General features: G+C 68.3%; 55 protein-coding genes and 1 tRNA gene (1 of these 56 only partly in view). 50 read left to right on the top strand and 6 right to left on the bottom strand.

What is annotated here, in order from left to right; genetic code table 11:
- The 4 genes from WC326_02245 to WC326_02230 form a co-directional block, all read left to right on the top strand.
- A protein-coding gene (locus WC326_02245; GenBank protein MFA7329871.1) for a PAS domain S-box protein crosses the window boundary here: on the top strand, positions 1–3,352 show its 3' portion. It extends 23 nt beyond the left edge of the window; the window shows 3,352 of its 3,375 coding nt (coding positions 24–3,375); the start codon falls outside the window, past its left edge; the stop codon is at positions 3,350–3,352.
- A complete protein-coding gene (locus WC326_02240; GenBank protein MFA7329870.1) occupies positions 3,349–3,801 on the top strand; it encodes a response regulator in 453 nt (150 codons plus the stop codon). The genes WC326_02245 and WC326_02240 overlap by 4 nt, the downstream gene beginning before the upstream one ends.
- Entirely contained in the window at positions 3,801–7,715 is a 3,915-nt protein-coding gene (locus WC326_02235; protein MFA7329869.1) for a PAS domain S-box protein, read from the top strand. The genes WC326_02240 and WC326_02235 overlap by 1 nt, the downstream gene beginning before the upstream one ends.
- 231 nt (positions 7,716–7,946) lie before the next feature.
- Complete coding sequence (locus WC326_02230; GenBank protein ID MFA7329868.1) at positions 7,947–9,722, top strand: hypothetical protein; 1,776 nt, start codon at positions 7,947–7,949, stop codon at positions 9,720–9,722.
- Positions 9,723–9,899: 177 nt separating this feature from the next.
- Here WC326_02230 and ppc read toward each other — a convergent pair whose 3' ends face one another.
- Complete coding sequence (ppc, locus tag WC326_02225; protein MFA7329867.1) at positions 9,900–12,632, bottom strand: phosphoenolpyruvate carboxylase; 2,733 nt, start codon at positions 12,630–12,632, stop codon at positions 9,900–9,902.
- Positions 12,633–13,106: 474 nt separating this feature from the next.
- Here ppc and fliD point away from each other — a divergent pair, with 474 nt between their 5' ends.
- The 13 genes from fliD to WC326_02160 all read left to right on the top strand — a co-directional run bounded on the left by fliD (position 13,107) and on the right by WC326_02160 (position 24,735).
- Positions 13,107–14,771 (top strand): flagellar filament capping protein FliD, encoded by a 1,665-nt coding sequence (gene fliD / locus WC326_02220; protein MFA7329866.1) that lies wholly within the window; start codon positions 13,107–13,109, stop codon positions 14,769–14,771.
- Between the two features lie 19 nt (positions 14,772–14,790).
- Positions 14,791–15,210 carry a flagellar export chaperone FliS gene (fliS, locus tag WC326_02215; GenBank protein ID MFA7329865.1) on the top strand — a complete coding sequence of 140 codons (420 nt, stop codon included), beginning with the start codon at positions 14,791–14,793 and terminating at the stop codon, positions 15,208–15,210.
- Positions 15,211–15,213: 3 nt separating this feature from the next.
- Positions 15,214–15,402 (top strand): hypothetical protein, encoded by a 189-nt coding sequence (locus tag WC326_02210; protein MFA7329864.1) that lies wholly within the window; start codon positions 15,214–15,216, stop codon positions 15,400–15,402.
- A gap of 46 nt (positions 15,403–15,448) precedes the next feature.
- Positions 15,449–15,940 (top strand): flagellar biosynthesis anti-sigma factor FlgM, encoded by a 492-nt coding sequence (locus WC326_02205; protein MFA7329863.1) that lies wholly within the window; start codon positions 15,449–15,451, stop codon positions 15,938–15,940.
- 562 nt (positions 15,941–16,502) lie between these two features.
- Complete coding sequence (locus tag WC326_02200; protein ID MFA7329862.1) at positions 16,503–17,066, top strand: bifunctional nuclease family protein; 564 nt, start codon at positions 16,503–16,505, stop codon at positions 17,064–17,066.
- On the top strand, positions 17,063–17,893 hold the full coding sequence (locus tag WC326_02195) for a hypothetical protein (protein MFA7329861.1): 831 nt from the start codon (positions 17,063–17,065) through the stop codon (positions 17,891–17,893). Before WC326_02200 ends, WC326_02195 begins: the two co-directional genes overlap by 4 nt.
- An 8-nt stretch (positions 17,894–17,901) precedes the next feature.
- Positions 17,902–18,198 carry a DUF1844 domain-containing protein gene (locus WC326_02190; protein MFA7329860.1) on the top strand — a complete coding sequence of 99 codons (297 nt, stop codon included), beginning with the start codon at positions 17,902–17,904 and terminating at the stop codon, positions 18,196–18,198.
- The gene (gene glmM, locus WC326_02185) at positions 18,195–19,550 is read left to right on the top strand and encodes a phosphoglucosamine mutase (protein ID MFA7329859.1); all 1,356 of its coding nucleotides are present in this window, start codon (positions 18,195–18,197) and stop codon (positions 19,548–19,550) included. Before WC326_02190 ends, glmM begins: the two co-directional genes overlap by 4 nt.
- A gap of 41 nt (positions 19,551–19,591) precedes the next feature.
- Positions 19,592–19,864 (top strand): EutN/CcmL family microcompartment protein, encoded by a 273-nt coding sequence (locus WC326_02180; protein MFA7329858.1) that lies wholly within the window; start codon positions 19,592–19,594, stop codon positions 19,862–19,864.
- A gap of 244 nt (positions 19,865–20,108) precedes the next feature.
- The gene (gene deoC, locus WC326_02175) at positions 20,109–20,762 is read left to right on the top strand and encodes a deoxyribose-phosphate aldolase (protein ID MFA7329857.1); all 654 of its coding nucleotides are present in this window, start codon (positions 20,109–20,111) and stop codon (positions 20,760–20,762) included.
- A gap of 396 nt (positions 20,763–21,158) precedes the next feature.
- Positions 21,159–22,592: a thymidine phosphorylase gene (locus WC326_02170; protein ID MFA7329856.1), complete on the top strand. Its 1,434-nt coding sequence runs from the start codon at positions 21,159–21,161 to the stop codon at positions 22,590–22,592.
- Positions 22,593–22,602: 10 nt separating this feature from the next.
- A complete protein-coding gene (locus tag WC326_02165; protein MFA7329855.1) occupies positions 22,603–23,382 on the top strand; it encodes a hypothetical protein in 780 nt (259 codons plus the stop codon).
- A 48-nt stretch (positions 23,383–23,430) separates the two neighbouring features.
- Positions 23,431–24,735, top strand: coding sequence for a glycosyl hydrolase 53 family protein (locus WC326_02160; protein MFA7329854.1), 1,305 nt, complete (start codon positions 23,431–23,433; stop codon positions 24,733–24,735).
- Between the two features lie 106 nt (positions 24,736–24,841).
- On the opposite strand, the gene WC326_02155 is transcribed toward WC326_02160, so the two are convergent.
- The 4 genes from WC326_02155 to WC326_02140 are packed head-to-tail and all read right to left on the bottom strand — an operon-like array spanning position 24,842 to position 28,543.
- Positions 24,842–25,144 carry a hypothetical protein gene (locus WC326_02155; GenBank protein MFA7329853.1) on the bottom strand — a complete coding sequence of 101 codons (303 nt, stop codon included), beginning with the start codon at positions 25,142–25,144 and terminating at the stop codon, positions 24,842–24,844.
- A 45-nt stretch (positions 25,145–25,189) separates the two neighbouring features.
- Positions 25,190–25,939 (bottom strand): succinate dehydrogenase/fumarate reductase iron-sulfur subunit, encoded by a 750-nt coding sequence (locus WC326_02150; protein ID MFA7329852.1) that lies wholly within the window; start codon positions 25,937–25,939, stop codon positions 25,190–25,192.
- The gene (locus WC326_02145; protein ID MFA7329851.1) at positions 25,936–27,852 is read right to left on the bottom strand and encodes a fumarate reductase/succinate dehydrogenase flavoprotein subunit; all 1,917 of its coding nucleotides are present in this window, start codon (positions 27,850–27,852) and stop codon (positions 25,936–25,938) included. Before WC326_02145 ends, WC326_02150 begins: the two co-directional genes overlap by 4 nt.
- Before the next feature lie 22 nt (positions 27,853–27,874).
- Positions 27,875–28,543 carry a succinate dehydrogenase cytochrome b subunit gene (locus WC326_02140; protein MFA7329850.1) on the bottom strand — a complete coding sequence of 223 codons (669 nt, stop codon included), beginning with the start codon at positions 28,541–28,543 and terminating at the stop codon, positions 27,875–27,877.
- A gap of 549 nt (positions 28,544–29,092) precedes the next feature.
- Here WC326_02140 and WC326_02135 point away from each other — a divergent pair.
- The 29 genes from WC326_02135 to WC326_01995 all read left to right on the top strand — a co-directional run bounded on the left by WC326_02135 (position 29,093) and on the right by WC326_01995 (position 52,511).
- On the top strand, positions 29,093–31,633 hold the full coding sequence (locus WC326_02135; protein ID MFA7329849.1) for an adenosylcobalamin-dependent ribonucleoside-diphosphate reductase: 2,541 nt from the start codon (positions 29,093–29,095) through the stop codon (positions 31,631–31,633).
- Between the two features lie 42 nt (positions 31,634–31,675).
- Positions 31,676–32,524 carry a hypothetical protein gene (locus WC326_02130; GenBank protein ID MFA7329848.1) on the top strand — a complete coding sequence of 283 codons (849 nt, stop codon included), beginning with the start codon at positions 31,676–31,678 and terminating at the stop codon, positions 32,522–32,524.
- A 100-nt stretch (positions 32,525–32,624) separates the two neighbouring features.
- Positions 32,625–32,697 (top strand) — tRNA-Lys (locus tag WC326_02125).
- Between the two features lie 351 nt (positions 32,698–33,048).
- Positions 33,049–34,167, top strand: a complete 1,119-nt coding sequence (locus WC326_02120) for a Fic/DOC family N-terminal domain-containing protein (protein MFA7329847.1) — start codon at positions 33,049–33,051, stop codon at positions 34,165–34,167.
- 1,041 nt (positions 34,168–35,208) lie between these two features.
- Positions 35,209–35,907, top strand: coding sequence for a sigma-70 family RNA polymerase sigma factor (locus tag WC326_02115; GenBank protein ID MFA7329846.1), 699 nt, complete (start codon positions 35,209–35,211; stop codon positions 35,905–35,907).
- A gap of 61 nt (positions 35,908–35,968) precedes the next feature.
- The gene (locus WC326_02110; protein MFA7329845.1) at positions 35,969–36,268 is read left to right on the top strand and encodes a hypothetical protein; all 300 of its coding nucleotides are present in this window, start codon (positions 35,969–35,971) and stop codon (positions 36,266–36,268) included.
- Positions 36,269–36,293: 25 nt separating this feature from the next.
- Complete coding sequence (locus tag WC326_02105) at positions 36,294–37,055, top strand: hypothetical protein (protein ID MFA7329844.1); 762 nt, start codon at positions 36,294–36,296, stop codon at positions 37,053–37,055.
- A 79-nt stretch (positions 37,056–37,134) separates the two neighbouring features.
- Positions 37,135–39,153 (top strand): ATP-dependent DNA helicase, encoded by a 2,019-nt coding sequence (locus tag WC326_02100; protein ID MFA7329843.1) that lies wholly within the window; start codon positions 37,135–37,137, stop codon positions 39,151–39,153.
- Complete coding sequence (locus WC326_02095; GenBank protein ID MFA7329842.1) at positions 39,150–39,461, top strand: hypothetical protein; 312 nt, start codon at positions 39,150–39,152, stop codon at positions 39,459–39,461. Before WC326_02100 ends, WC326_02095 begins: the two co-directional genes overlap by 4 nt.
- On the top strand, positions 39,458–41,512 hold the full coding sequence (locus WC326_02090) for a DEAD/DEAH box helicase (protein MFA7329841.1): 2,055 nt from the start codon (positions 39,458–39,460) through the stop codon (positions 41,510–41,512). The genes WC326_02095 and WC326_02090 overlap by 4 nt, the downstream gene beginning before the upstream one ends.
- Before the next feature lie 10 nt (positions 41,513–41,522).
- On the top strand, positions 41,523–44,402 hold the full coding sequence (locus WC326_02085) for a hypothetical protein (protein ID MFA7329840.1): 2,880 nt from the start codon (positions 41,523–41,525) through the stop codon (positions 44,400–44,402).
- Positions 44,403–44,413: 11 nt separating this feature from the next.
- Complete coding sequence (locus tag WC326_02080; GenBank protein MFA7329839.1) at positions 44,414–45,769, top strand: hypothetical protein; 1,356 nt, start codon at positions 44,414–44,416, stop codon at positions 45,767–45,769.
- Positions 45,759–46,385, top strand: coding sequence for a hypothetical protein (locus WC326_02075; GenBank protein MFA7329838.1), 627 nt, complete (start codon positions 45,759–45,761; stop codon positions 46,383–46,385). The genes WC326_02080 and WC326_02075 overlap by 11 nt, the downstream gene beginning before the upstream one ends.
- Before the next feature lie 45 nt (positions 46,386–46,430).
- Positions 46,431–46,805, top strand: coding sequence for a hypothetical protein (locus WC326_02070; GenBank protein ID MFA7329837.1), 375 nt, complete (start codon positions 46,431–46,433; stop codon positions 46,803–46,805).
- 206 nt (positions 46,806–47,011) lie between these two features.
- A complete protein-coding gene (locus WC326_02065) occupies positions 47,012–47,296 on the top strand; it encodes a helix-turn-helix domain-containing protein (GenBank protein MFA7329836.1) in 285 nt (94 codons plus the stop codon).
- Positions 47,293–47,760, top strand: a complete 468-nt coding sequence (locus WC326_02060) for a hypothetical protein (protein ID MFA7329835.1) — start codon at positions 47,293–47,295, stop codon at positions 47,758–47,760. Before WC326_02065 ends, WC326_02060 begins: the two co-directional genes overlap by 4 nt.
- Positions 47,761–47,786: 26 nt before the next feature.
- A complete protein-coding gene (locus tag WC326_02055; protein ID MFA7329834.1) occupies positions 47,787–48,437 on the top strand; it encodes a hypothetical protein in 651 nt (216 codons plus the stop codon).
- Between the two features lie 3 nt (positions 48,438–48,440).
- Positions 48,441–48,776, top strand: coding sequence for a hypothetical protein (locus WC326_02050; GenBank protein MFA7329833.1), 336 nt, complete (start codon positions 48,441–48,443; stop codon positions 48,774–48,776).
- Complete coding sequence (locus WC326_02045) at positions 48,773–49,054, top strand: helix-turn-helix transcriptional regulator (GenBank protein MFA7329832.1); 282 nt, start codon at positions 48,773–48,775, stop codon at positions 49,052–49,054. Before WC326_02050 ends, WC326_02045 begins: the two co-directional genes overlap by 4 nt.
- 1 nt (position 49,055) lies before the next feature.
- Positions 49,056–49,502, top strand: coding sequence for a hypothetical protein (locus WC326_02040; GenBank protein MFA7329831.1), 447 nt, complete (start codon positions 49,056–49,058; stop codon positions 49,500–49,502).
- Complete coding sequence (locus WC326_02035; protein MFA7329830.1) at positions 49,495–49,788, top strand: hypothetical protein; 294 nt, start codon at positions 49,495–49,497, stop codon at positions 49,786–49,788. The genes WC326_02040 and WC326_02035 overlap by 8 nt, the downstream gene beginning before the upstream one ends.
- Complete coding sequence (locus WC326_02030) at positions 49,785–50,123, top strand: hypothetical protein (GenBank protein ID MFA7329829.1); 339 nt, start codon at positions 49,785–49,787, stop codon at positions 50,121–50,123. The genes WC326_02035 and WC326_02030 overlap by 4 nt, the downstream gene beginning before the upstream one ends.
- Before the next feature lie 3 nt (positions 50,124–50,126).
- Positions 50,127–50,369 carry a hypothetical protein gene (locus tag WC326_02025; GenBank protein ID MFA7329828.1) on the top strand — a complete coding sequence of 81 codons (243 nt, stop codon included), beginning with the start codon at positions 50,127–50,129 and terminating at the stop codon, positions 50,367–50,369.
- Positions 50,370–50,371: 2 nt separating this feature from the next.
- Positions 50,372–50,749 (top strand): hypothetical protein, encoded by a 378-nt coding sequence (locus tag WC326_02020; protein ID MFA7329827.1) that lies wholly within the window; start codon positions 50,372–50,374, stop codon positions 50,747–50,749.
- Positions 50,746–50,931 (top strand): hypothetical protein, encoded by a 186-nt coding sequence (locus WC326_02015; protein MFA7329826.1) that lies wholly within the window; start codon positions 50,746–50,748, stop codon positions 50,929–50,931. The genes WC326_02020 and WC326_02015 overlap by 4 nt, the downstream gene beginning before the upstream one ends.
- Before the next feature lie 82 nt (positions 50,932–51,013).
- A complete protein-coding gene (locus WC326_02010; GenBank protein ID MFA7329825.1) occupies positions 51,014–51,187 on the top strand; it encodes a hypothetical protein in 174 nt (57 codons plus the stop codon).
- Complete coding sequence (locus WC326_02005) at positions 51,184–51,351, top strand: hypothetical protein (GenBank protein MFA7329824.1); 168 nt, start codon at positions 51,184–51,186, stop codon at positions 51,349–51,351. The genes WC326_02010 and WC326_02005 overlap by 4 nt, the downstream gene beginning before the upstream one ends.
- The gene (locus tag WC326_02000; protein MFA7329823.1) at positions 51,348–51,554 is read left to right on the top strand and encodes a hypothetical protein; all 207 of its coding nucleotides are present in this window, start codon (positions 51,348–51,350) and stop codon (positions 51,552–51,554) included. Before WC326_02005 ends, WC326_02000 begins: the two co-directional genes overlap by 4 nt.
- A gap of 255 nt (positions 51,555–51,809) precedes the next feature.
- The gene (locus WC326_01995) at positions 51,810–52,511 is read left to right on the top strand and encodes a 3'-5' exonuclease (protein ID MFA7329822.1); all 702 of its coding nucleotides are present in this window, start codon (positions 51,810–51,812) and stop codon (positions 52,509–52,511) included.
- On the opposite strand, the gene WC326_01990 is transcribed toward WC326_01995, so the two are convergent.
- Positions 52,429–52,836, bottom strand: coding sequence for a hypothetical protein (locus WC326_01990; GenBank protein MFA7329821.1), 408 nt, complete (start codon positions 52,834–52,836; stop codon positions 52,429–52,431). The genes WC326_01995 and WC326_01990 overlap by 83 nt on opposite strands.
- Positions 52,837–52,922: 86 nt before the next feature.
- Here WC326_01990 and WC326_01985 point away from each other — a divergent pair, with 86 nt between their 5' ends.
- From WC326_01985 to WC326_01970, 4 genes are all read left to right on the top strand, one after another.
- Entirely contained in the window at positions 52,923–53,384 is a 462-nt protein-coding gene (locus tag WC326_01985) for a hypothetical protein (GenBank protein MFA7329820.1), read from the top strand.
- Entirely contained in the window at positions 53,381–53,989 is a 609-nt protein-coding gene (locus tag WC326_01980; GenBank protein MFA7329819.1) for a hypothetical protein, read from the top strand. Before WC326_01985 ends, WC326_01980 begins: the two co-directional genes overlap by 4 nt.
- A 577-nt stretch (positions 53,990–54,566) precedes the next feature.
- Positions 54,567–55,955, top strand: a complete 1,389-nt coding sequence (locus WC326_01975; GenBank protein MFA7329818.1) for a PD-(D/E)XK nuclease family protein — start codon at positions 54,567–54,569, stop codon at positions 55,953–55,955.
- A gap of 146 nt (positions 55,956–56,101) precedes the next feature.
- Positions 56,102–56,818 (top strand): hypothetical protein, encoded by a 717-nt coding sequence (locus WC326_01970; protein ID MFA7329817.1) that lies wholly within the window; start codon positions 56,102–56,104, stop codon positions 56,816–56,818.
- Positions 56,819–57,242: the final 424 nt, after the last annotated feature.

The following is a 57,242-nucleotide window of genomic DNA, read 5'->3' as shown; positions in this document are numbered from 1 at the left end:
GAAGATCGCCGGCACCTACGCGGGCTTCGGCGTGGCCTGGATCCTGCTCAGCGACCACGTGCTGGGGATCCTGGTGCCGGACCCCGTCCGCTACTCGGCCCTGCAGACCTGGAAAGGCTGGTTCTACGTGGGGGTCACCGCCCTGCTGGTGGTGAGCCTGGCCCGGCGCGCCTTCCAGGAGCAGCAGACCCTGCTGCAACTCAGTCGGGAGTCCGAGGACCGCCTGCGCGCCATCTTCGACGGGGTGGGCGACGCCATCTTCCTGCACGATCCGCGGACGGGGCGCATCCTGCAGGCCAACTCCACCGTCGAGGCCCTGTTCGGCTACACGCCCGCGGAGATGGAGTCGCTGAATCTGGGCGACCTGAGTTCCAATCAGGGCCTCTGGACGGAGTCCGAAGCCCTGGCCCGCATCCAGCAGGCGGCCCAGGGCCAGCCCCAGCTCTTCCAGTGGCAGGCGCGGCGCAAGAACGGCAGCCTGTTCTGGGCGGACGTGAAACTGCGCGGGGCGGACCTGCGCGGCCAGCGCGTGGTGCTGGCCCTGGTCCACGATATCAGCGAGCGTCGCGCGGCGGAGGAGGCCCTGCAGGTCAGCGAGGAGCGCTTCCGCGCCCTCTTCGAGCAGGCCGCCGTAGGCGTGCTGCTCTTCGACTGGACCGAGCACCGCATCGAGCGCGCCAACCAGCGCTTCTGCGAGATCGTCGGCTACTCGCGCAAGGAGCTCGAGCTGGTCAATCCACTGGAGATCCAGCACCCCGAGAGCCAGGCCGCCAACCGCGAGGGCTTGGCGGCCCTGCTCAAGGGCGAGCGGCGCGAGCACCGGCTGGAGCAGCGCCTGCGTCGCCAGGGCGGCGGCCTGGTCTGGGTGGACCTGACGGTCTCGGCGCTGCCCGAGCCCGGCGGCCCGCCCCGCCGCTTCGTGGTCGTGGTGCAGGACGTGACCATCCGCCGCCAGGCCGAGGCGGCCCTGCGCGAGAGCGAGGAGCGCTACCGCCTGCTCTTCGACGCCAATCCGCTTCCCATGTGGGTCTTCGACCAGGAGAGCCTGGCCTTTCTGGCGGTCAACGACGCGGCCGTGGCCTCCTACGGCTGGAGCCGCGCCGAGTTCCTGCGGATGCGCATCTCCGACATCCGGCCCCCCGAGGACCTGCCCGCCCTGCTGGACAACCTGGCCCGCGGCCACGCCGGCCGCGACGAGGCCGGCATCTGGCGCCACCTGAAGAAGAGCGGCGAGGAGATCCAAGTGGAGATCACCTCGCACACCCTGGACTTCGCCCTGCACCGCGCCGAGTTGGTGCTGGCCCTGGACGTGACGGAGCGCCTGCGCGACCGGCGCCGGCTGGAGGAGAGCGAGCAGCGCTTCCGCGAGATCTTCGACTCCATGCACGACGCGGTCTTCATCCACGATGCGGAGACCGGCCGGATCCTCCAGGTGAACCGGCGCACCCTCGACCTCTACGGCGTCCGCGAGGAGGACGTCCTGGCAGGGGACTTCGACCGCTTCAGCTGCGGCGAGGAGGGTTACACAGTGCGCGAAGCCGGCGAGTGGCTGCGCAAGGCCCGGGAAGAGGGTCCGCAGCTCTTCGAGTGGCGTTCGCGCACAGCCGGGGGCCACGTCTTCTGGGCGGAGGTGAACCTGCGCTACGTCCTGCTGGGCGATCAGTCGCGGATCCTGGCGGTGGTGCGCGACATCAGCCAGCGCAAGGCGGCGGAGGCCGACCTGCTGGAGAGCGAGTCCCGCTACCGGACGCTCTTCCGTTCCCTGACTTCGGGCTTCGCCCTGCACGAGGTGTTGACGGACGCCGCCGGCCGGCCCTCCGACTACGTCTTCCTGGAAGTGAACCCGGCCTACGAGCAGATGACCGGTCTGCGGGCGACGGAGCTGATCGGCCGCCGCGTGCGCGAGGTCCTGCCCCAGGTGGAGGAGGAGTGGATCCGGCGCTTCGGGGCCGTGGCTCTCTCGGAGATCCCGGACGCCTTTGAGCGCTACAGCCCGGAGACCGGCCGGCACTACCAGTTCATCGCCTATGCGCCGCGGCGCGGCCAGTTCGCCCTGCTGATGCAGGACCAGAGCGAGACGCTGCGCATGCTGGACGAGCTGCGGACCAGCTCGCGGCGCCTGGAACTGGTCCACGCCATCGATTCCGCCGTGCTGGAGGCCCGCGCGCCGGCGGAGATCGAGAGCCTGGTGCTGAACGGCCTGCTGCGGCTGGTGCCCTGCCCGCGGATTTCGCTGGCCCTGTTCGACGACCAGGGCCAGGGCGAGATCATCTGCGTGGCGGGCGACGGCCCGGACCTGCGCGGACCGGGCACGCGCTTCCGGCTGCGCGAACAGGACCTGGACCTGCTGCGGCGCAGCCAGATCGTGCGCCAGAGCGTGGAGGACCTGCGCACGGATCTGGCGGGCATCCACGGCGAACTGGTGAACGTGGGGCTTGGCGAGTTCCTGCACCTGCCGCTGGTCTGCGGGGGCGGGCTGCTGGGTTCGCTCAACCTCTGCCGGCCCTGCGGCGCGGAGTTCAGCGCCCGGGAGCGCGAGATCGGGCTGGAGCTGGCCTGCCAGCTGGCCGTGGCCCTGCATCAGCACCGCCTGCAGGCGGAGGTGGCGCGGCACTCCAGCGAGTTGGAGCGCCGGGTGGTGGAGCGCACCGCGCAGCTCCAGGCGGCCAACGAGGAACTGGAGGCCTTCACCTATTCCGTCAGCCACGACCTGCGCTCGCCGCTGCGGGCCGTGGACGGCTTCTCGCGCATGCTGGAGGAGGACCACGCGGATGCCCTGGACGCTGAGGCCCGGCGCCTGCTGGGCGTGATCCGCGATTCCACCCGGCAGATGGACCGGCTCATCTTCGACCTGCTCTCCCTCTCGAGGGTCTCGCGCGTCGAACTGCGGCGGGAGTGGGTGGACATGGAGGCCCTGGTGCGCGAGGTTTACCCGGAGATCAGCGCCCACGAGGCCGACGGCGGCTGCGCGCTGGAGCTGGGCGGCCTGCCCCCGGTCTGGGGTGACCGCGGCCTGCTGCGCCAGGTCTGGCTCAATCTGCTGGGCAACGCCGTGAAATTCAGCCGTCACGCCGCCGTGAAGCGCGTGGAAGTGACGGGCGACGTGCAGGACGGCGTTTGCCGTTACAGCGTGCGCGATCAGGGCGCGGGCTTCGATCCCGCGTACGGCCACAAGCTGTTCGGCGTGTTCCAGCGTCTGCACGCCGCCCACGAGTACGAGGGATCGGGAGTGGGTCTGGCCCTGGTGCAGCGCATCGTGCGCCGGCACGGCGGCCAGGTGCAGGCCGAGGGCGAGCCGGCGGGCGGCGCCTGCTTCCACTTCCGGCTGCCGGAACACGGGGAGGAGTCATGAGCACGCAGAACCTGGAGATCCTGCTGGTGGAGGATGATCCGCGCGACGCCGAGTTGACCCTGCGCGCCCTGCGCAAGCACAACATCGCCAACGAGGTTCGCGTGCTGCCGGACGGCGCGCAGGCCCTGGACTTCCTGTTCGGCCGGGGCCCCTTCGCCGCGGCCGAGCGGGTCCGCCCGCGCCTGATCCTGCTCGACCTCAAGCTTCCCAAGGTGGACGGACTGGAAGTGCTGCGGGCCATCAAGGCCGACGCCCACCTGCGCACCGTGCCCGTGGTGATGCTCACCAGCTCGCGCGAGGAGCGCGACCTGCTGGAGAGCTACCGGCTGGGCGTCAACAGCTACATCGTGAAGCCCGTGGACTTCGAGCAGTTCATGGAGTCGGTCCGCCAGGTGGGTTTGTATTGGCTCCTGCTCAACCAGGCGCCGGATGAAGGTCGGGAGGGTTGATGTCCCTGCTGCGAATCCTCATCGCCGAGGACAAGCTTCACGACGTGGAACTGGCCCTGCGCGAGTTGCGTCACGAGGGCTTGCAATTCGAGCACCGCCACGTGGAGACGCGGGACGAGTTCCGGCGCGAACTGGCGGACTTCCAGCCGGAGCTGGTGATCACCGACTACTCCATGCCCGCCTTCACGGGCATGGAGGCGCTGGGCCTCTCCCTGGCGCAGGACGCGGAACGTCCGGTCATCCTGTTCACAGGGTCCATCAACGAGGCCACGGCCGTGGCCTGCCTGAAGGCGGGCGCCACCGACTACATCCTCAAGGAGCATCTCACCCGCCTGCCCTTCGCCGTGCGCGAGGCCGTGGAGCAGCGGCGGCAGCGCGTGGCGCGCCGGGAGGCGGAAGAGGCCCTGCGGGAACGCACCGACGAGCTGCGGCGCTATTTCGAGCGCTCGGGCGAGCTGCTCGGCATCTACGATTCCCAGGGGCGGATCCGGCGCCTGAACCCCCAGTGGGAAGTGCTGATGGACCAGCCGCTGGCCGAGCTGGAGGGGCGCAGCGCCTTCGAGTTCGTGCCGCCCGAGCAGCATGAACTGATGCGAACCAGCCTGCAGCGGGTCCTGGACGGCGAAAACGTGAAGGGACAGATCCTGCCGCTGCAGACCCGGCAGGGCCTGCGCTGGCTGGAACTGAGCGCCAGCCTGGAGGACGGGCTGATCTTCGCCGCCGCCCGGGACGTCACCGAACGCCTGCGCACGGAGCAGGAGCTGGCCCAGTCCCGCGCCACCTACGAGGGCATCCTGAACGGGCTGAGCGAGGTGGTGGGCGTGGTGGACGGCGGCGGCACGCTCCTGCACGTGAACCGCGCCGCGGCCGAGCTGTTCGGTCACCCGCAGGAGCGCTTCCTCGGCGCCCGGCCGGACTTTCTCTTCCCGGAGGGCCTGGTGGACCGCGCGGCGCTGGGCCGACAGATCGCGCGCGTGCTGTCCGGCGAACTCGTGTGCCTGGAGACCACGGGCAAGCGGGCGGACGGCGCCACCTTCCCCATGGAACTCAGCCTGACCCGGGGCCTCTGGTTCGGGCGCGAGGTTCTGCTGGCCGTGGCCCGGGACGTGACGGAGCGCAAGCAGGCCGAACAGGAGCTGCGCGCGGGCCGGGCCAAACTGGCGGACATCTCCGCCGTGCTGGCCGCCCGGGGCGGCGACTACCTCGAGAACGTGCAGGACATCACCGGACTGGCGGGCCGGCTGCTGCCGGGCGGCACGGTCCTCTACAACCGCGTGGAGAGCGGCCGAGTGAAGGCCCTGGGCCGCTGGCAGGTCCCGGCGGAGTACGAGGACGGGCTGGAGCTGGGCACGCCCTTTTGCTCCGGCGTGATCCAGTGGAGCGAACCCCGCTACGTCGAAAACCTGCAGGAGACTCCTTACGCGGAGTGCGACCCCAACATCCGGCGCTTCCGCTTCCACAGCGGACTTGGCTACCCGGTCAACTCGCCGACGGGCGAGGTGGTGGGCTCCCTCTGCGTGGTGTGGACCGAACGACGAAGCCCGGGTCCGGAGGACCAGCAGGTCCTGGCCCTGCTGGCCCAGGCGCTGGAGTCCGAGGAGGCCCACCGCGCGGCCGCCGAGGCGCTGCGCCGCAGCGAGGAGCGGCTGGTGAGCATCTTCCGCGTGGCGCCCGTCGGCATCGGGCTGACCCGCGAGCGGCGGATCAACGAACTCAACGAGTCCCTCTGCCGGATCACGGGCTACTCGCGCGAGGAGCTGCTGGACCAGCCGGCCCGGCTGCTCTACCCGGACGAGCGGACCTGGGAGGAGACGGGCCGCGCCATCTACCGCCAGATGAAGGCGGTGGGCACAGGCGTGGTGGAGACCAACTGGCGGCGCAAGGACGGCCGCCTGATCCGCGTGCTGCTCAGCTCGACGCCCATCGACCACGAGCATGTGGAGGCGGGGGTCACCTCCGCCGTGCTGGACATCACGGACCGCCTGGAGGCCGAGCGCGCGCTGCGCGCCAACGAGCAGTTCATGCGGGCCGTGCTCGAATCCTCGCCGCTCGGCATCAGCGTGCGGGACCGCGACGGACGCCTGCTCAGCCACAACAGCGCCTGGCAGCGCATCTGGGCCATTCCCGACGCGGAAATCCAGTCGGACATGCGGCGCGTGCGCCCGCAACTGGAACTGGACGAGCGCGACGACTACAACCAGGGCTGGTGGCCCGAGATCCGCCGCGTCTACCGCGAGGGCGGGCGGCTGGCCATCCCCGAAGCCCGCACCCTGGGCCGGCGGCCGGGCTCGGCGGAGTGGGTGGCCCAGCACTTCTACGCCATCCCCGACGAGACGGGCGCGGTGGATCGCATCGTGGTGCTGACCGAGGACATCAGCGAACGCAAACGGGCCGAGGAGGCCCTGCGCCAGAGCGAGGCCCACTACCGGCGCTTCTTCGAGAACGATCTCACGGCGGACTACATCTCCACGGCGGACGGCGGCCTGCTGGACTGCAATCCGGCCTACCTGCGGCTGTTCGGCTTCGAATCGCGCGAGCAGGCCCTGGACACCAACGTCACCGTGCTCTACCCGGATGCCCAGGTCCGCCACGACCTGCTGGAGCGGCTGAAGAGCGAACAGCGGCTGGAATACGAAGAGGCCGAGCTGCGCAACCTGGCCGGCGAACCCATCCACGTGATCATGAACGTGCTGGGCACCTTCGACGAGGAGGGCCAGCTGCGGCGCATGCAGGGCTACCTGTTCGACATCACCCAGTACAAGGCCCTGCAGCAGCAGTTCTTCCAGGCCCAGAAAATGGAGTCCATCGGCCGGCTGGCCGGCGGCGTGGCCCACGACTTCAACAATCTGCTCACCGTGATCAATGGCCACGTGGACCTGCTGCGCAGCCAGTTCCTGAGCGGCGACCCCGTGCTGGAGCAGCTGGAACAAGTGGCCGCCGCCGGCGAGCGGGCCGCGCGGCTCACCCGGCAGCTGCTGGCCTTCAGCCGGCGCCAGGTGCTGCAGCTGGAGCCCGTGGCCCTGAACGTCATCGTCAGCGACATGAACCGCATGCTCCAGCGCCTGATCGGCGAGGACATCCGCCTGCACATCCAGCTGGAGGCCGAGCTGCCCGCCGTGCTGGGCGACGTGGGCCAGTTGGAGCAGGTGGTGGTGAACCTGGCGGTGAACTCCCGCGACGCCATGCCCGACGGGGGCAGCCTGAGCATCCGCACGGCGCAGTTCCAAGCCGACGAGGCCTACTGCCTGGCCCACCGGCCCATGCCCCCCGGCCGCTACTGCCTGCTGGAAGTCTCCGACACGGGCCAGGGCATGCCGGCCGACGTGCTGGCCCGGGTCTTCGAACCCTTCTTCACCACCAAGGAGAAGGGCAAGGGCACGGGGCTGGGCCTGGCCACGGTCTACGGCATCGTCAAGCAGATCGGCGGCTACATCTGGGTGGAGAGCGAAGCCGGCCGGGGCACCGTGTTCCAGATCCACCTGCCCGCCGCGGCGGGCCAGGCGGGGCGTCGGGTGGTGGAGCCCGCGGTGGGCACGCGCCTGCGCGGCAGCGAGACCGTGCTGGTGGTGGAGGATGAGGAGATGGTCCGCCGCCTGGCCGTGCGCATCCTGAAGGGCCACGGCTACCAGGTGCTGGAGGCCGGCGACGGCGAACAGGCGCTGCGCGTGCTGGGCGGGACCACGCCCATCCAGCTGGTGCTCACCGACGTGATCATGCCCGTGATGGGCGGGCGCGAGCTGGCCGAGCGGCTGCGCGGGCTGCCCAATGCCCCGCGCGTGATCTTCATGTCCGGCTACACCGAGGAATCCATCGCGCGCCACGGCATCCTGGAACTGGGCGGGCAGTTCATCCAGAAGCCTTTCGACATGGCCGGCCTGCTCCAGAAGGTGCGCGAGACCCTGGACGCGGCCTGAGGCCCGGCCAATTGTCCCGCCGCGTCCGTTCCCACGGGGAGGCGGGCCCCTGGGCGAGTACATGATCCGTGCGGGATACGGAGATAAATTCCCGTCTTGCCGCCACCGCGGCTTGGCCCGCGGGCTTCACATCACGACATTAAGCCCGCTAACATCCACACCGCGGCCGCCCCCCTGCATGCCTTTGGCGGGCCGCGCTCAGGGAGTCCTGGCTCCCGGAAAGGCGGATCCGTGACGGAGCAGAGCTTTCACATTCCCGTGATGGGAACGGGATTCACCATTGATACTCCCCTGCGCGTGGCGCCGCTGGGGATCGATTCCTGCCTCTCGCTGGTGGACGACGTGCTGATCGAGCAGATGCGCGAGGCCCTCTGCCTGCGCTTCCAGCGGCCTTTCGAGGGCATTCCGCGCAAGGCCGAGGACAGCCGCGCCCGCCGGATCACGGCCTATCTGGACCTGCTGCACGAGCTGGTGCAGGAGGCCTTCGACGAGATCCGCCACCAGCCCTTCTTCCAGCCCAACCAGAAGGAGCGCTACTTCCGCCTGCTGCCGGACGGCTCCGCCCTGCGCCGCAACTGGGAGACCCTGCTGGCCCGCCGCGGCCAGCCGGGCTGCGAGGAGCGCCAGCAGGAGCTCACCCGGGGCATGAAGCCGGGCTCCATCGACGTGAACATCATGGCCAAGCTGGACCGCGTGCCCGTGGACGTTGAGGGCCGGCCCGGCCCGCCGGAGCAGGGGGATGCGCTGGCCGCCCTGCGCGGCTTCGCCAACAGCCGCCTGGAAGCCGCCGTGGTGGTTTCCGCCGGCCTCAACAAGCGACTCTACAAGTACATGGCCCAGTTCCGGGACTTCTACCGCGACGCCGAGGGCCGCGCGCGCAAACGGATCATCGTCAAGGTGAGCGACTTCCGCTCGGCCCTGGCCCAGGGCAAGCTGCTGGCCGGGCTGGGCCTGGAGGTCTTCGAATACCGGGTGGAATCGGGCCTGAACTGCGGCGGCCACGCCTTCGGCTCCGGCGGCCGCCTGCTGAACGGCCTGCTGGCCGAGTTCCGCGAACGCCGCGAGCAGCTGCGCGCCGAGCTGCGGCCGCTGGTGGAGTCCTGCCTGCGCTCCGCCGGGCTGGGCGCCGACCTGCCCGACGAGGCCTGCCGCAGCCGGCTCACGGTCCAGGGCGGGCTGGGCGTCCACGGCGAGGCCGCCCGCCTGCACGCCGAGTACCAGGTGGACGCCACGGGCTGGGCCAGCCCCTTCCTGCTGGTGCCCGAAGTGACCCGGCTGGATCCGGACACGCGCCGCCTGCTGGCCGAGGCCGGCCCGGACGACCTCTACCTCTCCGACGCCTCGCCCCTGGGCGTGCCCTTCCACAACCTGCGCCGCTCCAGCTCCGAGACCTGGAGCCGGGCGCGCGAGGAGAACCAGAAGCCGGGCTCCAACTGCCCCAAGGGCTACCTGGTCTCCAGCGTGGAGTTCGGCCCGCGCCCGCTCTGCACGGCCTCCGCGGCCTGGCAGCGCCGCAAGCTGGAGCTGCTGGACGTGGGAGATGTGGGCGGCCGCCGGGCCGTGCTGGACAAGGCCTGCATCTGCGACCACCTGGGCAACGGGGCCCTGATGGAGCTGGATCCCGACCAGGAGCCGCTGCCCGTGGCGGTCTGCCCGGGTCCCAACCTGGCCTGGTTCAACCGCGAGTACAGCCTGGAGGAGATGGTGGACCACATCCACGGGCGGATTTGTCTCACGCCCGCGGAGCGTCCGCACCACCTGGCGGCGGAACTGGTGCTCAACGTGGATCAGCTGGAACGACTGCGGGCCGCGGACGACGGCAGCGAGTCCTGCCGCCGGCGGTTGGAGGAGATGACCCAGAACCTCGAGCGCGAGATGAGCGGCCTGCTGACCCTGGCCGCCGGTGCGGCCTATCCGGGGGAGAACCTGGCCTCCATCCCGCCCGTGGTGGCCGCCCAGCGCGCGCGCCTGGAGGCCCTGCTGGCCCCGGCCCTCGCCGACTGCTAGCTGGGGCTCTCAATCTCACCACGAAGAGCACGAAGAGAAGAAGAGAGCACGAAGAGTTTTTAGGATGATCAGGCCGGAACGGGTCACGTCACGCAGTGACTTCCTGCCAAAAAGTTCTTCGTGTCCTTCTCCGTCCTTCCTGCTCTTCGTGTCCGATCTTGCCTTTTGCCGAGCGCATCAACCGGTGTTCTGCAAGCCCTGGGAGATGCCGCGCACGGTCTCGAACAGCGCCCGCTCCAGCTCCGCGTCCTCGCGGTTGCCTGCCCGCCAACGCGCTAACAGATCCACCTGCAGCAGGCTCATGGGATCCACGTAGGGATTGCGCAGCCGGATGCTGCGCTGCAGGGCCGGCTCCCGGTCCAGCAATTCGTCCTCGCCCCGCAGTTTCAGCACCCAGGTGCGGGTCTCCAGCCAGCGCTGGCGGATGATCGGGAAGACCTCCAGCCCGGCGGAGCCGGCCAGTTCGGCGTAGCGGGCGGCGATCTCCAGGTCGGCCTTGGCCAGCACCATGGAGAGGTCCGCCAGCAGGTTGGCGAAGAAGGGCCAGCGCGCGGCCATCTCCGCCAGCTGGGACTCGCCGTGCGCGCGCGCCGCCGCCTCCAGGCCGTGCCCGATCCCGAACCAGGCGGGCAGCAGGTGGCGGTTTTGGGTCCAGGCGAAGACCCAGGGAATGGCGCGCAGGTTCTCCACGCCGCGGCCGCTGCGCCGGGAGGCGGGCCGTGAGCCGATCTCCAGCCGTTCGATCACGTCGATGGGCGTGGCCAGCCGGAAGTAGTCGTGGAAGGCCGGGTGGTCGTGCACCAGCATCTGGTAGTCCGCCCGGCCGCTGGCGGCGATGAGTTCCATGGCCCGGGCCCAACCGGGTTCCGGGTGGGAGCGCGGGCTGCAGAGCGTGGTGGTCTCCAGCACGGCGCCCGTCAGCAGCTCCAGCGTGCGCTCGGCGATCCCGCGCAGGCCGTACTTGGCGTGGACGATCTCGCCTTGCTCCGTCAGCCGCAGCCGCCCGCGCAGCGCGCCGCAGGGGTCCGCCAGGATGGCGCTGCGGGGTTTGCTGCCGCCGCGTCCCACGGTGCCGCCGCGGCCGTGGAAGAAGGAGAGTTCCACGCCGGCCTCGTCGGCCTGGCGGGCCAGTTCCTCCTGCACCTGGTAGAGCGCCCAGCGCGAGGCCGCGATCCCCGAGATCTTGCTCGAGTCGCTATAGCCCAGCATCACCAGCTGGCGTTGGCCCCGCGTGGCCAGGTGGGCCCGGTAGACCTCGTCCTCGAGCATGGAGGCCAGGGTGGCGCTGGCCTGCTGCAGGTCGTCGACGGTTTCGAAGAGCGGCGCGATGTCCAGCTCCACGGCGCCTTGTTCGTCCTGCAGGCCGGCCCGCCGGGCCAGATAGAGCAGGGCCAGCAGGTCGTCGGCGCCCTGGGCCATGGAGATGATGTAGGGTCCCAGGGCCTGCCGCCCGTGGCGCCGGCGCATCTCGGCCAGCGTGCGCAGCACGTCCAGGCTGCGCCGGCACTCCTCGTCCGCGGGCTCCGGCTGCGCGGCCGGCGCGGGTTGCTGCAGCGCCAGACGCAGGGCGGCGGCGCGCTCCTCCGGCCGGCGCCCGGCGAAGGACTCGTCCCCGAGCAGGAGGCCGGCCACCCGGCGGTGCAGTTCGGAATCCTGCCGCACGTCCAGCGTGGCCAGGTGGAAGCCGAAGGTGAGGACGCGGCGCTCGAGGGCCTGCAGCAGCGGCAGGCCGCCCCGGCCGCCGCCCGGCGCGAGCAGGCTGGTGCGGATCAGGGCCAGGTCGTCCAGCAGGTCGGCGGCCTGGGCGTAGGCGCCCGGCCCGTCGGCCAGCGCCGCCTCCACGCGGGCCTGCATCAGGTTGAGGAGCAGGCGGTAGGGCATGTCCGCGCTGCGCCGGGGCAGGCGCGCGGCGCGCTCGGGCAGCAGATCGCGGTAGGCGGCCACGCGCTCCAGCACGGCCGGGGCCACCCGCACGCGCTGCTGGCTCTGGCTGAACTCCTCGCAGAGTTCCCCCAGATCCGTCCGGTAGCGTTCGAGGATCAGCCGGCGCTGGCGCTCCAGCGTGGCGCGGATGGTCGCCGGACCCACGTTGGGATTGCCGTCCATGTCGCCGCCCACCCAGCTGCCGAAGCGGATCAGCGGACAGGGCAGGTCCTGGCCGGCGCCGGGTCCGTAGGCGTCCTCCAGGGCCTGGGCCAGGGATTCGTAGAAGCCCGGCAGGATCTGGTAGACCACCTCGATCAGGTGGAACAGCACGTACTCGACCTCGTCGGCCACCGTGGGCCGGGCGGTGGGCTGCTCCTCGGTCTGCCAGGCCAGCTCGATTTGCCGGCGCAGCTCGGCGCGGGTGCGGGCGGCCTCGCGCGGGGTGGGGTCGCCCTGGTCCAGGCGGATGAGCAGGGAGCGCGCCATGCGCTGGCTCTTGACCAGCAGCGTGCGCCGCATGGCCCGGGTGGGGTGCGCCGTGAAGACCGGCATCACTTCCAGCTGGGAGAGGGTCTCGCGCACCTGGGCCAGCCCCAGGCCCTGGCCCGCCAGCTCGCGCAGCACGGCGGCCAGGCTGCCTGGCTGGGGCGCGCGCTCGTCCCGGGACTGTTCGCGCCGCCGCCGGATCCGGTGCACCTGCTCGGCCAGATTGGCCAGCGCGAAGAAGGATGAGAAGGCCCGGGTGAGCTCGCGCGCCGCGGCGGGACTCAGGCCGGCCAGCTGCCGTCCCAGTTCCGCCTCCGCGCCGGGCATGCCCCCGCGCCGGTCCCGGGCCAGCCGGCGCGCCTCTTCCACCCGGTCCAGCAGGGGCGGTCCACCCAGATCGGAGAGGACCTGGCCCAGCAAATCCCCAAGCAGGCGGACGTCGTCGCGCAGAGCCTGGTCGGCGGCCTGCTGCTGGGGGGTGGGCGGTGCTTTGCTCATGCCGGGCTCCCGTGGCTTGTCCCTTCGGTCCATAACGTACAAAAAAGGTCCAGCTTTGATCAAGGGCGTTGCGACGCGGCCGGGCGCCCGGGCGGGATTCCGGAACTTCCACAGTTCAGGGTTGGGCGCGCCGGCGCCGGCCGGCGGGTCCCGGGGGGGACGGGCTGCGGCGGCCCGCTGCCCGGGCCGGGAACGCCGTGGGGCCGGGCGATTTCCCGCACTCTGGCGCCCGCCCGCTCCAGATTTGTGGAAAGCTGCCGACACTCCAGGGGAGGCACTCCCGGCGGGCCCGAACTCCGCCCGGAGCCCCCGTCCGCGGTGGGGGGACCAAAACTGTCATGGGACTTGCTCACTTCGGAATTTGCCGGACTCCGGCGGTCAAAGCGGGCAAAAATGCAGCCGCCGGGTCGGGAACCCGGCAAGGCCTGCCGCCCGTACCCGGGATCCGGCGGGAGAGGAGAAAGGAGCGGAAGGATGGCTTCCACCACCACCATCAGCGGCGTGGCCTCCGGCATCGACTGGCAGGCCACGGTGGACGCGCTGATGGAAGTCGAGCAGCGCAAGGTCACCCTGCTGGAGAGGCGGCAGACGGAGCAGCAGAACAAGCTCAACGCCTGGCGCAACCTCAACACGCGCCTGCTCTCGCTCAAGACCTCGATGGACAGCCTGGAAGAGGCCAACTCCTTCCTGAAATACTCGACCACCAGCAGCGACTCGGCCCAGGTCTCGGCCAGCGCCGATTCCAGCGCCCAGCCCGGCAACTACTCCATCCTGGTGGAGCGGCTGGCCGGCACCGCCCGGCTGGTGCACCAGGGCTGGGCCGACGCCAACACCACGGCGCTCAACTCCAGCGGCGCCGATCAGGTCTTCGCCTACAGCTACGGCACGGGGGACGATCAGGTGGACGTCGCCCTGAACGTGCCCGACGGCGCCACCCTGCAGGACCTGCGCGACCTGATCAACCAGGACGCCAGCAATCCGGGCGTGCGGGCCACGCTGCTCAACGACGGGTCCGGCAGCGCCACGGCCTGGCACCTGGTGCTCACCGGGGAGGACACGGGCGCCGACGCCCAGCTGGTGATCGACGACGCGCTCACCACCCTGGGGGACGGCACCACCTTCGACAGCACGGCCCTGGCCGAGAACCGCGCCGCCCAGAACGCCCAGTTCCGCGTGGACGGCTATCCGGTCAGCGGTTGGCTGGAGTCCGCCGACAACGTGGTGGAGGACGTCATCGACGGCGTCACCCTGACCCTCAAGACCGACACGGGCGGCGAGGAGCTGCAAGTCACCGTGAGTCGCGACGACAGCGCCGTGGTGGCCGGCATCCAGTCCTTCGTCAGCGCCTACAACGCCATCGTCGGGCAGATCAACAGCTACACGAGCTACGATTCCGAGGGCCAGACCATGGGCGTGCTGCTGGGGGACGGCGGCGTCAACCAGCTGGAGCGCGAGCTGAGCAACTCGGTCACGCGGCCCATCGTGGGCATCAGCGCGGCCAATGCCTATCAGACCCTGGCCCAGGTGGGCATCAAGACCGGCACGGGCGGCCTGCTCAGCGTGGACAGCGAGAAGCTGCAGGCGGCCCTGGAGGCGCATCCGGAGGATGTGGGCACGCTCTTCACCTTCACCAGCCGCACCAGCGATCCCACCCTCTCCTTCTTCACCCGCACGGCGCTGGTGCCGGCCGGGGAGGTGGAGGTGAACGCCACCTGGGACACCGACGGCAGCCTGCTCTCCGCCACCCTGGGCGGCGCGGCGGCCACGGTGAACGGCAACCTGATCACCGCCGCTGAGGACAGCGACTGGGCCGGCCTGCGGATCCTCTTCCGCGATCCCGGCAGCGGAGCCGGCACGCGCAGCGCCAGCATCAGCCTGTCTCACGGCATCGGCGCGGCGCTGACCCGCAGCCTCACCCGGCTGACCGACAGCACCAACGGCCTGGTGCAGTACCAGACCACGCGCTTCGAGGACTCGGTGAAGAACCTCGACGACGCCATCGCGGACATGGAGGACCGGCTGGTGATCACGCGCCAGATGCTGGAATCCCAGTACCTGAGCATGGAGAGCACCATCTCCAGTCTGCAGAACCAGTCCAGCGCCCTGTCCAGTCTGTTCAACAACAACAGCTCCAGCTGATCCAGCGAAAGGACCCGGCATGAGCCAGGATCTGCGCCTCCGCCAGTACAACGAGACCCAGGTGCGCACGGCCGACCGCGGCCGCCTGCTGCTGATGGTCTATGACGCCGCCATCGGCAGCGTGCGGGACTGCCAGCGCCTGATGCGCCTGGGCGAGTTTCCGGCCAAGGGGGTCCAGATGGACCGCGCCATCCGCGCGGTGGGTGAGCTTAGGTCCTCGCTGGACATGAATCGCGGCCAGGACATCGCCCGCAGCCTGGACCGGCTCTACGACTTCATGCTGCACCGCATGCGCGAGGCCAACCTGAGCAACGACGCCGAGCACCTGGAGGTGGTGGGGCGCATCCTGGAGGACCTGCGGGCCACCTGGTCCCAGGTGATCCAGCGCCAGGAGGGCGAGAACCCCGTGGACGGCGTGCGCGCCAGCGTGAGGGTCTAGTCCATGCGCACGGAACAGGCGGGCCAGGCCCTGCTGCTGAAGGCCTACCAGCAGGAGATCGCCCAGCGGCACGTGCAGGGCGCCGAACGACCCGTGCCGGCGGAGGAGAATTCCGCGGCTCCCGAAGCTGATGAGGCGCCCCGCGCCCCGCGGGAGTTGAGCAAGGGTCGACTTCTTGATATCTATGGTTGAGACCGGCCCCGCCCCCAGGCGGACGGTCCCCAGTGGGGAGGTGCAGATGGAAATCCAATCCGGTTCCTTGTCACAGGTCGGCCAGGCCCTGCGCCGGGCGGCCATCGAGACGCGCTACCAGACCACGCGCCAGCTGGAGCAGGCGGGCGGTGCGGCGGCCCAGGAGGATCGGCTGGAGATCAGCAGCAGCGGGCTGGAACTCTCCCGCCTGCGCAGCAGCCTGCAGACCCAGGCCGCCCAGCTGCCCGAGATCCGGGAGGAGCGTGTGGCCCTCGCGCGGCAGCGGGTGGCGGCTGGATTTTATGACCGGGAGGAGATCGTGGCCCAGATCAGCGACCGCATGATGGAAGACAGCTCGCTGGGCGAGACGGCTGCAACCGGCAACGGGACCGTCCCGGCCGCTCCCTATCGGGACGAACTGATGCGTGAAGTGGAGACCAAGATCCACTCGGGATTCTATACTGACAATGATGTGATGAGCTTCGTTGCTGATCGATTGATGGACATATATCAAATCAAACCCCAGGACGAGGCCTGATCCTGCCGCATTGTTCGGCTCGTCTGCATTTCCCGGGAATTTCGTTTGTCTCTTAGCCGTTCATCTGTTATCGTTCGCCCGTTCCGGCTTCCAAACGCCGAGTGCCCAGACCTGAAACGAACATCGCGAGGACAGCGGCGGTCTCTGACCGCCATCAGGATATCTGCCTGGACCTGCGTGCAGGTCAAATCCCAATAGCAAAGCCATGCACGATTTCGGTCGTGGGTGGTGAGTACGGGAGGCTGGGCCGCCGCAGGGCGGCCCTCTTTATTTTCAGGATACACATGCCCCGGGTCGGGGTCGGGCTTCCCAAAGCCGCGGCGCCCGTCTCCCCGCGCTCCCCAGTTGGCTCGGGGCGGGTCGATCACTACCTTTTCACCAGCAGCCTGTCGGGCTGGGGCCTTCGACGGGATTCGCGTCCAGGTCGAGACCGGTTTTTTGGAGATTTCGCAGCGCATACAGGCGGTATGGGCAAGAAAGCTCCGAAAAATCCGGGCCGGACTGGGCGATGAAGACCGCGAAGTGGCCAAGCCCGACAGGTTGCTAGTCGAGGAGGTGTCCCGTGATCGAAGTCACCGTCAGCGAGGTGACCTTCAGTCCCAGTCAGGGTGGCTACGTGGTGATCCTTCGGCAGAAGGACTCCGAGCGCTGGCTGCCCATCTTCATCGGTCCCGGCGAAGCCCAGTCCATCGCCATCAACCTCCGGGGCGCCCAGCTGCAGCGCCCCATGACCTTCGACCTGGTCGCCGGCATGCTGCGGGCCCTGGATGGCCACGTGCGCACCGTGCAGATCAGCCGCCTGCACGAGAGCACGTTCTACGCCGACATCCTGCTGGAGCGTCCCGACGGCCAGATCCTGCGCCTGGATGCCCGCCCCTCGGACGCCATTCCCCTGGCTCTGCGCCTGGGTCTGCCCGTCTGGGTGAAGCAGGAAGTGATGGATGCCGCCGGCCAGGAAGGCTACCCGCAGATGGTGCCCCTGGAGGAGCGGATCCTGCAGTTGGAGGGGGAACTGGAGGAGGCCGTTGTGCGGGAGGATTTCGAGGCGGCCGCCCGCCTGCGGGATCAGATCCGCTACTACCGGCGCCTTGTCCAGCCGGAAGACGAGGAGGAACCGCGCCCATGAGTACCGCCCCCGCCCTGTCCCAGCAGCTGATGGAGCACCTGCCCGTGCCGATCTTCCTGGAGAACGGCGCCGGCCCGCAGCCGCAGAACCGCCTGGCCCGCCAACTGGTGGAGGTTGCCGGCGGGGTGCCCGCCGCCGTGTTGGAGGGGGCCTGGGAGTTGCAGACCGAACAGGGGCGGCTGCTCCTGCCCGGCCTGAAGGGCGAGGAACGCCGGCGGGCCGAGCAGTACCAGAGCTTCGGCCGCTACACGGGCGGCATCGTCCACAACCTCAACAACCCGCTCAACGCGCTCTCGGGCATGATCCAGCTGATGATGTTCCGCAACTCGGACCTGCCCGAGCTGGAGCGCCTGGACCGCCAGACGGAGGAGTTGGCCAACCAGATCCGCTATCTGGGGGACCGCTACCGCCGCCTGCAGGAGTACGAACGCGGCGCGCCACTGACCTGGGAACTGGTGATCAGCGAGGAGCTGCGCTTCTTCCGGGCGGATTCCGTGCTCAAACACCGCTGCCAGCTGGAGCTGGAGGTGGCCGCCGACGTCGCCTGCCCGCTGTCCTTCCGGGACGCCAGCTGGCTGCTGGACCGCATGCTCGAGGCCATCCTGCTGTTGGTGCCCGGCGAGGGCATGTATCCACTCCGCCTTGACCTGCTGGACGGCTGGCCGCAGCTGCGGCTCTCCGAGCCCAACCTGAACCTGCAGGACGAGGCCCTGGGCCTAGTGCGCCATCCGCTGATGGTGGACCTGCTGCACCCGCTGGGCCTGAGTCTGCGCTGGCGCGTCGGGTCCGCCACGGCGGAACTGGCGGTGACTCCGATCCAAGCCTAAAGGAACGCATGGACAAGCACGATCAGCTGATCTTCACCCTGGTGCTGCAGTACCAGCAGGTGGCCATGATGGCGCTGGGCAAGCTGGCCCGGCCGGGGGAAGGCATGCGCCGGGACCTGCAGGAGGCCTCCTACTGCATCGACCTGCTGGAGGCCCTGGAGGTCAAGCTCAAGGACCGGCTGCCCGAGGAGCTGGCCCGCCTGCTGAACCACACCCTGACGGACCTGCGCCTGAACTTCGTGGACGAGAGCCGCAAGCCGGGCGAGGCTCCGGCCGCCCCCGCCGATTCCGGGGCCGGCGCATGAGCCGCCTGATGATCTCCATCTCCGGGATCCGCGGCGTGGTGGGCGAGGGCCTGAGCCCCGAACTGGTGGCCCGCTATGCCGCCGCGTTCGGCGAGTACTGCGGCGGCGGCCCGGTGGTGCTGGGCCGTGACACACGCCCCAGCGGGCCGCTCATGCGCCACGCCGTGATCGCCGGCCTCTGCGGGGCCGGCTGCCGCGTGCTGGACGTGGGTGTCGTGCCCACGCCCACGGTGGCCGTACTCGTGGAGGAGCTGGGCGCCGCCGGCGGCATCTGCATCACGGCCAGCCACAATCCGGTGGAGTGGAACGCTCTCAAGTTCTTCCACCACGACGGACTCTTCCTGGACCCGGAACAGAGCCGCCAGCACCTGGCCCTGGCCGAGCGCGGCCCGGCCCTGGTCCGCTGGGACAAGCTGGGCGGCGTGGAGTGCCTGCCCCAGGCCCCCGAGGCGCACGTGCGGCGCATCAAGGCCCTGGGCCTGCTGGACGTGCCCGCCCTGCGCAAGCGCGGCTTCCGCGTGGCCGTGGACTGCGTCAACGGCGCGGGCCGGACCATGGTCCCCCACCTGCTGCAGGAGCTGGGCTGCGAGGTGGTCAAGCTGGGCGTGGAGGACACGGGGCTGTTCAGCCGCGGGCCCGAGCCCACCCCCGAGAATCTCGCCGCCCTCTGCGAGACCATGCGCGGCGGCTCCTTCGACGTGGGTTTCGCGCTGGATCCGGACGCCGACCGCCTGGCCCTGGTGGACGCCGCCGGCGTGCCGCTGGGGGAGGAACTCACCCTGGCCCTGGTGGCCCGCCACGTGCTGGGGCACCAGCCCTCGCCGCTGGTGGCCAACGTCTCCTCCAGCCAACTGCTGGACGACGTGGCCCGCGAGGCCGGCGTGGACCTGCACCGCACGCGGGTGGGGGAGATCAACGTCAGCGTGCGCATGCGCGAACTGGGCTCGGCCATCGGCGGCGAAGGCAACGGCGGCGTGATCCTGAGGGACCTCCACCTGGGCCGCGACGCGCCCGTGGGCATCGCCCTGCTGCTCCAGTACCTGCTGGAGAGCGGCCGGAGCCTGCGCGAGCTGCGGGACGAGCTGCCCGTCTACGCCATGCTCAAGGAGAAGATCGAGCTGGGGGAGATGGACCCCGTCCGCGCCTTGGAGCGCGTGCGCGACGCCCTGCCCGGCGCCACGCTGGACGAGACCGACGGCCTCAAGTTCCTGCTGGAGCAGGACGGCGGCCCGGCCTGGGTGCAGGTGCGCGCCTCCAACACGGAGCCCATCCTGCGCGTGTTCGCCGAGGCAGTCAGCCCGGCGGCGGCCCGCGGCCTGGTGGAGCGGTTGAGCGCCTCGCTGCGGGGCTAGGCCGGATTGCGCTTCGTGTCCGGTTGAAAGGAGTCGAGCCGGTGCAAATCGCGGTGGTCACGGGCGAAGTCGTCAGCACGGAGAAGCAGCCCGAGTTCAAGGGCTACAAGCTGCTGCTGGTGCGTGCCCTGGACCTCGAGGGGCGGCCCCGGGGTGGCGAGAGCATCGCCATCGACACGGTGAGCGCCGGCCTCGGCGACACGGTGCTGGTGAACAAGGAGGGCGGCTGCGCCCGCCTGGTGCTGAAGAACGACCGGATCCCCGTCCAGGCCCTGATCCTGGGTGTGGTGGACGGTTTTCACGTGGAAGGATGAGGCCGTGAACGGCGATCTCGTGGACCGCATCGTCAAGGAAGTGCTGGCCCAGCGCGAGGAGCGCGGCGGCCGGCCGGGCCGGAATCCGGTGGAGGAAGCGCCGCGCGCCGTGAGCGGACACGGGACGCACCACCCGCCTGCCGCCCCCGCGGCCTACAATCCGGACCGCGCCATGGCCTGCGGCGCCGACCGCGTCAGCTGCACGCTGGGTCTGCTGGACCGGGTGCGCGGCGAGATCGCGCGGATGATCGACCACACCCTGCTCAAGCCCGACGCCCAGCGCGCGGACGTGGAGCGCCTCTGCCGCGAGGCCCGCGAGAACCGCTTCGCCAGCGTCTGCGTCAACCCCTGCTGGGTGCCGCTCTGCGCGCGCCTGCTCGAGGGCTCCACGGTCAAGGTCTGCACGGTGATCGGCTTCCCGCTGGGGGCCACCACCAGCCGGGCCAAGGCCTCCGAGACGCGCCAGGCCGTGCGCGACGGCGCCCAGGAAGTGGACATGGTGCTCAACGTGGGCCTGGCCAAGGACGGCGAGTGGCGCCAGGTGGAGGATGACGTGCGCGGCGTGGTGGAGGCCGCGGGCAAGCGCGTCCTCTCCAAGGTGATCCTCGAGACCTGCCTGCTGACGGACGAGCAGATCGTCAAAGCCTGCCTGGCCTGCCGGGCGGCGGGCGCGGATTTCGTCAAGACCTCCACGGGCTTCAGCTCGGGCGGCGCGACGGCCGAGCACGTGGCCCTGATGCGCCGCGTGGTGGGCGCGGGCATGGGGGTCAAGGCCTCCGGCGGCGTGCGCACCTTGAACGACGCCGTGCAGCTCATCGAGTCCGGCGCCGACCGGCTGGGCGCCAGCGCCAGCGTGGCCATCGTGGGCGGCAAGCCAACCGCTGGCGGCGGCTACTGAGTTCGTTCACCCAGGAAGGCGAAGCCTTCATCCCTTCCCCCGCGCCCCAGCGGGGGAAGGCGCCGCGCAGCGGCGGGGGATGGGGGCCTGAACGTCCAGTCATCAGGCGGCGCGTGACGCGCCGTTTGTTTTTCCACCTTTCTTTGGCCGGGTCCAAAGAAAGGTGGAGCCAAAGAAAGCCCCTTTTGGGCGGCCGTAACTAGGCGGCCTCCCGGCCGCCGTCGGACAGACGGCCGACCCGAGTCGTATCGTGAGCCAAACAGGTGGTTCAGCCTTCGGCTTCACCTGAGCGGGCGGAGCAATGTTCGGTTTCACCCGATCACCCGAACGTCCGGTCGGCGCTGGCATCTCAGCTGTGCCGACCGGTCCCGACGATGCAATTGGAACAAGGAAGCCATGACTCCCTACGAGATCATCCAAAAGAAGCAGCGGGGCGAGGCCAACACGGCCGAGGAGATTCGCTTCATGGTGGCGGGCGCGCTGGACGGGCGCGTGATGGAGGCCCAGCTCTCCAGTTGGTTCATGGCCATCTACTTCCGCGACATGAACCCGGAGGAGACCTGGATCCTCACCCAGGCCATGCGCACGTCGGGCGAAGTGCTGGACTTCAGCGCGCTGCCGGGCCGCAAGGTGGACAAGCACTCGACGGGCGGCGTGGGCGACAAAATCACCTTCATCCTGGCGCCGCTGCTGGCGGCCGTGGGCCTCTTGGTGCCGAGCATCACGGGCCGGGGCCTGGGCCACACCGGCGGGACGCTGGACAAGCTGGAGAGCCTGCCCGGGCTGAAGACGCGGCTGGACCAGGCGGAAATGAGCCGCGTGCTGCAGGCCGCCGGCCATGCGCTGGTGGGCCAGACGGAGAACCTCGTCCCCGCGGACCGGCTCTTCTACGCCCTGCGCGACGTCACGGCCACGGTGGAGTCCGCCCCGCTGATCTGCTCGTCCATCCTTTCCAAGAAACTGGCCGAGGGCGTGGACGCGCTGGTGCTGGACGTCAAGCATGGCCACGGCGCCATTTTCCAGCAGCAGGACCAGGCCGAGGAGCTGGCCCGCCGGCTGGTGGCCACCTGCACGCGCGGCGGCCTGCCCGTGGGCGCCGTGCTCAGCGACATGAACGCGCCTCTTGGCCGGCAGATCGGCAACTGGAACGAGCTGCTGGAATCCGACGAGTGCCTGCAGGGCTTCGGCAGCCCGGACCTCGTGGAACTGACCCTGGCCCTGGGCACGGCGGCCCTGGTGCTGCTCGAACCAGGTCTGGCGCCCGTTGGGGCCCTGCGCCGGCTCAAGGCCGCCCTGGCCGACGGCAGCGCGCGGGAGTGCTACCTGCGGATGATCGAGGCCCAGGGCGGTTCGCGCGAATGGTTCCTGGCCCCGCACCACGCTCCCCGTCCGGCCCAGGGCCGCACGATCACGGCCGCGCGGGCGGGCTGGGTGGCGGACATCCAGTCCCGCGAGCTGGGGCTGGTGGGCATCCAGCTGGGGGCCGGCCGCGCCCGCAAGGAAGACGGCATCGACCACTTCGCCGGCCTGACCCTGCATGTCCAGACGGGCGAATCCGTCCGGGCGGGCCAGGCTCTGTGTGACATCTACGCCGGCCCGGGCATCGATCTGGAGGCCCTGCTGGAGCGCACGCGCGCCGCTTTCGTACTGGCGGAGACCCGGCCGGAGCGCCCGGCGCCCATCCACACCGACGCCCGGGGCCTGGGCTGGAGCAGCCGGGTGAGCGCCACCCAGGGCCTGCCCTTCAGCGCCGCCCAGTGGCAGGAGCTGATCCGGGCCGAGGGGCTGGGGCTGCACGAGCATCCCCTCTCGCCGTCCCGCCTGGGTTGAGGAGCCGGTCATGAGCCGCCCAGGGACCGCCGCCCGCCTCCTCCTGCGCCGCGCCTTGGGCCTGCCACTGCTCGCCCTGTTGGGGGGCTGCGACGAGGAGCCCATCCGGGTGGAGGACCAGCTCTGGCTGGTGGAGCAGCAGAGCCAGTCCCTGATCTCCCTCGCGTTGGCGGAGCCCGACTGCCAGACCCGCGGCTATCTGACGGAGCAGCTGGGGCCCATCGCGCTGGACGGCGAGGAGCGCCTGCTGGCCGTGGACGTGCTCCAGCGCAGGCTGGTGGAGGTGCAACCCTCCGACGGCCGGATCACCCGGCTCATCGACCTGCCGATGATCACCAACCCCCTGGCCCTCACCGTCACTCCGGGCAACCGCGTCTACCTGCTGGACGAGGGCACGCGCGTCGTGCGCGTGGACCCGGAGGACGGCAGCTGGTCCCAGACCTGGACCCTGCAGCCCGAGGGCGGCTGGAGCGGGCTGGCCTGGCTGCCCGAGGCCGTGGAGACCGCCAACGGCGAGCTGCTGCCCGCGGGCACGCTGCTGGCCTGGCGCCGGCAGGGCCAGCAGGGCGTGCTGGCCTGGCTGGAGCTGGAGGAGGGGCTGGCCCTGGCCCACGAACTGTTCGGCACGCCCGAGCTGGCGGGCTTGGACACCAGCGCCGGGCGCGCGCGGATCTACGGCCTGAGTCCCACGGGCGAGATCTATCTGCTGCACGCGGACCTGCGCGAAGCCCAGTGGATCCAGCAGGTGCCCTGCACGCCGCTGGAGGTCGTGGACATCGCCATCCCCTGAGCGGCCGGGCCGCCCGCCCGCCGCGTTTTCTTTCCAGCGGAGGAATGGATGAACGGATTCCTGCGCCTGCTGGCTTGCGGCTGGCTCGTCAGCCGGGCCGTCGCCGTGCAGTGGGGCGCCGACCTCTCCAGCCTGCCGCGCCTGCAGGCGGCGGGGGCCGTCTGGACCCGGGACGGCGCGGCGGTGGATCCCCTGGACGCCATGGCCGACCAGGGCTGGGGTCTGCTGCGCCTGCGGCTCTGGCACACGCCCCAGGAGCCTTGGCAGGGCCTGGATTCCACCCTGGCCCTGGCCCGGCGCGGGCGCGCGGCGGGGCTGGACCTGCTGCTGGATTTCCACTACAGCGACACGTGGGCCGATCCCGGCCACCAGGAACCGCCCGCCGCCTGGCAGGGTCTGGCGCTGCCCGCCCTGCGGGACAGCGTGCGCGGCTACACGCGCCGCGTGCTGGAGCGCTTCGCCGCGGCGGACTGCGCCCCGGGCTGGGTGCAGCTGGGCAACGAGATCGACGGCGGCCTGCTCTGGCCTGTCGGCCGCGTGGACGGCGCCTGGGACACGCCCACCCAGTGGAGCGCGCTGCGCGGCCTACTGCAGGCCGCCTCCCAGGGCGTCGACGAGGCCTTCCCGGGCGCCGCTGCGCCGCCGGGCCGGCTGCTCCATCTAGCCAACAGCGGCTGGGAGGCGGGCTGCCGGCGCTGGTTGGACAGCATGTCCACAACCGACGGTCCAGACTTCGAAGGTATTGCGCTGAGCTACTATCCCTGGTGGCACGGCCCGCCCGAACAGCTGCAGCTTACGTTGAACAGCCTGGCTCAGCGCTATGGCCGCGACCTGTTCATCGTCGAGACGGCCTATCCTTTCACCCTGGGCTGGGACGACGACACCCACAACCTGGTGGGGATGGAGAACCAGCTTGTGCCGGGCTTCCCCGCCACGCCGGCGGGCCAGCGGGCCTTCCTGGCCATGCTGCGGGAGCGGCTGGCCGCCGTGCCCGACGGGTTGGGCCACGCCCTGCTGGGCTGGGAGCCCGCCTGGATCGCCGCCCCCGGCGCAGGCAGCGCCGTGGAGAACCTGGCCTGGTTTGATTTTGGCGGCCAGGCCTTGCCCGCCCTGGGCCTGCCCGCCCAGCTGGATCCGGGTGTGCCACGGCTGGAGATCCGGCCGCTGGGTTCGGCCCGCTTGCGGCTGGACTGGGAGCCCGTGCCCGGCGTGGACCACTTCCTGCTGGAGGCGGCCGCGGCTCCGCAGGGCCCCTGGAGCCCGACGGACAGCCTGGGCTGCTGTGGTTGGGAGTCGCCCCCGCTGGAAGGGACGGGCTTCCTGCGGCTGCGCAGCCTGGCGCCAACGCCCTGAGGGTGGTCGCTGGAAAAGGAAGAGCCGGGCGTGCCCGGCTCTTGGATGGATTGGGGTGAAGGAGGGCGCGAATCCGACGACGATCGTGGCGGACCAGGGACCATCGTCACTCCCGCCACGCCAGGCTCAACACCAGGGGCCAGCTCAGCAGGAGATACATGGCGGCCACGGCCAGCCACCACAGGAAGGTGTCCTCCCAACGGATGGCGACGGCGAACAGTCCCCAGTGCGTCAGCAGCAGAGCCGCGCTGATCAGCAGGATCAGCCCGGGCGGCTCGCCGGCCAGGCCCCACCAGATCAGGAAGGTCCCCGCGCCATAGAGCAGGGCGGCCACCCAGGCGCGCTGGCTGTGCCGGGCCACCCGTAGACAGACCCAGACCAGCAGCAGGGGCAGAAGGAGTTCGAGCAAGTCCGGTTTCCCTCCTCCCGGGGTGCGCACACCGCTTCAGCCCGTCTAGAGTTCCTCCTCGCACAGGCTCTTGCGCCAGTCGCGATTCATGAGCGCGATGTTGGTGATCTTGATCTCCTTGGGGCAGGCGGCCTCGCACTCGTAGAGGTTGGTGCAGTTGCCGAAGCCCTCGGCATCCATGGCCTCCACCATCGCCCGCACCCGGCGCATGCGCTCCGGCTGGCCCTGGGGCAGGTGCGCGTACTGGCTCACCTTTGCGCTGACGAAGAGCATGGCGCTGGCGTTCTTGCAACTGGCCACGCAGGCCCCGCAGCCGATGCAGGCCGCCGCGTCCATGGCCGCCTCGGCGTCCGCGCGCCGGATGGGCAGGGCGTTGGCGTCCTGGGGCGCGCTGGTGTTGACGCTGACGTAGCCGCCGGCCTGCAACACGCGGTCGAAGGCCGAGCGGTCGACGATCAGGTCCCGCAGCACGGGGAAGGCCCGGGCCCGCCAGGGCTCGATGACGATCACGTCGCCGTCCTTGAACTCGCGCATGTGCAGCTGGCAGGCCGTGGTGCCCGCCCAGGGGCCGTGGGCCTGGCCGTTGATCATCAGCGAGCAGGTGCCGCAGATCCCTTCCCGGCAGTCGTGGTCGAAGGCCACGGGCTCCTTGCCCGCGCGCTCCAGCGACTCGTTGACCACGTCCAGCATCTCCAGGAAGGACATGTGCGAACTGATCTCGGGCGTCTCGAGGCTCTCGATCCGTCCCTTGGCCTCCTTCGAGGCCTGGCGCCAGACTTTGAGGGTGAGTTTCACTTGTAGCTCCTCTGGCTGGGGAGGCAGTGCTCGAAGGCCAGCTCCTCCTTGTGCAGCGCGGGGCTCTGCCCCTCGCCCTTCCATTCCCAGACCGCCGCGTGGGCGAATTTCTCGTCGTCGCGCAGGGCCTCGCCCTCCTCGGTCTGGCTCTCCTCGCGGAAGTGCCCGCCGCAGGATTCGCGCCGCTCCAGGGCGTCGCGCACCATCAGCTCGCCGTGCTCCAAAAAGTCCGCCACGCGCCCGGCCTTCTCCAGGCTCTGGTTGAGGCTGGGGGCCGAGCCGGGGACGCGCACGTCCTTCCAGAACTCGGCGCGCAGTTTGGGGATCTCCTCCAGCGCCTGGGTCAACCCCGCCTCCGTGCGGCCCATGCCGCACTTGTCCCACATGATGCGGCCCAGCGCCTTGTGGAAGTCGTCCACTGTCCGCTTGCCCTGGATGGACAGCAGCTGCCCGATGCGCTCCGTCACCGCGCGCTCGGCGTCGCGGCAGGCGGGGTGGTTCTCGTCCGCCGCAGGCAGGCTGCGCACCGTGCCCAAGTAGTGCCCGATGGAGGGCGGGATGACGTAGTAGCCGTCCGCCAGCCCCTGCATCAGCGCGCTGGCGCCCAGGCGGTTGGCGCCGTGGTCGCTGAAGTTGGCCTCGCCGGCGACGAACAGGCCCGGGATGGTGCTCTCCAGGTTGTAGTCCACCCACAGCCCGCCCATGGTGTAGTGCACGGCGGGGAAGATGCGCATGGGCACCGTGTAGGGATCCTCGCCCGTGATCTTCTCATACATCTGGAAGAGGTTGCCGTAGCGCTCCTCGATGATCTTGCGGCCCAGGCGTTTGATCGAGTCCTCGAAGTCCAGGTAGACGCCCAGCCCGAACTCGCCCACGCCGCGTTGTTCGTCGCAGACCTGCTTGGCCGCGCGGCTGGCCACGTCCCGGGGCACCAGGTTGCCGAAGGCCGGATAGCGGCGCTCCAGGTAGTAGTCGCGCTCTTCCTCGGGGATGCTCCCCGGCGCGCGCTTGTCCCCCACGGCCTTGGGAACCCAGATCCGCCCGTCGTTGCGCAGCGATTCGCTCATGAGCGTGAGCTTGCTCTGGTAGTCGCCCGCCACGGGGATGCAGGTGGGGTGGATCTGCGTGAAGCAGGGGTTGGCGAAACCCGCGCCGCGCTTCCAGGCGCGGAAGGCGGCCGTCACGTTGCAGCCCATGGCGTTGGTGGAGAGGAAGAACACGTTGCCGTAGCCGCCCGTGGCCAGCACCACGGCGTCGGCCAGCACGCAGCGGACCTGGCCCGTCACCATGTCGCGTGTCACAATGCCCCGCGCCCGGCCGTCGATGACGATCAGGTCGAGCATCTCCGTGCGCGTGTACTGCTTGACCGTGCCCGCGCCCACCTGGCGCATCAGCGCGCTGTAGGCGCCCAGCAGCAGCTGCTGGCCCGTCTGGCCGCGGGCGTAGAAGGTGCGGCTGACCTGGGCGCCGCCGAAGGAGCGGTTGTCCAGCAGGCCGCCGTAGTCCCGGGCGAAGGGCACGCCCTGGGCCACGCACTGGTCGATGATGTCGTTGGAGACCTGGGCCAGCCGGTAGACGTTGGCCTCGCGGGCCCGGTAGTCGCCGCCCTTCACCGTGTCGTAGAACAGGCGGTGGATGCTGTCGCCGTCGCCCATGTAGTTCTTGGCGGCGTTGATCCCGCCTTGGGCGGCGATGGAGTGCGCGCGGCGGGTGGAATCCTGGTAGCAGAACACGCTCACGCGGTAGCCCAATTCGCCCAGGCTGGCCGCGGCCGCGCCGCCCGCCAACCCGCTGCCCACCACCAGCACGTGATACTTCCGCCGGTTGGCGGGGTTGACCAGCTTGTTCTCGAAACTCCGGGTGTCCCACTTCTTCTCGATGGGCCCGGCGGGGATTTTCGCGTCCAATTGCATCGGTCTTCCTTTCCTCTTCCGCTCAGCGCACGCAGCCCGTCAGCACGGACAGCACCAGGGCGCAGTTGCCGCCGCAGATCAGCAGGGCGTAGGCCACGCCCACCTTCTCCACCGCCGGCGTGTAGTGCCGGTTGTTCCAGCCCAGCGTCTGGAACGCGCTCTGGAAGGCATGGGTGAGGTGGAAGAAGAGCAGGATCTGGGCCAGCAGGTAGAAGCCGGCGATGGCCGGGTCCTGGAAGCTGGCCACCACGTTGGCGTAGACGTCCGGTCCGCCGGCGGTCATGTGGTGGACGGGGCCGGTCACCCGCGCCGTCAGGTGCAGGATGTGGTAGACCAGGAAGGCGCCCACGGTCAGGCCGCTCCAGATCATCGTGCGCGCGGCCAGGCTGGCCTTGTGCGTGTCCTCGCGGTGGTAGGCCACGGGGCGCGCGGCGCGGTTCTCCAGGGTCAGCAGCACGCTGGTGACCATGTGCACGCCGAAGAGCACCAGCAGGCCCAGGCGCGCGGCCCAGACCAGGGCGGGCTTGGAGTGCAGCAGGTGGGCGTAGTGGTTGAGCGCCTCCGGCCCGGCGAAGAGCTGGAGATTCCCCAGCAGGTGCCCGAGCAGGAAGACCAGCAACAGCAGGCCGCTGCCCGCCATCACCAGTTTTTTCCCGATGGAGTTTCCGAACAACAACTGGAGCAGGCTCATGCGGTGGCCTCCCTGGCTGGATGGATGCTGGACTCCGGCTGCTGGTGGCTGCCGGAAGGGCTCCCCGCGGCCGGCAGTGGACCGGCGGAGCCTGACAAATGCTTGACAGTTGAAGGTAGGCAACTCCATCCAAAGAGTGAACCAATTCCCCGCCGGGTGGACGGCGGAATTGTCCCAGCCCCGCCCCAGCTTTGCTCCGTTCCAGGTCCGGCCACGGCGGGAAAATTCTCGGCCAAGAGACGCCTGTCCATCATCGGGATTGAAAATTGTCAGAACGGGATGAGGATCTGCGCTTGCGGCACGGCCACTACATGTGGTATCATGGGGTCGCCTAACGGGGCACATCTGGTGGTCAGGCCCATGACTGACAAGGCCAAGGACCCAGGTCCTGGCGCGCACTTGCAGCGCCGCCCCGGTCGCTGATGCACAACCCCACAACCCTTGCGCGAACCGGCCCGATGGGGGGCGCGCGGGCTCTGTCCGGTCGGTGCGGGGAAGATCCCGTCGGCGACAAACCGACACCACTGTTTTCAAGCACGCGAGGCCCGCATGAACCCCATGTTCTCTCATCAGGGCAAACTCAGAAGCTGCATCGGCGAGCGCGGAGTGCGCGACTACGAGGCCGTCTGGAAGCATCTGGGGCAGCTTCGTGACACGGGCGCCCTGTCCGAGCACGAGGACTACCTGGGAGGGAACGAGCTGGCCCGCACCATCTATGCGGGCAAGTACTACGTCAAGGACCTGGAAAACCAGCCCGTGGAGTTTCGGCCCGAGGACGTCTTCCAGCGCGTGGCGGCCTTCATCGGAGCCGCGGAGGCGGACCGGCCCTCCATGCAGGACTGGGGCGCGCGCTTCTACACCGAGCTCTTCGAGGGCCGCTTCATCCCCGGCGGCCGCGTGCTGGCCGGCGCGGGCGACCTCTACCGCCTGAAGACCCTGGCCAACTGCTTCGTCAGCCGCATCGACGAGGACTCCATCGAGAGCCTCTACGAGACGGCCTTCCAGTGCGCGCGCACCTACAGCTACGGCGGCGGGATCGGCGTGGACATCACGCCGCTCAGGCCGCGCAACTCGGTCGTGCACAACGCGGCGGACTGCTCCACCGGCGCCGTCTCCTTCATGGAGCTGTTCAGCCAGACCACCGGGCTCATCGGCCAGAGCGGCCGGCGCGGCGCGCTGATGCTCACCGTGGACGTCAAGCACCCCGACGTGATGGACTTCATCCGCGTGAAGAAGGACCCCAACTGGGTCACCGAGCAGATCGTGCGCCAGTGCTCGTGGAGCGGCCTCTTCAACCCCGAGCAGTTGAAGGAGGTGGGCCGCCAGGTGGCGGAGAACACCCAGGTGCGCTTTGCCAACATCTCCATCAAGGCCTCGGACGAGTTCATGTCCGCCGTGGAGGAGCAGAAAAAGTACGGCGCCACGCGGCTGCTGGCCTACCGCAAGCTGGGCCGCGAGCGCGTCCAGCACGCGCCGCAAGACGGCCGCCTGCACTACAGCGCCGGCATCCCGTCCAAGGAGATCAGCCGCTACCAGCTGGAGCACGTCTTCGAGAGCCTGGAGGCGCTGAACCTCTGGCTGCACGAGGAGACGGGCCGCACGGTCACGGCCGACGAGCTGCGCGATCCCACCCGCCGCGACGTCTTCGGCGATTACCTGGTGGCCCCGCGGCTGGCGCCCCAGGCGGACCTGCTGGAGAGCCTGGAGAAGGACGAGGAGTGGGCCCTGCGCGAGAGCGGCGACTTCCTGCTCTACTACGCCAGCCCGGTGGTGGGGGAGATCCGCCGCTTGGTCAAGGCCCGCGAGATCTGGGACCTCTTCGTGGAGGGCAACTACCGCACGGCGGAGCCCGGCCTGATCTTCTGGACCACCATGAGCCGCTTCAGCCCGAGCAACTACGTGGGCCGGCCGGTGATCAGCACCAACCCCTGCGCCGAAGTGCCCCTGGAGGACGGCGGCGCCTGCAACCTGGGCAGCCTGAACCTCTCGCGCTTCGTGCTGGAACCCTACACGGAGCGGGCCCGCGTGGACTGGGAGCAGCTCGAGCAGTCCTCCGCCGTGCTGGTTCGCTTCCTGGACAACGTGGTCACCTGGAACGAGCGCCTCAACGCCCTGCCCAAGCAGCGCACGGCCGCCAGCGAGACCCGCCGCCTCGGCCTGGGGCTGATGGGCGTGGCCGACATGCTCTTCCAGCTCGGCCTGGGTTACGACACGGACGAGGGCATCGAGCTGGTGGCCACGGTGATGAAGCGCATCACCAACGCCTCCTTCTCCGCCAGCAGCCGCCTGGCCCGGGAGAAGGGCCCCAGCCCGATCTTCAACGCCGACGACTACCTGCGCTGCCCCTTCGTGCGCGAGGCCCTGGAGGACGAGACCCGCGAGCAGATCCGCCGGGACGGCCTGCGCAACATCGCCATCACCAGCATCGCGCCCACGGGCACCATCAGCAACATCGTGCTGGGCTACCAGCACGGGCGCAAGAACTACATCGGCGTCTCCGGCGGCATCGAGCCGGTCTTCGCCTTGTATTACACGCGGCGCTCGGAGAGCCTGGACAACCAGTTCTTCAAGGTCTTCCACGCCACCGTCCAGGCCTGGATCGACCAGCACGGCCTGACCGAGGAGGCCGCGTGCGCCGAGGATCTGGAGACCCTGCTGCCGGCCTTCTTCTTCCGCACGGCCCACCGCATCAACGCGGCGCGCCGGGTGGACATCCAGGGCCGCGTGCAGCGCTACGTGGACCACAGCATCAGCAGCACCATCAACCTGCCCGAGGACGTGCACCCGGAACTGATCGGCGACATTTACCTGGACGCCTGGCGCAAGGGTCTGAAGGGCGTCACGGTCTACCGGGACGGCAGCCGCGTGCCTATCCTCTCGGTGGAGGGCAAGGAGAGCGAGTTCCAGCAGTTCTGCAAGAAGCGCTTCCGCGCCACGGACGGCGGCGGCACGCTGCGCGAGTTCGCCGGCGATGAGGTGCTGCGGCTGGGGGACGGCGTCCTGACCACGCCCTGGCACGTCTTCAAGTATTCCACCTTAAGCCTGGAAAAGGTGCTGGACGGGTCGGCCTTCCAGGAGATGGAAGCCTAAAGGACCGGAACCCGCCGCGTGGGGATAAGGAGAATTCCGCCGATGATCAGCTTCAAGGACAGTCAGCCGCAGCTCGAGGAAATCCTGGCCGAGGCCCCGCCGCTGGCTCCGCTGGCGTCCACGCCCGTCCTGCCGACCCCCGCTCCCGCCGCCCCCCAGCCGCCGCTGGTTCCGCCGGCCGCGCCCGCGCTGCCGGAAGCCGCCGCCCAGGGCGTGCTGGCCCTGCGCGGGGACGAGATCCTCGAGCGTCCGGACGTGGTGGAGGCGCGGGTCTATCGCCTGCGCTCGGGTTTCGTGCGCCACAACGTCTACATCACCCTGGGTTGGATCGAGCAGGGCGGCCAGCGCCGGCCCATCGAGATCTTCTTCAACTCCAAGGATCTCACGCGCAGCCCCGAGTACGCCATTCTCACCCGGCTGATCAGCGCGCTCTTCCGCAAGAGCACGGATCCCGCCTTCATCCTGGAGGAGCTGCGCGGCATCCACGACCCGGCGGGCGGCGTCTACAAGAACGGGCGCTACATGCTCAGCTTCTACGCCGAGGTGGCGGAGGTGATCGAGCGCTTCTTCTACGACGTGGGCATCCTGCGTCCCCAGCTGGCGGACTACGCGGGCCACCCGACTCCCGGCCACCCGGCCGAGGACACCAGCCCGGGCGCCACAGTGAGCCTGGAGGCCGCCACGGCCTTTCCCGGCGCGGAGCTGGAGTTCGGCCAGCCCGCCGGCCCCGGCCTGAGCCCGGCCGGCGGCCCAACCCGCGGCACCAGCCGCCAACAACCCGAACAGAACGCCCAGTTCAAGTTCTGTCCGGAGTGCAACCAGCGCACGCTGAAGCTGGAGAACGGCTGCGACAGCTGCCTGAGCTGCGGCTACAGCAAGTGTGACAAGTAGCCCGGGAGCTCCCAGGACCGAATCGCCCGACCTGGGGCCAGAAAAAAGCGCCCCAGCCTTGACATCCCGGCCCATGGACGCTACTCTTTGGGCCTCCGAAGCTCCAATAGCTCAATCGGTAGAGCAGCTGACTCTTAATCAGTTGGTTCGGGGTTCAAGTCCCTGTTGGAGCATTTGAGCATCAAAGGGTTCCGCCACAAACGGGACCCTTTCTTTTTGGTCGGTCCCATGCCGGTCCCATGTGCTCGCCAAAGCATGCTCTCCCATGCAATCCGGTCGGAAGTCCTGGGCCACGAGACTAACGTGACGACGGAGATCTGTGCCAGGCTGGCGCTGGACCCAGTTAGGGCAAGCTGGAGCGGGCGACGAGTGAGCCATTTCTTGTTACTCCCACCAGTCTCATGGTTGTCGTACACGCATGCATCTCGCTTTGATTTGTTCGTCAGATTTTTCAAAATCTTCACAACAACAGCACTTACCTTGCACGCGTTCACGTCAACTTCGCCAAGGGTGGGAATGCCAACATGCAACTGAATACGGACGACGCCGTTCATTACCACACGGGGCAGTTCCCCCCTGTGAAGCTTGACCTACCGGTGATTCTGCCAAGTCTGCTGCAGGCAACTGATGCACTGGCACGGTACGACCAAATGCTGAAGGGGATGCACAACAGCGAGATATTTCTGGCGCCGCTGCGCAACCAGGAAGCCGTCATCTCCTCGCGAATGGAAGGCACCATCAGCACCATGGACGAGATACTGCAACTGGACGCCGAGCTAGATCCCGAATCCACATCGGGAGAGACCCGATCGGAGGCGTTGGAGACGATCCTGTACCAGCGCACACTCAGGGCCGCTCAGCAACAAATGGCAGAAGGCTATCCACTTTCCGCAAGCCTGATCCGCAGCATGCATCAGCAGTTGCTTTCCATTGGGCGGGGTGCCGGTAAGTCGCCGGGGAAATTCAAGACCCAGCAGAACTACATCGGTGAGCGGGGCAGTGGGCGGGTGGAGTTCGTGCCGATTGCACCGGAGGTGCTGCTGGTGGGGCTGGATCAGATGTTACACGTTATGCAAGACAAACAGCGACCAATCCTGCTACGAGCGGCCCTGTGTCATCTGGAATTCGAAGCCCTGCACCCCTTCGAAGATGGCAACGGCCGGGTAGGCCGTATGTTGATAACGCTTATGCTGTGGGCCGATGGTAGCATTGCCGCGCCCCACTTCTATATCAGTCGCTACTTGGAAGATCACAAGGATGTCTACTTGCATCAAATGCGGGAGGTTTCGCGCAGCGGTCAGTGGGAGGATTGGTGCTGCTTCTTTCTGGAGGCTGTTCGCCAGCAGGCATTGCACAACCTGGAGAGTGCCGAATCAATTCGCAGCCTCTACGAAGAAATGAAACTACGCTTTCAACAGGTGCTGGCCTCGAAATTTGCCCAGCAAGCACTCGACTTTGTCTTCACTTGGCCAGTCTTCCGCAACAGCCGCTTCACTCAGCACGCAGGGATTCCTTCCGCCACAGCCTCCCGCTTCTCGCGTGTACTATTGAAAGAAGGCCTGCTGGAGACCGTGCAAGAATCAGCCGGGCAGAAGGCGGCTCTGTTACGTTTTGAACCACTCATGCGGCGAATTCGAGTGTAACACTTTAGCCAATACAGCATGTAGTTCGAGCGGATCCGCACCGGTCGTGTTCCTCCAGCCAGCCAGGATGACGACCTAGCTAGTGGCAACCACCGACGCGAGTACATTGACACCGGTTTCCGGCAGCTCGAAGTGCTCGATCCTTTGTGGATTGGTCAAATGGGGGTGGGCTGGAGCCAACAACGCCATACGTGGATGTAGCTTTGTGGCAAGATTGACAAAGTACTTCCGCGTTTTCGATGGAATTTCCTCCATCTCGTCTAATGTGATGGACTTCCAGACCCCATGTTCTCGTGCATCGAGCCATGATTCCTCCTACTGGATGCAGGACATTGCATGGACGAGAGTAGCTGTCCTCGCAGAATGCATCAAGAAAATTCTCCTTCGTGCTAGAATTCCGACCTCTGTGTTTCTCGACTAACTTGACTTCCCCGACACCTACCCCCAACATGGACCCAACGCTCCTGGAGAAGGACATCCAGGGCCCTTCCTCGACCCCCCTCAACTTGTAATCTTGGCATTGGCCGGACATCGGCCGGGCATTGGCCGGAACCAAGTTGCGGGTGCTCGTGAGAGCCCCGGCGCCTCTCCTAAGCAGGGCGTATCGACAGCTTGGTTTCGGCTCTTTTTGTATCACGGCGTGGGCACCCCAACTCGATATTGGGACCTCCCGCACGCACAGCTGCTTAGGAGTTCTCGATGACGACGCCTCGCACAATCGCCAACCGCAAAGCCGCCTGCCGGCTACTGACCCACTCCTCCGTCCGCAGGTCGAACCCGATCCACATCGCCTAGCCCAGGGCTGACACCCAACCGCCCGGATTGATCCCCGGGCCAATCAGGCGTGTCCAGCCCAGGGGCTCTCCATGCCCAAGCCATGCCCGCGCCAATCCCGCGGGCCGGGTGGTCCATGCCCATGGGCTGCCTGGGTGGACTCTGCCCACGCCTTTCACCCGTCAGCCCCGGCCGCACCCTGCGCCCGGGCCCTGATCATGCCTGCCTGGCGACCCGCGCCGGCGCTGACCCAGCGCTGGAGCGGCCATGCTGCCCACCAAACGCACCGACGCCCACACCCCCCAATCCATCTCCGACTACCAGACCCTGGCAGCCCGGGAAACGGCCCTGCCGCCCGCGCTGGGCGACTTCCTGGAACTCCTGGGCCCACGGGCCAAGGACCGCCACGGCGAGCGCCAGGCGGCCCTGTCGGCAGCCATCCGGCACCTGCAGGCCTCGCCGCCGGAACGGCAGAGCATCCAGCTCTGGCTTTTGGTCAGCTACGCCCCGGCGCTGCAGGCCTTGGCCAGGCGCTACTCCCCGCACGGGACCCCGCCGGCCGAGACCGAGAGCACGGTGGTGCTGGCGTTCCTGGAGGTGCTGCAGGGCATGTCCACCGAGCGACTGGCGGACGCCTACCTGGAGAAGCGGATAGTAGACGATGCCCGCAGGCGCCTCATGGTCCTTCTGGGAATCCGCGACTATCAGCAGGCAGAGGACATCGAATTCGTGGAGAACGACGTAGTCCAGGAAGACCGCGCCCCGGACGAACGCGTGGACGGCTACGAGGCACTGCTGGCCCAGATCAACGACATGCCCATCACCGATGCCGACCGCACCCTGCTGATCAGCCTCTACGTCTACGGCTACAACATGGCCGAGCTGGCCGACCAGTGGCAGGTCCCCCACGAAACCATCAAGAAGCGGCACCAGCGCCTTCTGGGCCGCCTGAAGAAAAATCTCTGACCCCTGTCCCCTTTGGCCTGATTTCCCGCGCCCTTGGAAGGAAACGACCAAGGAGACCCGGATGAACCAGCCCGCCGCCGCCCCCTCCAGGACCGACGCCACAACCGCCGACGAGGTCGCCGGCCGCGTCAAGGCCGCCTTCCTGCTCCTGACGCTGGAGTTCGGCGGCATCGCGGCGGAGCACAACCTCGACGCGGTCGTGACGGAGCGCATGTCGAACTCCATCGAGACGGCCCTTCGGGACTGCCTGGAACCCCTGGAAAGCCTGCGCGCCCCCAAACCCATGGTGGGCGCCAACCTCAACCTGCGCCCCTACCCCGCCATTGTCCGCCTTCTGGGCGTCATCCGCGACACGCAGTAATCCCATTCAAATTGGAGGTCCCACCATGGGCCGGTTCGATGACATGAACAGCCGCTACGATCAGCACACCCTGGAGAGTGGCCGCTTCCTCAAGTTCGAGGACGGCGACAAGCACCTGCTTGCTTTCCTGGGTGATCCCTTCATCCGCGAGGTGTACTGGGACGGCACCACCTACCACGACTGGAAGGAAGGCTGCGGCAAGGAGAAGAGCCTGAAGACCTCGATGAACGTGGCCATCATCGAGCTGGTGGACAAGGTCTACGTCTTCCGGGCGTTGAAGGTCTTCGAGAACTCGAAAACCTTCTTCAAGCAGGTGTCCAAGATGGACGTCAAATACAACATCGACACCCAGATCTTCGAGGTCGAACGCACGGGCCAGAAGGCCAAGGACACGACCTACACCATCCTGCCCGAGGCGTCCATCACCCCCGAGCTGCGTGCCCAGCTGGTGGCCCTGGAACTCTACGACCTGACCAAGAACGGCAGCGAGGACGAGAGCAAGGGCGGCGGCAGCGCCAAGCAGCCCGATCCCCCTGCCATCATCACCCAGGAGGAGGGGAACGGCATCATCGAGCGGCTCAAGGCCCTCAAGGCCTCGCTGGGTGACGCCCAGGGCGCCCAGATGATGTCCGACTTCCTGGCGCGCTTCGCGATCAAGCAGATCCGCCAGCTCCCGGCGGCCCGGCTCAAGGAAGCCCAGCAGTGGGTCACGGGCGAAGAGGAGGCCCTGCGCCACGCCAAGAACGATGGCGGCGCGGGTGCGGCAGAGGCCGACCCCTTCTCCTGATCCCGTTCCACCAGGGCCCGGTCGGCTTCTCCCTTTCGGTCGACCGGGCCCCACTTCCAACCCCAACCGAGAGCCAGCCATGCCCCAATCGGATTCCGCGCCCTGGCCGGTGCTGCCAGAGGACCTGCTCTCCCTTCCCGGCGACCCGGCGCCGCAGATCCCCCTCGTCTCGGCCGAGGAGGTCTTCGGCCCTGGCGGACTGCTGTCCCAGAAGCTGCCGGACTACCAGCCCAGGGCCAGCCAGCTCACGATGGCCCAGGAAGTGGAGCTGGCCTTGATGGAAGGCCGGGGCCTGATGGTCGAAGCGCCGACAGGCACGGGAAAAAGTCTCGCCTACTCCGTGCCCGCCATCCAGCACGCCATGGCCACTGGGCAGCGGGTGCTCATCGCCACGGCCAACATCGCCCTGCAGGAGCAGCTCACCCAGAAGGACTTGCCCTTCCTGCAGCGCGTGCTACCCGTCCCATTCCGCTTCGCCCTCCTGAAGGGTCGCGGGAACTTCCTCTGCGCCGACAAGCTCCTGGAGCAGCGCAGCATGCTCTTTGCCGGTGTCACGGGCGAGGACCAGGACGAGTTCGACCGCGTGCTCGACTGGGCGAACCGGACCAGCACGGGCGACGCCAGCGAGCTGCCCTTCAAGGTGACGCCCCGGGTCTGGCGCCACTTCGCCGTGGGCGACACGGCCGAGTGCGCCGGCTGTTCGCTCAAGTGCTACCACAAGGCCGCCGTCGAAGAGGCGGGCGACGCGCAGGTGGTGGTGTGCAACTACCACCTGCTCTTCGCCCACCTGAAGGTACAGGCCGCCACGGGCGGCATGGCCGGCGTGCTGCCGGAGTTTAACGCCCTCGTCTGCGACGAGGCCCACGAGATCCCGGACATCGGCAGCGACTTCGCCGGCGAAGAGATCGGCCGCTGGAGCTTCCGCGGCTTCAAGCGCCACCTCTCCCGGGGAGGCTACGAGGCCCTGGACCATGCAGCCGAGGGCCTCTCCAAGGCCATCAAGCTGATGGGCTTCAAGCATGCGGCCCAGGGATCCAACCGAATCAAGCTCCCCGGGCTCATCGACGAGGAGCCCATCCTGGACGCCCTGCGCCACGCTTGGCAGGAGCTGCGCGCACTGCAGGCCCAGTATGAGGCGGAGACCAAGGAGCACGCCCAACTGGAGCGTCAGAAGGAGCAGTGCCGCCAGCTGGGCCAGCGGGTGAAGGCCCTCGTCTGGCAAGAGAATCCCGAGTGGGTTTATTGGGTGGAGCGCCAGGACGGCGCCGCCGGCGAGAGCTGGAAGCTCAAGGGCAAACCGGTTTCCATCGCACCCTTCCTGCAGAGGACCCTGCTTCCCTGGGTGCCGGTGATCGCCACCAGCGCCACGCTGACCACCACGCGCGAGGACTTCACCTTCATCCGCGAGCGTATTGGCCTGGACGCCGGCACGCGCCAGGTGGTGTTGCCCAGCCCCTTCGACTTCGGCAGCGCGGCCCTCCTGGTGGTGCCGGACGGGCTCCCCGAGCCCAATGACCCCGCCCACCGCGACCGCGTGCATGATGAGCTCCACAAGGCCGTGAGGGCCAGCGGCGGCCGGGCCCTCCTGCTCTTCACATCCAGCCAGGCCCTGAGGGCTGCGCACGGCCTGCTGGCCCCCGAGTTCACGCGGATGGGCTACATCTGCCATTGCCAGGGCGATGCCCCCTCCACCCAGCTCATCGCCCGCTTCAAGGAGGACGTCTCCAGCGTGCTCTTCGCCACGCGGACCTTCTTCCAGGGCGTGGACGTGCCCGGGGAAAGCCTGTCCCTGGTGGCCCTGGACCGCCTGCCCTTCCCCTCGCCTGCGGACCCGGTGATGGACTACATCGCCGAGCACGACCCCAAGGGCTGGTTCTTCAAGCACAGCCTACCCACGGCCCTCATCACCTGGCGGCAGATCTTCGGCCGGCTCATCCGCCGGCACGACGACCGCGGCGTGGTGCTGCTGCTGGACGGCCGGGTCCAATCGAAGAAGTACGGCCGCCAGTTCCTGAAGGCCATCCCAGGCGGCATGCTTTCGCGCGAGGTGGCGAGCATCGAGAGCTTCCTGGCAGACCCGGAGGACCCCTTCGCATGACCACGAACAAGCCAATTGACCTGGCCCTGACGGCCGAGCACATGCTTGAGCTCGCCGCCTACCTGGATGGCATTGGCCGGTCGCGGCTGGCCGGGCACGCGCGCGACGCCCTCACCGCGCTGGAGGCCATGCGGCCCGTGGTAGAGGCGGCAGAAACTCTCGAACGGGCCTGGGCGGCCTACGACGCACAGAAGGATCCGTGCCTGCCCGAGCACGACATGCTGGAGGCGCGATGCAGGTCTGCGGTGATCGGTTTTGAAGGTGCCGTCCGCACGTACCGAGCAGCCATGGATGGGGCCGAAGCATGAGCGCGCCCATCCTGGTGGACAGCCTGATCCGGATCCCCCTGCGCGACCTCGCCCCGCGAGTGCGCGAGCTGCTGGAACAGGCGCTTTCCTATCCGAACCCCGCCTACCAACAAGCCAAGGCCCGGGGCGTGCAGACCCCGCGCGAAAAGGTGGAAGGCGTCTGGCGCCTGATCCCCAAGCGCCTGGATGGCTTCCTGCTGGACGGGCAAGGCCGCTGGTGCATGCCGCGCGGGGCCGTGGGCATCTTGCGCGAGCACCTGCAGTCATGGCCGGGAATCGAGGACCGGCGCAGCCGGGCCCCCCTGTCTCCCATCACCCTGCCCACCATGCGCATCGAGCTGCGCCCCTACCAGCTGGCAGCCAAGGAGGCCATGGTCGCCAAGACCCAGGGCGTGGTGGTGATCCCCGCCGGCGGAGGGAAGACGGTCACCGCCATGGCCGCCCTAGTTGAGATTGGGCAGCGCACGCTGGTCCTGGTCCACACGCTGGATCTGAAGGAGCAGTGGGAGGAAGAGCTGGAGGAGCACCTGGGCGTGGCGCCCGGGAAGGCCGCTCCCGTTCAGCTGGCCACGGTTCAGACTCTGGCCAAGATGCCCGCGGACGCCCTTGCCCGGCACATGGCCGGCTTCGGCTGCCTCATCCTGGACGAGGGACACCATGCTCCCGCCAGCACCTTCGACCGCGTGGTGGCAGCCAGCCCGGCCGCCTGGCGCCTGGCGCTGACGGCGACGCCCGAGCGCGAGGACGGTCTGACGCCCAAGCTCCTGCACACCTTTGGACCCATTCTGCACGAGACCCGCCAGGAGGACCTGCTGGGCGCCGGCTATCTGGTGCCCGCCGTCATCCACGAGGTGCACACGAACTTCACGTTCCCCTACCAGGGCGCCGAGGACTACCAGGCCCTGGCGGAAGCCCTGGCCCGGGACGAGGATCGCAGGCGGCTGGTGCTGGACACGCTGGAGGCTCTCTACCAGGACGAGGAGCGGGTGGTCCTGGTCCTTTCCACACGGGTGGAGGACCACCTCTTCCCGCTCTTCGAAGCCGCCAAGGTCCGGGGCATCCAGGGCGAACTCCTGGCCGGCAAGGTGAAGAAGGACGCCCGACGGCTCATCCGGCGCGCCGTTCGTGAAGGCCATGTGCGCGTGCTCTTCGCCTCCACGGTCGCCGACGAAGGCCTCAACATCCCCGAGCTCAACACCCTGCTGCTCACTTTCCCGGCCAAGGCCGAAGGCCGGGTGGAGCAGCGCGTGGGGCGCGTCATGCGCGCAGCGCCAGGCAAGACCCGGGGCGACGTCTACGACTTCATCGACAGCGCCGTGACCCACGTGGCCACGGATGCCAAGCCCTTCCTGCGCCAGTACGCCAAGCGCCGCGCTGCCTACAAGAAGCTGCGCGCCAGCATCGTGAAGGCCGCCCCTGCGGCCCAAGCCGCCCACAGTGCCCTCGACGCGGGACTGCTGCCCCACGTGTCCGCCCCAGTCATCCTGGCGCCCCACGCGGGCCGGAGGCTGGTGGTGGGCATGGACCCCTCCTTCACCCACTTCGCCCTGGTGGCCGTGGACGTCGACCTCTGGTGGCCCGTGGCCATGACCACGCTGTGCACGGCGCCCAGCGACAAGAAGCTGGGCATCCGCAAGGCGGATGACGACGGCCGCAGGTTGGAGATCCTGGCGCTGGGCATCCGCGACTTCCTGGCTCAGTACCCGCCTGCCCTGCTCTGCTGCGAGACGCCGTCCTCGGGCGCCCAGAGCGCCGCAGCCCTGAAAGGCCTGGCCTACGCCAAGGCCCTTCTGGTGACGGCCAAGGTCTACCACGCGGCGCCCACCATCTGGCTGCTTCCCGGAGACATCAAGGAGCGGGTGGGTGGTGGTCTCATTGCCACGAAGGCGCGCGTTGCGCAGGGCGTGCAGGCCTGCCGGGCCCGGGATGGGCGACCGTGGACCGAGGCGGGCTGGGATCCCACCAAGGACCGCAGCGAGCACCAGTTCGACGCCGCGGCGGCCATCCTGGCCAGCGTGAACGAAGACCTCTTCCAAGCCGTGATTCGATAGGAGCAAGCCCGTGGGGCATTACCCGGACCTGGTGGAGCGCTTGAAGCGCGAGCTGACGATGGACGAGTTGGTCCCGCACCACACGGGGCGCAAGCCCATTCGCTGCCCGCTGCCCGGCCACGAGGACAAGGACGGGTCTTTCATGGTCTACGGGGAAACCAACTCCTGGTGGTGCCCCAGCCATCCCCACGCCCGCTGCGGCGGAAGCCCCCTCGACTACCTCATGCTGGAGCAGCACACCGACTTCAAGGGTGCCGTTCAGCGCGCTGCCGAGATCAAGGGCTGGGATATGACCCCGCCGACCGAAGAGGAACGGGTGGCCGAGGCGGCCCGCCACAAGCGCGAGGAGACCCTCAGTGCCCTGGCTCGCTACGCGCATGGCCAGCTCATTGCCGACACGGACGTGGCCCGAGGGGCGCGCGAGTACCTGGCCAGCCGCGGATTCGACGGCGAGTTCCTGCACGACCACCACGTGGGCCTGCTGAACCTGGAGAAGCTCTTCCAGGCGCGTGGCAGCCATCCCCTCCTGGCGGACTTCAACCAGGCGGACTTCGAAGAGGCCGGTCTGCGAGGCGCAACGGGCAGCCTGCTCTTCCGGGACACGCGCGTCTTCTTCGCCCTCACCCTGCGCCAGCGGGTCGTGGGCGCGACCTTCCGCGCCCTGCCGGGCTCCACCGACAAGCGCAAGTTTGTTCACCTGGCCGGCCAGCCTGCCGGCTTGTGGAACCAGGACGCCCTGTTCAACAAGGACCGCGAGGTGGTCGTGGGCGAGGGCGTCCCGGATGCCGCCACGCTCGCCGTGTGGGGCATCCCGGCCGTCGGCAACCTGGGTTTGGAAGTGGCGCGGAACGCCCACCTCTTCGCCCACCTGAGCGTGGTGACTCTTGTCTGGGACAATGACAAGGCGGGCCGCAGTCGGGTGGTGAACGCGGGTCGGGCCATCCAGGCCGCCCTGCGCGACGGCGAGGTGCGGATCCTTCACATGCCCGGCGAAAAGGACATCAACGACTGGGCGCGCGCCGGCGGAACGCGCGAGGAGTTCCTGGCCCTGCTCAAGGGAGCCCCGGATCTCCTGACCTACCAGGTCCAGCTGCTGCCGGACGTGAAGGCCGGCGAGCGCATGACGCGAGATGCCCAAGGCGTGCTGCACGAGCTCCTGGCCGACGTCAGGGACCTGGACGAGAACCTGCAGGACGTCTACCTGAAGAGCATCGCCACCCGCGTGGGATCCACCCCAAAATCCCTGCGGGACATGATCAAGGCCCAGGTCAAGAAGGCCCCTGATCCTGTCTCCGGTTCGCAGTCCGACGCCCCCAGGGCCAAGGGTGGCGTGGGTGCCGCGGGCGTCCTGTTGGAGGACTCCCAGCAGTTCGTCGCAGCGCTGGACTTCTACTTCACCGACCCGGAACCCACGGCGCACATCGGCGTCTGGGGCGCGGACCCGGAATCAAAAGGCCAGGTGAAGTGCATCGTCGAGTCCCGCATCACCGACGGTCAAATTGACGCCACGCTGGTGCGCTATTCGACCCGGGCCGTTAACGATGACAAGCTGTCCCGATTCCCCGATCCCGACCTGCCCCGCTGGTCCAGGGCCGACGACGTCCCCTTCAGCGTGAGCCGATTCCTGGCTGCCCCGGCAGTCCACGTGCCCAACACGGCAGAGCTCTTCCTGGAGCTCAAGGAGTTCCTGCAGGAGTTCATCTGGTACCCGTCCACAGGCGATTTCGACGTGCTTTCGCTGTGGATCATGCAGAGCTACGTCTACCCCATCTTCGGCCGCCTTGGATACCTGCACCTCAACGGCGGGACGGGATCCGGCAAGTCCCTCACCCTGGACTTCATCGCGGCACTCGCCTTCAACACCCGAAAGACATCCAGCGTCACCGAGTCGGCCATGTTTCGGATGGCCCACGCCAATCGCGCGACCATCATCCTGGACGAGGCAGAGAAGCTCAGCCACCCCAAGCCTGGGACGGTGGAGGCCACCATCCGGCTCATGCTGAACGATGGCTACAAGCGGGGAGCCAGCGCCAGCCGGACGAACATGGACACCGGCCAGGTGGAGATGTTCGACACCTTCGGCCCCAAGTGTTTTGGGTCCATCCTGGAAATCGACCACGTCTTTGGGAACCGCTGCATCCAGATCAGGAGCCTGAAGAAGCACAAGGACGTGACCATTCGCGACGCCGCCCAGTGCGAACAGGAGATCAACGAGCGGGCCATCATCCTGCGGAACAAGATGCACTGCTGGGCCCTGGGCGTGTTCCCTGCCATCCACGCGATCTACACCCAGGAGCTGGTGGGGGCCTTCCCGGACCTGGAAAGCCGCGAGCGCGAGATCTGGCTGCCCATCCTGGTCCTCGCCATCCTCACCGACCGAGCCTCCAACTGGGACGAGACCTGCAGCCTGACGGATCGAATCCGGCGCATCCAGCAAGAGAAGGAAGGTGAGCGGGAAGAGAAGGCCCGCCGGGAAAGCGTCGACATCCTAATCCTGCAGACCATGCTCAACCTGATCACCGGCGAAGACCAGCGGGTCTACGAGGTGGTGGGGACCGCCTATGTCTATGTGGCCAACAAGCTGGCCGATGGCATCCACACCGAGCTGCTGGAAGACGGCGCCTGGCCCTTCGAGAAGAAGCTCACCAGCAACCGCCTGACCAACCTGCTCAAGACCCAGCACGTCATCGAGGAAGCCGACGTCAGCCGGCCAATGGTCGGCGGCAAGCGCGTGCGCGCCATCAAGGTCCGGCCCGACCAGTTGCGCCAAGCCCTGCAGCGCCTGCACGGCTTGAACGCCGAGGATGAGGCCGCGCTGCTCGCCGCCGAGCCAAGCCGACCCGTGCAGACCCAGACCACACCACCCACGCAGGACGACCTGCCCTTCTGAGAGGATCCGCCATGCCTGAGAAGCAACCCCATGTGATCGCCGACAGCTATCGCCTCATCGGGCTGTCGGCAGAGAATTTCCTGCGCCTGAAGGCCGTCCGCCTGGCGATTGATCCCGCGGCCCATGCCCTGGAACTCACGGGCGAAAACGGCCAGGGTAAGTCCAGCGTGATCAAGGCCATCTGGACGGCCCTGGGCGGGGCAAAGGCTCTGCAGCAGACAGATGAGCCCGTGCACGAGGACGCGGACAAGGCCGTCATCACCCTGGACATGGCGCCGGCGGACGACGCCCGGGCGAACAGCCCGCGGCGGATCCGCGTGACGCGTACGGTCACGGCGGAGGGCGGGTGGAGTCTGAAGATCTGGACCCCGGACAAGGGCAGTTTCCCCAGCCCCCAGGCGATCCTGGACAGCTTCTTCAACACCCTGTGCTTCGACCCCTCTGAGTTCTTGCGCATGAAGCCCGAAGCCCAGGCCAAGGTGATGGTGGACCTGGCCGGCGTGCGCGCGCCCATCGATGCGCTCAAAGCCAAGCGCCAGGCCTTCTACGACGAACGCACGGACGTGAACCGCGACCACAAGAAGGCCGAGGTGCGTCTGGAGGCCTTGGACCCACCTGAAGCCACCATGCCGACCGAAGTCAGCCTGGCCGAGCTGAACCGCCAGATCGAGGCCGCGCGCCAGGTGCAAACAGCGAACGACAAGGTGCGCCAGGAACTGCAGGACCTCTATGCCGACCATGCCAAGGCCAAGACCGACGTGGAGCGTTTGGAGGGCGAGCTGGAGGCGGCGCGTGCCCGCGTGTCGGAGCTGGTGGGCCAGGGCAGGGACAAGCGAAAGGTGGTGGACGAGCTCCCCGATCCCGGACTGCAGGCCCTGATGGACAAGCTGGAAACGGCCGAGGCCGACAACGCCCACGCCCAGGCGGCCAGGAAGTACCGCGAGGAAGAGGCGGAGGTGGACCGCCTGCTGAAGAGGAGCGAGGCCCTGACCCGGGACTACGATGCAGTCAACGACGAGATCGCCGCCGTGCTACTGGGCGCCAAGCTGCCCATCGAGGGGCTGGCCATCACCGAGGACGGGACCATTCGCTACCGAGACCGGCCCTTCGCCCAGGCCTCGGACGCCGAGCGCCTGGAGGTCTCCCTAGCCATGGGCGCGGCCATGCACCCCCGCCTGAAGTTCCTGGCGCTGCGCGAAGCCTCCATGATGACTGAGCGCACGCGGGACCGCGTGAAGGCCTGGGCCGCCGAGCAGGACCTGCTCGTTCTTTTCGAGCTGGCCACCAGCGAGGAGATCGGGATCCACATCGTGGACGGCGAGGTCCTGCAGGCGGAAGCGCTGCTGGAGGCAAGCCATGCCCAGTGACGGAGTAGGCGGGCGGCTTGCCGGGCCTGGACGGGTCTACCTGGAGACCCCGGCGGCATGGGAGATCCTCGCCATCCTGGACCGCAAGATCCTGCCCATGGAGTCCATGCTGGAGCTGCTGGCGGGGTTCAAGTCGGAGGACCTGCAGGCCGCCTATTGGCTGACGCGCCGGCGCGCCGATCTGGAGCGTCGCCAGGTGCTGTCGGACGGCGCGGCTGATGGCCGGGCCGCGCGCATCCAGGCGCGAAACATCCTGGTCCGGGCTGCCCAGCAGAACCTGATGATCGAGCGCTCCCGGCTCCTGGCCGAGGAGGCCGGCGCGATCCTGGAGGAGGTCCGTGGAAGCCCCCCACCCCTCATTGGGACGCACCTGCGTTCCGTCATCCAGGTCCTGGTCCTTGCCGGGTCCCCGCAGCCGCTCCTTGTGCGGCTGCGGCGGCTCTTGGCCGTCCGCCCCATCAAGCTCGAAGAGGCCCTGCAGCGGTTGCGCGGGTTGCCCCCCAGCGCCTGGTTGCGCAGTGGCTGGCCCAGCAGGCTGGAGCGCCCACACATGGCCTGGGTGCTGGAACAGGCCATCCTGCTGCAGAAGGAACTGCTGGCCGACCGGAAAGCGTGAGGTCCCATGGCGTCGCCAAGGAAGAAGCGTGGTCCCAGCACTCCCTTGCGCGAGGATCGCAACACGGATCCGCATTGGACCAACTGGGAGTATCTGTCCGCTTTCGGCGAAGACGACCTGGGCTACACGTATCTCGACGCCATCAAGCAGTTCTGCTGCATGCCCAGCGAAGAGGAAATGTGGCTGGATGAGCTGGTGCGCGAGGCCCGCCGGGCCTACGACCGTGCAGGCCACAGCCAGACAGGCCGCCAGGCCGCATGGCGCGTTTTCCGCCGGGCCGGCATGATCCTGCTGCACGACCGCATGGAAGAGCTGAAGGTGGAAACCGGGCGGCTCAGGCCCCGGGCGGCATTCGCGTGGCCGTCCAAGTCCATGACGGTGATCATCGCCACCAACTGGCGAGTGGAAATGAAGGCCTGAGCCCCCTCAAATTCCCCGCACTTTTTCTCCCACCCCTGTCCCCTTTGGCCTGATTTCCCGCGCCCTTGGAAGGAAACGACCAAGGAGACGGCAGCCATGTCTACCCCTGCCCAGCGCCCCCTGCGCCTGTACATCGCCCACCCCTACCGGGCCACCACCCGGGGCATCGTGGACCTCGTCCAATGAGTCGCCCGAAGGCCTTTGTCATGCCGAAGCTGGTTGACGAGCGGGCTGAAGAGCGCAAGGCCGCCATCCTGACCCTGGTGGAGGCCATTTACCGGCAGCTCGGCCACGACCCCGCCCGCCCGCCGGCGCTGATCACCGAGACCGAGGCCGCGACCGTCCTCCACCAGACGCCGGCAACCCTGCAGAAGTGGCGCTACGCCCGAAGCAAACCCCTGCCCCCGCGCAAGATCGGCGGGACCGTCCTCTACCTGCCCTACGACGTCGCCGCCTTCATCCTGACCACCCGCGAAGGAGACCCCCGATGAGCACAGCCCTGCTTGCCGCGGCTGCGGCTACCTGCACGGCCGCCGCCTGGTATTGGCACCGCGCCCGCGTTACGCGCGCCCTGCGAACGGATCGAGCCGCCTGGCGCGCCAGCCTCAACCGCGGACTGCTAGACGCCGCCCAGGCCACGGCCCAGACCTCTGAAGCCGCGGCCGCTGCACTCAAGCTGGTTGCCGAGGCCATCCAGGGCACGGGCGAGATGGGCGTGCTGGAGTCCAGCGTCCTGGCCGAACGCGTGGCCGAGGGAGCCGGCCTGGACGCAAGGGCGGCCACGGCCCCCGGTATCGCGCGGGCCATGGTCATGCTGCAGGAGATCGCCGCGGCGCGCGAGCTCATCCGCGTCATGGATCCCGCCGGCGCGCGGGACGCCTCCCTGCGGGATGACGCCATCCAGCACCTCGACCACGCCACCCAAGCCTACCTGGGCAAGCCCCAGCACAACTGATCCACATCCAATCAAGAGGAGGCTCCATGCCACGACAGAAGAAGGACCCCGAGGACAACGTGGTGCCGCTGAACCCGGGCGCGCAGTCGAAGGACCCGCCGGCGCCGGAGACGCCCAAGCCGACGGCCAGGGACCAGAAGGGCGGCAAGCCCACGGACATCGACTGCAAGGCCTACGACCGCCTGGCCGAGGAAGTGCACCGGCTGCAGGAGCTCACCGGCTGCGCCGGGTGGAAGCAGTTCTTCGGCAGCCTCCTGCGCGAGGCCGACGAGGCCCGCACCCAGCTGGAGTTCGCCGAGAAGCCGCGCGACGTGGTCAAGCTGCAGGCCACCATCGCCCTGGTGAAAAGCCAGCTCAAGAAGCTCCAGCAGCCCACGGAAGACCTGAACAGCATGCGCACCAAGTGGCCGCTGTTCGTGAGCGAGGTGCCCTGGCGCGCCGACTTCGACGAGCTCACCGGACGGGTGACCCTGGTCTGGGCTGGACAGGGCGAGCCGCCCAGCGAGATGCGCCACGCCTCCCTTTCCAAGGCCCTGGCCGCCCAGGCGGAACCGGACAAGGCGACCGCGTCTGATGCGCCCCAGGAGGACGCCGACCCGGACGGCGACGACGAGGACGACGAAGACCTGGACGCCACCGGGCCCGGCCCCGAGCCCGACGACCCCTTCGGAGAGTGAGCCATGGTCACCCAAGACGTCATCCAGCGCCTGCGCGCCTACCACGGCTACACCCGTCAGGATGCCGACCGCGCGGTCCGCGATGTCCTGGACGTGGTGCGCGAGCTGCTGGACGAGCTGGACGCGGACGAGGCCTTGACGCTGCCCAACCTGGGCCGCTGGCTGTGCCGGGTGAAGGCCAAGCCACACGGCGCCCATGGGATGGACATCGTCTGGAATCCATGCCGGCCGCTGCGCCTGGGCAAGGCGGCCCGCACCCTTCCCGCGGGCGACCCCAGGGTGATCAAGGCACTGAAGAAACGCAATAGGTCATGGACAACGTGGAGACAAGAACCGTGACGACTTTTCGCAAGAAGACCATGCCCGACTCGTGCGTGAAGATCCACTCCACCCTGCGCGGCAACCTGCGCCGCCTGATGGACGACTTCAACAACGAGGGGAAGGAGCAGAAGGGCATCGGCATCATTCGGATGGCCAAGCGCGCCGGCCTTGGCGTCGGCAGCGTCCAGTCCATCCTGAGCGATCCCCACCACAGCCCCAGCCTGCGCGTGCTGACCCAGCTGGCCACCGCGCTCGATGTTTCGGTGTCCGACCTCCTGCAGGATGCGGAGGCCTGACATGCCACACCAGCGGCCCGCCCATAGACCCTTCGAGCTTACGCCCCGAGATGCCCTGCTCATCCAGCAGGTCCGAGAGGAGCAGGCTGACCCCTGTGGGCGGGCCCTGTCCGGCCCCCAAGCGCCTTCACGGCCCACCGCCGCCGAGCACCTGGCCATGATCGCCGACGCCCTGCACGTCCCCCGCGACACGCCCTGGGAAGAGCTGGTCCTGCTGGTCACCATGCGCTGCAGGCCCATGGACAGGCAGCACCTGGACCGCCTGGTCACCGGCGGGCTCAAGTGCGCCATCGACACCCACGGCCCCATTACCCACGAGCGCATCTGCAGCGCGGCCAAGCGAATGGCTGGACAGATCCACGCCGTGCTGCGCGCCCAGCACCTGGACCTGGAAGACCCCGGGCAGGGCGTGCCGCGGCACCGTCGACTGGGGAACCAACATGCCTGACATCCCCCTGCTCACGCCCCGCAAGCACGAGTTCCTGGGCCGGCCCTACACCGGCAGCGTGGAGACCCTGGTGGCCATCGACAAGGAGATGCGCGCCGCCGTGCGCACGGTGGCCAGCCACCTGCCCATCCGCATTCCCCAGGACGCCCGCTTCAACCGCGCTCGCATCCGCGTGCGCCGGCACGTGAATGCCAACTGGCGCCAGGGCCCGATGGATGGTTTTGATTTGCTCGCCTGGCTGCGTGACTGCGACTGGAATGAGCTGGGCCGGGGGATGCGCAGATGAATGTCCCCACCGACCGACTGCCATCGCTGGAGTTTGATTGCTGCCTGATCATCCGCTGGCGCGCCGACCACCCCGAACGCCAGCTGCCTGACCTTCCCCGCGCCTACGCCGAGCGCCTGCTGGAAGACATGCTCACCAGCCTGCAGCCTTATCTGCGCGAGCTGCAGGTGGTGGAGCAGCTGCCCAGCGGGGAGTTAGGCGGGGTCCTGCGCAGCTGGACTGCGGCGCCTACCACCCAGCCACCCTCGCCGGACAACGCCCCGGCCCACAGCCCGACCTGGTTTGTGGCCACTGCCAGGTCGTTCAACCCATCCAGCACCCAGGAAGGAGAGTAGCCCATGCACAAACCGCGCATCCTGGGTTTGAGCCCCTGCCCCTGTGGTTGCGAAGTCGTCCACGACCGCCTGGAGTACCCGGACGGGCTGCGGCCACGAGGAGTGACCATGGCCACGGAGCTGCGCTGGTGCGCGGCCTGTGGCAACGCGCAGGCCACCATCGGCCAGGTGGACGAAACCTACGCGGAGCTGGAGGCCCGGGCGAACGCCAGGTGGAACAGGCAGCCCGTGGGCACGGGAGCTTGACCATGGGCAAGGCATCTTCCTTCGACGCCATCCCGACCGGCATGTGCCTTCCATGCGGCAGCCCCCGCCGCGCGCTGGGCCAGCTGCGGGCCGGGACGCCCCTCATCAAGCACACCCAGAACGAAGCCATCCAGCCCGGTCAGTGGGTGCGCTTCGCCCGCTGGCCCCTGTCACCAGACAACCCCCCACGCCGAGTGGACCACCTCACCGCCCGCAATTGCGCCGTGCTGGACCCCCACCCGGGCTGGCGGACCTATGCCCGCACCATGGACCTGGTGGTCGTGGAACAGGAAGAATTGCAGGTGTACCAAGCCGCAGGTGGGAGCATGCTGGGCTGCCCCACTTCGGCAGACACCCCAACCGAGGAACCATCCGCATGAAGCCCACCCACGTCATGAACATCACCGTTGGCGGCCCGGTCACCAAGGCAGACCTGGAGAATGCCATCGCCAAGCTGAAGTCCCGTTGGGGCGAGTCCGCGGTGATCTCAAGCACCATCCACAAGGCCCGTGCACGGCGCAAGGTTGCGGCCGCGCAGGCCGGGGAGGCCCACCATGCTTAGAACCTGCGCCCGATGCGAGTACCTGCGCACCCAGCGGCTTACACGCGGGATCTGCGTCGTCTCATGCCACAGAACGGGATTCGTGGTCCCGCATGCCTACGACGGCGCCAACGATCCCGACCGCGTCACCCTCTGGCGAGTCCCGAAGGAATGCCCGCGCCCCTCTTCCGAGGTGGAGAAGCGCGACAAGCCCCTACCCCAGCGCGACTGGGAATTCATCGACCTCGCGCCCATGCAACAGGAGACCCCGCAATGAACCTGGCCGGTTGGATTCTCTTCATCCTCATCGCCCTGGCCGTCGCGGCCAGCGTTGCCCAGGACATGGGCGCCGGGTACCGCAAGCGGGCCGGATGGATGGCCCTTGTTGGCACGGTGATCCTGCTGTTGCTCTGGCTCGCCGCCCAGGGGCCGCGGTCATGACGCGCGAATCCCAAAGCCGCCGCGCCAGGCGCCGCCGGCGCGAGACCCTACGCGGCCAGAGCCACCAAATGCAGGATCCGGGGAATCTGGCCACCCACCGGGCCCGCGAACGCTGGGACGCCTTTCAGGACGCCAAGGAGCGCCTGCAGCGGAAGCTCGACGCCCTGGCCCGCCTGGCCGCGATCCGGAGCGGTCGGCTGTGATGAGCACGCACGAGCAGGCCGCCCGCCACACCCTGGCCACCAGGACGGGTTTGGAGATCATGATCGGCCTGCTGTTGTCCAGGGGATCCATGTGCCCCGAGTGTGGCCATGGCACACGCGCGACCAGCAAGCGCTGGGCGCGCTGCAAGGCCTGTGGGGCACGCGTGCGGAGGGAAGCGTGAAGCCCCAAGGCGGCCGCAGCCCGGCGTTGTCCCAGCCCCACTCCATTGTTCGCCAAGCACGAAAGGACCCAGCATGCCCCGCCACTACATGATCGACATCGAGACCTGGGACACAGCGCCATCGGCCGTCATCCGAGCCATCGCCATCGTAGGCTTCGATCTGAAGGACGGCCATTACGCCATCGACGCGACCTGCACCAGCATCGCCGACTGCCGGCGCACCGTGGACCAGCAAATCCAGGCCGGTCGTACGGTGTCCGCCGAGACCGTGGCCTGGTGGGCCACCCGCGCGCCACTGGGGCCCATGCTCAACAGCAGCCGGGACGTCGCCAACGTCGAGGTTTTCGAGCCGCACTCGCTCACAGGCGTCGTGGAGAATCTCCTGGAAGATCTCCACGACCTGCACACGGACCCCACAACTTGCATCTGGAGCCGCGGCCACTTCGACATCGCCATCCTGGAGGACCTACTGCAGACCAATGGCCGCCCGGTCCCCTGGCGCCACAACCAGGTGCGCGACGTGCGCACACTGGACGAAATCACCCCGCCCATCGAATCCCAGATGCCCCACCACCCCCTGGCCGACTGCTTGGCGCAAATCGGGCAGGTGTGCGCGGCCCTGCGCTTGGCCAGGGCCGATGCGCAGCCCGAGGAAACTCGGCCACAACGAAGAACGGTCTTTGGGGCTGGATTCAATCAACCACTGCGCCGAACCGCTGGTGGAAAAGCTGAAGCAACTGCTCGCGAAGATCCAAGTACCACTGGTGCTGAATAGCCGTGAATTCAATTCGCTGATTGGGCGTAAAGCCTCTGTCCAAAAGATTCAACAAGTCGGTTTGCATGGTCTCGAATGCGATGAAGATTTCAGGTGGCAACAGGTGAGCATCGTTCTCCAGCAAGGACAACAAGTCTTCGAGCATGCTGTCCAACGACTCGCGATCCGCAAGGACCTCAAACACCTGTCCATCGTGCCCATCACAATTCGATCTGTGGCGACGCAAACGTGTCAGCAACCCAATCGCCAAAGCAAATGCTCGAAGCTCGGCCTGCGCCAGCGCCCGAACACGCTCCACCTGCAGAAGAAGATCCTCACTGCCCATCGAGTCCTCCTGTCGATCCCTGCCCGCGCCCATCGCACAGACACAACCAGCCACTCTACAAACCGGACATGGAAGGAACGAGAGAATTGAACATCACCCAGCCCATCGAAGACATCTGCAAGGCCTGCCTCGCCGGGTACCAATGCGGCCTCGTGCGTGGCCCCGGCAACACCTACGTCAACAACGAGCTCGCCGCCGCCTTCCGCATCGGGTTCGAAGCGGGGCGGAAGGATGGTATCAGCTTTCAGGATGGCACGCCGCTGGACGCCCCGAATCAGATCGCCGTGCTGAAGGCCAATCTCACGGCCGTGCGGGTGAAGAGGACGCGCGGGGCTGCGAACAAGTTCATCACCCTGGGATCGACCGAGGCGGCCGGGCGCGCGGCCATCTTCGACGCCAGCCGGGTGCTCGACGCCGCCGGCATTCCCCGCGGTGCTTCTCCCGACGTGGAGGCCCCCTACCACATCGTGCCGCGCATCCAGGCCCTGGTGGTCCAGCGCGACGCGGCCCTGGGCGCGCTGGCAGGCCCGGAAGGCGGCGGCCAATGACCAACCACGAGGACCCCGTCGTCCACGGCGACAACGCCATCTCCCCGAGGTTGCGGAAGTACATCCAGCGCCACGACGAGAAGCTGCGCGAGGACCTGGGCGCCAAGATCGACAGCCTCTTCAGCCAGTGGGACGCCAGGATGGAGGCCCGGGTCAAGGAGGCCGTGGCCACGGCCCAGCAGGGCCGGACGGCTGGCACGGCAGACGACCGCCTGCGCGAGGACGTCCGGTTGCTGGGCGAGGCCGTTCGGGGCCTGCGGCGCGACATCGACCGCCTGGCCACCAGCGTCAATCTGCGCTTCGAGCGCGTCCTGGGCCACATCGGCGCACAGGCTCGCCGGGCCACTGAACCCACCCGCGCCCGGGACGAGCAGGGCCGGCTGGTAGACCCCCTGCTGACGGCCGTGGAGACCCGGCGTCGCCTGCTGGGCGTCACCCAGCGCCGCCTGGCAGAGATTCTGCAGGCAGACCCCAGCCTTTGTTCCAGGTGGTTGGGAAGACGCGTCATGCCATCCGCGCAAACCCGGAACCTGATGCAGCAATGGCTGGATGCCACAGAGGCTGACGCCAGGTCCGCGATGGACCGCTTGAAGAACTGGCAGTAGAGATGGACGACGCAATGCGCCGTGGACGATTGCCCAAAGTGGGTTCTAAATCTCAGGCCTCGCTGCATGCATCGTGCAACTTTAGGCCCTCCAAACTTGTATCACCAAGAGTAGCCGAAAATTGCACGCTGCATGCAACCACCCCCCTGATTGGTATTTCTGCTTTGGGCAATGGGCAGCGATTTAGCTTTGATGGACACAAACATCTCAACGCTACAAGACAAAGGGGCCACTTCACTTCGCACTTTTATTGCCAGCTGGACTGTGACCGCTCAACGAACAATCTTTTCTATTTAAAAAAAGATATATGTCACGTCGGGCACTGTCCCGCGGGCAGTCACATTTCACACGCCAATACCCCCCTATGTCTCACCAGGGAAAAGTGTCTTTGTCCATACCCCTGGAGGTGGGAGTTTCGCGTCCCCACGCGGAACGCCGCTGTTCCCCGCCTGACCGCCGGTCTTCTCTTGCGCCCCCGATGCCGCCGCGCGCGCCCCACCCCCGGCCGCCACGCGGCCGCCTGCGCGCCCCACCACGCCCCGAACGCCCACACCCGAACCCACGGAAGGATGATCCCATGACGACGCCCCACGCGGCGCCCCTGGCGCCCTGCTGCCCCGACCTGCCCATGCTGGACCAAAAGCTCCCCGACGGATTCCAGGTCCACAACGAGCACTGGTCCTTCTCCCGGCTCGACACTTACGCCAGGTGCCCACTCGCCTACAAGGCCCGATACCTGGATCCCCAGATCTACGGGGCTGACTACATCAAGCCCCTGCCCGACCCCAGTGGTCCGGCCGTCCTCGGCACCCTCTGTCACCGGACGCTGGAGCTCGCCGGACAGACCCTCAAGCAAGCGCGTCACATGGGCAGGCTCTTCCGGCAGCAAGGCCTCATCCTCGACTGCCTCAACCAGGCATTCCAGGAAAAGCCCGAGAAAGGCGACGTCATCCCCACCGGCCAGGTCCTGGCCGACGCCCAGGCCATCCTCGTCGAATACCTGAAGACCGGCGACTTCTACGCCGACCAGATCCTCGGCCTGGAATGGCCCTTCGACTTCGTCATCGAAGACCCCCTCGGCGACATCCGCATCATCGGCTTCATCGACCGCCTTGAGATGACGCCCGAAGGCGTCGTGCGCCTCAAGGACTACAAGACCAATCGCATGCTCTATGCCAAGGACGAACTGCGCCAGTCCCTGCAGGCGTCCATCTACGAGATCGCCGTCCGGGACAGCGAAGCCCTGGCCGTCACGCCCGACACGCCCGTCGACTTCGAGTTCGTCCTCCTGCGCCACGGCCTGTCCCAGCGGACCACCCGATCCGAATCCGATCTCCAGCTGGCCGTCCACCAGATCACCACCCTCGTCCACCGCTGCGAAGGGTCCCGCACCTTCCCCGCCCACCTGAACAAGTACTGCGCCTACTGCGACCATAAGACCCGCTGCAGCCTCTGGCGCGAGGTGGTCGCACGCGGCCTGCCCCAGGCCTTTGTCACCCCCAGCGACCTGTCCGCCATCGCTGTCGAGTACGAACGCATGAGCGACGCCGCCAAGATCCTCTACGCCCGGAAGGAAGAGCTGGCCGACCTGATGAAGATCCACCTCATCGGGAACGAGCAGATCGAGACGCCCACGCACCTCTTCCGCACCAGCGCCAACAACGAGACCACGTTCCTCGACCCGTACCGCGTTGCCAAGCTCTTGGCACAGGTCTACCGACGTCCCGTCAGCCAAGTCCTGCGTCGCATCGGCAGGATCTCCAAGACCGAGTTCGACGCCGTCATGAAGGACGCCGAGCAGCGCCTGACCGCCACCGCCCTCAAGGAGCTCAAGGACGAGCTGGCGCCACTGATCGAGACCATGCCGAACCCCAAGCTGCAAGCCTACAAGCGCCCCGTGGAAGAGAAGGGCCAGCTGGCCAAACGCATCAAGCGGCCCCAGGTGAAGCGCAGACTGAAGATCTGAGAGCAGAATTGTGATGCACTTTTCAAATTGATGGCAAGCCTGTCAGTGATGGCAGTAACTTGGCAGGGCAAGAGTACAGAGTAACCCTGCGTGAGCCCACCCGCCCGGAAGCCCCGGCCGGTGGCCGCGACAGCCAGGAGGTTCCGATGGAGCCGAGGCCAGACAAGGTGGACACAGGAGGGCGGGGGAATCCGGTGGCCCGGGCGCCCCGCTGCGGAGCGGAGCTGGACGGCGGCAGGTTGTGCAGGGCTGTCGTGCCGATGCGGGGCATGCGCTGCAGCCAGCATCACGCTAGGCCGGAGGACCTTGTCCCGGCGCCGGACCTTCCCGCGGGCGTGGCCGTTCCGGCCCTTTTCCAGGATCCGGCCTGGCAGCGTTCCCTGGTCGGGTTCGTGGCCGACATCTACCGCGACTACACCGGGCTCAACACGGGCGCGGACCTGCGCCAGATCCTGGCGGCCGGGGCGGCCCACGTGCGACTGACCTACGGCATGGAGGCGCTGGACCCGAAGGACATCGAACTGCTGTCCAGGGTGGTGGACAGGCACCTGCGGAACCTGCGCGCGACGCCCAAGGAGCAGGAGGCCAGTCGGACAGGGAAGGACGGCAAGGGTGGGCCAGGACTGCTGGCCGCAGGCATGCAGGTGGGCGCACTGCTGGAACGCGTGCGCGGGGCCCTGTCGCCGGCCCAGATGCGGGCGTTGGCCGGTGGCCGATCCATCGCCGGCGCAGAGTCCCTGCAGGCGCGCGGGCCGGCCCTGGCCGTGGCGGAGCCGGACGACCTGGACGACGAGGACGACCAGGGCCTGCCCGGGGCAGTCGGCCTGGCGGACGACGACCTGCCGCCGGACCCGTTTGCCTGAAAACCCAGGAAATGCGTCCAAGAACATACCGCCCCGCCCTGGGGCGGCTTTTGCGTGTCAAAGGGATCGCACTCTAAGCAGGCAGTGAAAGGTCCGAGAATGGCTGTTCTCGGACGTCAACCCGTGACATGCGACAGCGGCGATCTGGTTGGACGGCACTCTGACAAGCCATTTCGCACCGGAATGCTGGTGAGATGGTGCCGCAGCGGTCGACGTCTAGCACCTGCCTGGAGCAGAGTGGCGGCGTGCGGGTCTGGCGCGGGCGCAGTGAGCGGCCGACCCCAGGTACGGCTTGCGGCACGTCCCGGGCCAAGATCGCCCGGCAGCGGGCGGCTGGTGCCGCCTGGCGGAGAATCTGGCGGGTGTACGGGCAGCGCGGCGCTGGGATGTTTGGGCACGAGGCAGCCGCCAGCAGCGCCTGCCG

Source organism: Candidatus Delongbacteria bacterium, from assembly GCA_041675285.1.
Lineage (GTDB): Bacteria > CAIWAD01 > CAIWAD01 > CAIWAD01 > CAIWAD01 > CAIWAD01.
Note: the sequence above shows the minus strand (reverse complement) of the source record. Positions and strands in the feature narration are given on the sequence as shown.

Bases quoted from the DNA above. Each gene is read 5' to 3' on its own strand.
- WC326_02240 (MFA7329870.1), top strand. From the start codon at position 3,349: ATGAGCACGCAGAACCTGGAGATCCTGCTGGTGGAGGATGATCCGCGC.
- WC326_02235 (MFA7329869.1), top strand. From the start codon at position 3,801: ATGTCCCTGCTGCGAATCCTCATCGCCGAGGACAAGCTTCACGACGTG.
- ppc (MFA7329867.1), bottom strand. From the start codon at position 12,632: ATGAGCAAAGCACCGCCCACCCCCCAGCAGCAGGCCGCCGACCAGGCT.
- fliD (MFA7329866.1), top strand. From the start codon at position 13,107: ATGGCTTCCACCACCACCATCAGCGGCGTGGCCTCCGGCATCGACTGG.
- fliS (MFA7329865.1), top strand. From the start codon at position 14,791: ATGAGCCAGGATCTGCGCCTCCGCCAGTACAACGAGACCCAGGTGCGC.
- WC326_02210 (MFA7329864.1), top strand. From the start codon at position 15,214: ATGCGCACGGAACAGGCGGGCCAGGCCCTGCTGCTGAAGGCCTACCAG.
- WC326_02205 (MFA7329863.1), top strand. From the start codon at position 15,449: ATGGAAATCCAATCCGGTTCCTTGTCACAGGTCGGCCAGGCCCTGCGC.
- WC326_02195 (MFA7329861.1), top strand. From the start codon at position 17,063: ATGAGTACCGCCCCCGCCCTGTCCCAGCAGCTGATGGAGCACCTGCCC.
- WC326_02190 (MFA7329860.1), top strand. From the start codon at position 17,902: ATGGACAAGCACGATCAGCTGATCTTCACCCTGGTGCTGCAGTACCAG.
- glmM (MFA7329859.1), top strand. From the start codon at position 18,195: ATGAGCCGCCTGATGATCTCCATCTCCGGGATCCGCGGCGTGGTGGGC.
- deoC (MFA7329857.1), top strand. From the start codon at position 20,109: ATGATCGACCACACCCTGCTCAAGCCCGACGCCCAGCGCGCGGACGTG.
- WC326_02170 (MFA7329856.1), top strand. From the start codon at position 21,159: ATGACTCCCTACGAGATCATCCAAAAGAAGCAGCGGGGCGAGGCCAAC.
- WC326_02165 (MFA7329855.1), top strand. From the start codon at position 22,603: ATGAGCCGCCCAGGGACCGCCGCCCGCCTCCTCCTGCGCCGCGCCTTG.
- WC326_02160 (MFA7329854.1), top strand. From the start codon at position 23,431: ATGAACGGATTCCTGCGCCTGCTGGCTTGCGGCTGGCTCGTCAGCCGG.
- WC326_02145 (MFA7329851.1), bottom strand. From the start codon at position 27,852: ATGCAATTGGACGCGAAAATCCCCGCCGGGCCCATCGAGAAGAAGTGG.
- WC326_02140 (MFA7329850.1), bottom strand. From the start codon at position 28,543: ATGAGCCTGCTCCAGTTGTTGTTCGGAAACTCCATCGGGAAAAAACTG.
- WC326_02135 (MFA7329849.1), top strand. From the start codon at position 29,093: ATGAACCCCATGTTCTCTCATCAGGGCAAACTCAGAAGCTGCATCGGC.
- WC326_02130 (MFA7329848.1), top strand. From the start codon at position 31,676: ATGATCAGCTTCAAGGACAGTCAGCCGCAGCTCGAGGAAATCCTGGCC.
- WC326_02120 (MFA7329847.1), top strand. From the start codon at position 33,049: ATGCAACTGAATACGGACGACGCCGTTCATTACCACACGGGGCAGTTC.
- WC326_02115 (MFA7329846.1), top strand. From the start codon at position 35,209: ATGCTGCCCACCAAACGCACCGACGCCCACACCCCCCAATCCATCTCC.
- WC326_02110 (MFA7329845.1), top strand. From the start codon at position 35,969: ATGAACCAGCCCGCCGCCGCCCCCTCCAGGACCGACGCCACAACCGCC.
- WC326_02105 (MFA7329844.1), top strand. From the start codon at position 36,294: ATGGGCCGGTTCGATGACATGAACAGCCGCTACGATCAGCACACCCTG.
- WC326_02100 (MFA7329843.1), top strand. From the start codon at position 37,135: ATGCCCCAATCGGATTCCGCGCCCTGGCCGGTGCTGCCAGAGGACCTG.
- WC326_02095 (MFA7329842.1), top strand. From the start codon at position 39,150: ATGACCACGAACAAGCCAATTGACCTGGCCCTGACGGCCGAGCACATG.
- WC326_02090 (MFA7329841.1), top strand. From the start codon at position 39,458: ATGAGCGCGCCCATCCTGGTGGACAGCCTGATCCGGATCCCCCTGCGC.
- WC326_02080 (MFA7329839.1), top strand. From the start codon at position 44,414: ATGCCTGAGAAGCAACCCCATGTGATCGCCGACAGCTATCGCCTCATC.
- WC326_02075 (MFA7329838.1), top strand. From the start codon at position 45,759: ATGCCCAGTGACGGAGTAGGCGGGCGGCTTGCCGGGCCTGGACGGGTC.
- WC326_02065 (MFA7329836.1), top strand. From the start codon at position 47,012: ATGCCGAAGCTGGTTGACGAGCGGGCTGAAGAGCGCAAGGCCGCCATC.
- WC326_02060 (MFA7329835.1), top strand. From the start codon at position 47,293: ATGAGCACAGCCCTGCTTGCCGCGGCTGCGGCTACCTGCACGGCCGCC.
- WC326_02055 (MFA7329834.1), top strand. From the start codon at position 47,787: ATGCCACGACAGAAGAAGGACCCCGAGGACAACGTGGTGCCGCTGAAC.
- WC326_02050 (MFA7329833.1), top strand. From the start codon at position 48,441: ATGGTCACCCAAGACGTCATCCAGCGCCTGCGCGCCTACCACGGCTAC.
- WC326_02040 (MFA7329831.1), top strand. From the start codon at position 49,056: ATGCCACACCAGCGGCCCGCCCATAGACCCTTCGAGCTTACGCCCCGA.
- WC326_02035 (MFA7329830.1), top strand. From the start codon at position 49,495: ATGCCTGACATCCCCCTGCTCACGCCCCGCAAGCACGAGTTCCTGGGC.
- WC326_02030 (MFA7329829.1), top strand. From the start codon at position 49,785: ATGAATGTCCCCACCGACCGACTGCCATCGCTGGAGTTTGATTGCTGC.
- WC326_02025 (MFA7329828.1), top strand. From the start codon at position 50,127: ATGCACAAACCGCGCATCCTGGGTTTGAGCCCCTGCCCCTGTGGTTGC.
- WC326_02020 (MFA7329827.1), top strand. From the start codon at position 50,372: ATGGGCAAGGCATCTTCCTTCGACGCCATCCCGACCGGCATGTGCCTT.
- WC326_02015 (MFA7329826.1), top strand. From the start codon at position 50,746: ATGAAGCCCACCCACGTCATGAACATCACCGTTGGCGGCCCGGTCACC.
- WC326_02005 (MFA7329824.1), top strand. From the start codon at position 51,184: ATGAACCTGGCCGGTTGGATTCTCTTCATCCTCATCGCCCTGGCCGTC.
- WC326_02000 (MFA7329823.1), top strand. From the start codon at position 51,348: ATGACGCGCGAATCCCAAAGCCGCCGCGCCAGGCGCCGCCGGCGCGAG.
- WC326_01995 (MFA7329822.1), top strand. From the start codon at position 51,810: ATGCCCCGCCACTACATGATCGACATCGAGACCTGGGACACAGCGCCA.
- WC326_01990 (MFA7329821.1), bottom strand. From the start codon at position 52,836: ATGGGCAGTGAGGATCTTCTTCTGCAGGTGGAGCGTGTTCGGGCGCTG.
- WC326_01980 (MFA7329819.1), top strand. From the start codon at position 53,381: ATGACCAACCACGAGGACCCCGTCGTCCACGGCGACAACGCCATCTCC.
- WC326_01975 (MFA7329818.1), top strand. From the start codon at position 54,567: ATGACGACGCCCCACGCGGCGCCCCTGGCGCCCTGCTGCCCCGACCTG.
- WC326_01970 (MFA7329817.1), top strand. From the start codon at position 56,102: ATGGAGCCGAGGCCAGACAAGGTGGACACAGGAGGGCGGGGGAATCCG.